Consider the following 57,671-nt stretch of genomic DNA (forward strand, 5'->3'; position numbering starts at 1 on the left):
TTCACTAAAATGAGAGTAATCAAAGAGGGGTTTTTATATCAGCTGACGTTCATGCCAAGGTTTTTTCCTGTGAATTGTTATTTTATCGAGGAGGAGGATGGGCTGACTTTAATTGATGCGGCACTTCCGAACAGTGCGAAGCCAATTTTGCAGGCAGCTAAAAAAATCGGAAAACAAATCAAGAGGATTATTTTGACACATGCTCACAGCGACCATATTGGTGCGCTTGATGAACTGAAAGACAAACTGGGTGTTCCGGTTTATATTTCTGCCCGTGATTCCCGCCTTTTAGCTGGTGATACCTCTCTTGACTCAACTGAACCCAAGACACCTATTCGTGGCGGCGTACCAAAGAACATCAAAACAAGACCGGATATCCTTATAAAGGAAGGGGATCATATCGGTTCTTTGCTGGCAATTTCAACTTCGGGGCACACACCAGGATCAATGTCATTCCTTGACCAGAGAACCAATACGCTGATTGCGGGTGATGCCTTCCAGACCAGGGGCGGCACAGCCGTACCTGGGGTGACAATCCCATGGTTTCCTTTTCCGGCGATGGCGACATGGAACAAAGAAACAGCCTTGCAAAGTGCCCGGAAAATCCTTGAGTTAAAACCAAGCCTGCTGGCTGTTGGTCACGGTGAATTACTTCGAAACCCTGGCACACTTATTGAAAAAGCAATCCAAAAAGCTGAGGCAGCTTTTACAAAATAAAGGAGTATGAAAACATGTCACCAAGACCGAAAATTGCGCTTGATAAGAATACGATCATGATTGCAGCTGCGGAGCTTGCGAATGAGCATGGAAGTGACCATGTAACGCTTGCTATGCTGGCAAAAAAACTTAGCATTAAACCGCCATCATTATACAATCACTTTGACGGCCTGCCGGGAATCAAAAGAGAGCTGGCTATTTATTCACTTGAAAAACTGTACAGTAGTTTGGCGAAGGAAGTGGAAGGAAAGTCACAAGGGGATGAAGCCATCATGGCCTTAAGCCAGGCGTATTTAACTTTTGCAAGAAGAAACCCGGGACTGTACGAGTTCGCGTTATCAGCCCCTGACCCTGCAGATGAGACAGTCAATGACGCTGGTAAAAAAATCGTGGGCTTCGTCATTTCAGCCATTCAACCTTTTGGATTAAAGGAAGAGGAAGCAATCCATGCTGTACGCGGGTTAAGAAGCCTGATGCATGGGTTTGCATCGCTGGAGCCAAAAGGTGGTTTCGGCATGCCGCTTGATCTGGATGAAAGTTATCAGCTCGCAGTCGCAGCCTTTATCACGGGCTTGAAAAAATAAAGCGAATTTTCATCTTCTGAAATAGATTCCAAAGGTACTCATATACATATGTATAGATGCAACTTTGAAAGAACAGGAGGCGCACTATGGATATATATGTGAGAAGAGGAGATTCCTTTTGGTATTTCAGCAATTTGTTCAACATCCCTCTCCAGTTGATCATAGATTCCAACCGTGATATCGACCCAAATGCTATGGATGTGGGGCAGACAGTGAGGATTCCTGGTTTTGCAGCGGTGGATTATCGAATCCGTGCAGGGGATACGCTTTGGAAAATTGCCCAAAGCCGGAATCTGCAGGTGGATGCACTGCTGCTGGCAAACCTCAATATTAACCCAAACGGTTTGTACATCGGACAGATGATCAAGGTCCCGCTGAGAATCACCTGGCGGATTGTCCAAGGTAAAAAGAATTATGATTATGCCTCACTGATGAGTGATTTGAGACGGTTGGAAAATGTCTATCCGTTCATAAGGGTGCCCTCGATTGGCAACTCTGTTTTAGGTAAAAGCATACCAGAAACATTGATTGGGAATGGCAATAAGCGGGTTCATTACAATGGGTCTTTCCATGCAAATGAATGGATTACCACTCCGATCATCATGACGTTCCTGAATGACTATCTGCTGGCATTGACGAACAAATCCTCTATACGAGGCCTGTCCATGCAGAACTTCTATGGACAGACGACATTATCAATTGTGCCGATGGTCAATCCTGATGGTGTTGATCTTGTGCTTAATGGGCCGCCTGAAGCAGAGCCATGGAATGAAAGAGTAGTAGAATTGAATAGAGGAAGCCTTGATTTCAGCGGTTGGAAGGCGAATATAAGAGGCGTGGACCTGAACGACCAATTCCCGGCAAAATGGGAGCTTGAAAAAGAACGGAATCCAAGTCAGCCTGGCCCGAGGGATTATGTAGGGCCCAACCCATTATCCGAGCCAGAAGCGGTTGCGATGGCAGAAATGACGAGAAGACGCGATTTTGCCCGGGTTCTGGCTTTCCATACCCAGGGTGAAGTCATATATTGGGGCTTTGAAAATCTTGAGCCGCCTGAATCGGAGGCAATGGTCAATGAATTTGCCCGGGTGAGCGGTTATGAGCCAGTAAAAACGATTGAGAGCTATGCCGGCTACAAAGATTGGTTCATCCAGGACTGGCGCCGGCCTGGATTTACCGTCGAGCTTGGCTTCGGAATAAACCCGCTGCCACTGTCCCAATTCGAAGAAATCTATGAAGAAGCCCTGGGGATCTTCCTTGCAGGACTTTATCTATGAAAATGCAGATCACCTGAAAAGGTGGTCTTTTTCTATATATAGTTTTGGATTTATCTGGTAAAATTAGTCGTGTAAGGGGGGAGTTAGTTGACTTATTCAGGAGAAATGTCCAAGAATATTTTGTATCCAATCCTTTTCATAAGTGCGTTCATCCTGCCTAATTTTAACTGGTTCTGGTTCATATATATTCCATTCACTTTAGTTGTGCTGGTGATTATTTTACATCAAGTCCAATTAACGGTTACCTCAGACCAGCTTGACTATAAAATTAAACTCTTTAAATTTACGATTTACCGCAAGCTGCTGACACCGGAGAAAATCAAAAAAATCAAGTTCGGCCGGATTGGCTGGGCGACGAAAAATGCTGTGGTGAAGGTAAGAAGAGGATTCAATTTCGGTGTCGCACACTTTTACAGTGAACAGCTAATCCTGGAGCTTGAAGAATTCGCTTTAGCTAATAATATTGAGGTTCAAAAAACGAAGGATTATTTGCTGCTGGAAAAATACTATTCTCATAACTAAAAGCTGTTTAAGCATTGATTGCTGCTTTTCGTATAAAGCTCCTTTGCCGTGTATCAGCAAGGCTTCGGGGCTCTTTAATGTCTGCTCCTTACTGAAGCAGACATTAAACTCGTAAAAGTCCAGCAGCCGATTTTTACTTTTGGTTGAGAAAGCAACAAAGTTTACGAAAAGAGCCTAACTAACAAAAGCATCGGACAAGGGCCCGATGCTTTTATCATGTTTATTTTTCAAAAATGCTGTTGGAAAGAAGTCGGAACAGATAATCGGTATGATCGCGGAAACCAGCTTCGAGGCCGATCATTGTAACGTCCTTATCCTGTTCTTTCACGATGACTGCCTTGCCCTGTGCTTCACCATTGTTTTTCCAGTGACCGGCTACGAAGAATTCGGAGTTATCGTCAAATGTTGCGGATACCTCATCGTTATCGGTATTTTCATACCAGACAGGGCGATAAACAAAACCGAGATCGTCCTCGCCATATCCTCCCGTCACACCTTCGCCGCTGTAATCAACCTTTGCAATGCCGTTGCTGCTGTAGCCTGCAACGACAATATCGTCATCTGTTAGTCCCAATGTCTTTGTTGCGAGGGATGCGCCAGCACCGACTGCGATATACTTGCCGCCATTATTTAAAAATTCTTCTACCTTCGCTTTGAAACTATCAAACTGAGCTGGATTTTGGAACCCGAACTCTTTATTGCCCACGCGTGACTGATTTTTGGCAATCAAGCCTTCAGTGCCGCTGTAAACGAATACGTCAAAACTGGAAAGGCCTTGTTCTGCAACGTCTGCAGGAGCTACTTCAGTAACGGCGAAGCCAAGTCGTTTAAGTGCGAGTTTTGTACCAGAGTGCGACTGAGCCTTATTCATGCCGCCATCCTTCAAGATTGCGACCTTCAAGTCCCCGACCTCAACCGCATCTGCCGGAACCTTAGTTGATTCAATATGCAGTCCGGATTGCTTTACTGCTGCTGAAATCACGTTCGCAGCGGCTTCTGTGTAAAAATTGCCTTCAGAATCGCGTTTTACAGTAACGCCTTGTTGAAGAAGTGTATTCACTAGATTTACAGCTTTCACGGAACTGTTTGGAATCAAGAATGGTCCTTTGCCGCTGACAGAACCCTGCCCCTGAACCTGGTTCACTTTTGTCGCTGTCACATCAAATTCGCTTTGAACCGCAATTGCCTCGAAGCCCCAGAGCTCTGGCAGGCTCCATGCTGAAATATCATACATCGCATCAACATCTTCTGTAATGTCTTCGCCATCCCACAGCATCGTATTTACAAGTCCGGCTTTTGCCTGGTCCATTTTCACGATATACGTTCCTTTAGGATAAGACTTGCCTTCAGCTGTGAAGGCCTTAGAAGCCTGGATGACTTCAATATCATTTTTCTGAAGATGGCTGACTGCCTTCTGTGTCACAGTTGGATCTTCAGGATCAACAGGAAGCACATAGGCAGTCGGGAAGAAGCCTTCTTCATGGAATGGATGATCAAAATTGATGCCACGCTTGAACATCTCAATTTGGTCATTGATCATGTCCTGCTTGTTATCTGTAGCATTTTTCAATGCGCCCATGATGGCATCATACATCCAGCGAACGCCGTCTAGATCATTCGTAGGCGCTTCAAGCGTGTGCCCATATGCTCCGTGGTACATTGCATACATTGGGGTGAAGATTGGCGGATAATCATCCCAGCCTTCCGCGTCATCACGTTGAGGAATATAAGTACCTTCCATACTCTTATACAGGTTTCCTGTGTAATTTCCCTGGTTGGACATGATTTCGGTTTCCATCGCTTCGGCCTGGTCCATAGCCCATTTTTCATATAAATCGTATTCATAATTTGGATTATGTGGAACTGTACAAGGTTCAATGAGACCCTGCTTGTTCGGAGCATAATTTTTTACATAGCCATGTGTATCAAGGAAGACCATCGGATTCCATTCTTTGATCAGTGCGACAGTTTCCTGAGTTTCTGGCTGTGACTGGGTGATGAAGTCACGATTCAAATCGATTCCTTCTCCGTTGAAGCGTGTAGCATCGATACGGCCATCAGGATTCTGGACAACATTGAAGACCAGGATATTACTTTCCAGAATTTCCATCGTGGTTTCGTCATTTTCAAGTGCAAAGCGCTCGATCAGCTGCATGACTGCATCACTGCCGATAAACTCGGTGCCGTGAATAGAGCCATTGATCATGATTGGCACCTTGAAGTCAGGGTTGTTTTCAATCCAGTCCTGTGCTTTGCCAGGGTTTTTGAACATTTGTTTTCTTAAAGCTTGAATCTTCCCGAACTTGCCCTGAGTGTCAGGTGCAGCAATCGTAACGACATAAAGGGGTTGGCCTGTTGATGATTGGCCTTTTACTTCGACCTTCACACGATTGGATTGCTTTTCGATTTGTTCGAGCTTGTCGCCGATTTCCGAGAACTTCATAAAATCATAGTTTTCGCTGTTGAACAAGCTGCCGTCTTTTTCTTCGTATGCATTTACATAATTCCATTTTAAAGACTCAGCGAGCGCCGGAGTCCATGGTGAGGATGCCAGCAAACTTGCAGCTACTACACCAGAGATAATTTTTTTATGTTTCATTTATGTATTCCTCCAAGTTTAGGGTTTGTATATTTATTCATAATAAGTATTAAAAATTATTTCGGCAATCGGACAATATTCCTAAATATTAGTCCTGGTAGCATAAGTCTTGATTATGCTGGAGTTTAGAGTTGTTGGGAAATAAATCAGAATGAGGATATAGGAAGATAGTCACCAGGCAGAGGCAAAATAAAAAACAGGGCTGGAGGCCCTGTTTTATTGCGGCTGCATTGTTCGGTTGCGACGCTTGCGGTTCCACTTTCTTGCTTTATATTTCTGTTCAAGGTCAGCGACAGGTTTTGCTACAAGTGCGTTCTTGAATTCAACAGGTATCTGCTTTACTGAAAAAACAACGGTATTGACAGCTTTCTTTTTCTTTTCAAAATCAGTCATCAGTTTCTGCTGTTTAAACTTTAGTGAATCGGTCTCTTCTTTGATGGCATTCGTTTTGTTCTGTACACGTGTTGCAGTCTCTTGAAGACTATCAATCGTTGGCTTGGCATCTTTATATGTTTTAAAAACAACATACCCAAGATAACCCAGGGCTGCCACGATAACAGCGATACTTATATAGACAATGATCATGAATCCAGCCTCCTTTTACATTAATTCCATTACAAGTACAATACCCAATTAAAGCTTTAACATAACTGCTATTCCAAAGAAAGGTGGAAATTGCTAATTTTGAAGTATTTGTGAAATAGTACACAAACTCTATATAAAATGTGACGAACTTCACAAACAGGAGATTTAAATCACAATACAATTTAAACATAGAGGAAATATCATTAATGAAAACTCCGTATCTGAAGTTCTAACAATAGGAGGACAAACGAGATGAAAAAGAAATTGGTCATGATAGGAAACGGAATGGCAGGAGTAAGGACAATCGAAGAATTGCTTAAACTTCAGCCAGATCGATATGAAATCACTATTTTTGGGAATGAGCCACATCCTAACTACAATAGAATTATGTTGTCCACTGTCCTGCAGGGAGATAAGTCAATCGAAGACATCATCATGAATGATTGGGAATGGTACAAGAGTAATGGAATTAAGCTTTACTCAGGTGAAGCAGTTGTAGAGATTGACAAGCAAAACAAACAAGTCATTTCAGATAATGGGCGTAAGGTAGATTATGATGAACTGATTATCGCGACAGGATCGAGCTCATTTATCCTCCCGGTGCCTGGCTCTGATAAAAAGGGAGTAGTCGGGTTTCGTGATATCCATGATTGTGAAATGATGATCAAAGATTCCAGGCAGTTTAAAAAGGCAGCTGTAATCGGAGGTGGCCTTTTAGGTCTCGAAGCAGCAAGAGGATTGCTGAATTTGGGCATGGAAGTCGATGTTGTCCATTTAATGCCGCACCTGATGGAAAGGCAGCTTGATGAAACAGCTTCTGACATGCTGAGAAAAGAGCTGGAAAACCAAGGCATGAATTTCTTGCTTGAAAAACAGACCGCGGAAATTTTAGGAGGCGAGAGAGTAACCGGACTTAGATTCTCTGATGGCTCCGAAATCCAGGCAGACCTTGTTGTCATGGCTGTCGGCATCCGCCCAAATGTCCAACTGGCCAAAGATAGCGGCATTTTTGTCAACAGAGGGATTGTCGTCAATGATTACATGGAGACAGATGTCCAGAATATTTATGCCGTTGGGGAATGTGCTGAACATAGAGAAATCGTCTATGGCCTTGTCGCACCGCTGTATGAACAGGGAAAAGTTCTTGCAGCGAACCTGGCCGGTATCCCAACGAATCCTTATGAAGGAACGATTTGCGGCACCCAGTTGAAGGTTTCAGGCTGTGACTTGTTCTCTGCAGGTGAAATCGGTGATGACGAAGGAACAAAATCGATCAAAGTCCACAATGAGTTTGACGGAATCTATAAAAAAATAGTCATTCGTGACAACCGAATTGCCGGGATTGTGCTTTATGGTGACACCAAGGACAGCAACCGCCTGTTCAGGATGCTGACGAAAAGAGAAGACATCAGCGGTATGACCAGCGTATCGATTTTAGAAGCAAGCGGATGCTGCGGCGGCGGTGGAGAAGCAGGCGATGTAGCGGCGATGGCCGATGACGAGCTTGTTTGCGGCTGCAATGGTGTCACAAAAGGAACGATAGTGGACGCGATTCGTACTAATGAGTTGACCACTGTTGATGAAGTGGGTGGCTGCACAAATGCCGGCCGTTCTTGCGGAAGATGTAAATCGCTTATATCCGATATCCTCGCATATACGCTTGGCGACCAGTATGATACTTCTACGAAAAAAGCAGGGATCTGCGGCTGTACAACTTTAAGCAAAGACGAAATTGTGGCTGAAATCAGGGCAAAAGGCCTGACGAATGTCAGGGAAGTCATGAATGTTCTCGGCTGGTCCCAGGAGGAAGGATGTTCAAAATGCCGTCCGGCGATCAACTATTACCTTGGTATGGTCCATTATGACGGCTATATAGATGAACGTGATTCAAGGCTGGTCAACGAGAAAATGCATGCCAATATCCAGAAGGATGGAACATATTCTGTTGTTCCAAGAATGTATGGCGGCGTGACGACTGCTGCAGATTTGAAGAAAATTGCTGAAGTTGCCGAGAAGTATGAAGTTCCACTTGTTAAGCTGACTGGCGGACAAAGGATTGGCTTGTTCGGTGTCAACAAAGAGGATCTTCCTGCAATGTGGGAAGAGCTGGGGATGCCTTCTGGATATGCGTACGGGAAGACACTACGTACTGTAAAAACCTGCGTTGGTGAAAAGTTCTGCCGTTTTGGCACACAGGATTCAATGGGACTTGGAATCGAGCTCGAGAAAAAGTTTGAGAGACTCGATACACCACATAAGGTGAAGATGGGAGTTTCTGCTTGCCCAAGGAACTGTGCGGAGTCCGGAATCAAGGATATTGGCTTTGTCGGAGTCGATGGCGGCTGGGAAATCTATATCGGCGGGAATGGCGGAACTGACCTGAGGGCTGCCGACCTGCTTGATACCGTTAAAACCAAAAAAGAGGCAATGGAAATAACAGGAGCATACCTCCAATACTACCGTGAAACAGCTGCATATCTTGAAAGGACAGCACCTTGGCTTGAAAGGATGGGACTTGATCATATCAAAGAAGTCCTCGCCGATGAGAATATGAGAAAGCAGTTGAACGAAAGACTGGATAAGACTTTGGAACGGTATAACGAGCCATGGCAGGAAGCAATCTCTGATAACGAAATTAAAGAAAAATACTATCAAGTCCGCAGCGTAACAGTCAAATAGGGAGGATGGATGAAGATGCAAATGACAAAAGTGAGAATCAAAGTGGCTGATTATGATTCCCTGCCTGCTGGGGCAGGGCAGGCAATTACAGTAAATGGCGAGAACATCGTCTTGTTCCGGATATCCAATGGAGATGTCAAAGCGGTTGAAAATCGCAGTCCCCACAGAAAAGGCGGGACCCTTACCGATGCGCTCGTAAGCGGGAAGTTTATCTACTGTCCAGTCTACGACCTGAAGATATCGCTGGAAGACGGGAAAGTACAGGCACCAGATACAGGAGAAGTAAAAACGTATCATGTTGAAGTAATCGAAAATGAAGTGTATATAACAATATGACTTAAGAGGGGGAACCTCCCTCAATGAAAGGCGGAAGCGCCTTGGTCAGAACCGACAAGCGCTGGAGGGCCGACCGGTGAAGTCGTTCTTTGACTTCATTGGGCGGACTGAAGCGACTCGAGGGGCTAGGCGCTGGAGCTGGACACTAATTCAATTGTGAAAAGATTATACTTTATTCAGCATTGAAAGGGCGGGAACACAATGGAAAAAGGAAGAGCATTTTTAGTCGGAGCCGGGCCTGGAGACGTACAGCTGATAACAGTTAAGGGGATGGAAGCTATTAAAAAGGCGCAAGTCATACTTTATGACAGGCTTGCCAATCCTAAACTGCTGGATTATGCTCCTTCAGACTGCGAGCTGATCTACTGCGGCAAGCTTCCGGACCGGCACGTCCTTCGCCAGGAAATGATCAACGACCTTTTGGTTGAAAAAGTGCTTGAAGGAAAAATCGTTGTCCGTCTCAAGGGCGGCGATCCTGGTGTGTTTGGGCGTGTAGGCGAAGAAGCTGCAGCGCTGGCCGAAAATGGCCTTTCTTTTGACATTGTACCGGGAATCACTTCGGGAATATCTGCCCCACTATATGCAGGAATTCCCGTCACTCACCGCGAATTTGGCGAATCTTTCGCGGTTGTGACTGCCCATGATAAATCTGAAAATGGACAGCCAAAACTGGATTGGAAAGGGCTTGCCACCGGCATTGACACAATTGCCTTTTACATGGGGATTTCAAATCTTCCTTATATCAGTGAAAATTTAATCAAACATGGAAAACCGGCGGACACACCGGTGATCCTCATCCAATGGGGAACCTTCTCCAGGCAGCAGACTTTGGAAGGAACTCTGTCCAATATTGCCGCAAAGGCGAAGGAAGTGAATTTTACCAATCCTGCCATCACCCTTGTAGGAGATATCGTTTCACTTCGGAAGAAGTTGAACTGGTTTGAAAAGAAACCACTGTTTGGTAAACAAATATTACTTGCCCGAACAGGAACTGATGAGAGTGAACTGGCGAAGGAATTGATGGATCAGGGAGCAGACGTGATTGAATTCCCAAAATGGAAAAAGGTTTCCGTGCCTGTAGACCAGGCGCTGGTTAATAGAATTTCAGAATATGAACAGATTCTTTTTACATCTCCTGAAGGTGTCAGGGAATTCTTTGAGATCATATTTACTGAAGGGACCGACATCAGAAAGGTGAAAGCAAACTTTTACGGCTGTTCTTCAAGGTCGGTAAAGGCATTAAATGAAAAGGGATTTGCTGCAGAATTGGAAGGAGAAATGCCGCTGACTGGCAAGCTGTTAATTATAGGTGACAGCGATTTTTCACAGGATTATCCACATGCTGAAATGTTCATAACGTCCAGAAAGGTCATCGACGAACAATTCACACCGATTTTTAAAAGGGTTCTTGAGGAAGCTTCTGTTAATACAATTGTTTTGCCAAGCAGCAGCTCTGTAAAGACAATTATTGGAGAAGGAATCCTTAAGGAAATCATTCCGCAGCAGCTCCTGAAAACATCCAAGGTTGTTTGTATGGGAGTTAGGACAGCGGAAACTGCAGTGGAATACGGTATATGTCCGAATGAGATTTTAGAAGCACCCGATAAAACCGCTGTGATCGATTGTTTGGCCAGAAAAGAATCTGAATTGACATTCGTATAAAAGATTTGTTTTTAAAGGAGAGAAAGAGATGGAAGCGACTGTCTTCATCAGCCATGGAAGCAGAAGTGAGCAAGGAAACAAGGTGTTTGTATCATTCATCGAGAAGGTGATTTCAACAGGGAAGAGTACAAAGGCTTCCTATGGGTTTCTTGAAAATGCCCGGCCAACCATCTTTGAAGCGGTTGAAGCATGCATTTTAAAGGGAACGTCATCAGTAACCGTCGTTCCAGTATTGCTGCTTCCGGGTATCCATGCAAACGTGGATATACCAGCAGAGCTGGAAAGGGTCAGACAGAAGTACCCGGAAATAGAGATATTCTATGGCCAGCCGATTGGTGTGAATGAAACGATACTGGAAATCGTCCTGGACCGTCTGAAGGAAAAAGGCTTTTCAGGTATGAATTCAGAGACCATCCTGCTCGTCGGGCATGGCAGCAGAGATCCCCTGGCAGCGGAGGAATTTGAGAAGCTGGCAGTGCGGGTTCGGGAGGATGTTCAATCCAAAGTTGATGCGGCCTATATTACAACACAGCCATTCTATGGAGAAAAGTTACAGGCAAGCGACTCGCCCTCAAAGATTTACATATTGCCATTTCTCCTGTATACGGGCGGTTTTACTGCTAAAATGGAGGAAACTGTTAAAGATATAATGATTCAATACCCGGAGAAAGAGATTGTCCTGTGCGAACCAGTCGGCTTCGATGACCGTCTTGGCGAGCTGCTTCTGCAAAGAGTTGATGAAGCAAAAGCAAGGTGACTTCACTAATAAAATTGTGAATATCGCCAATAAAGTTGTGAACTCCGCCAATAAAATAATATTTTCGCCAATAAAGTTGTGAACTTCGTCAATAAATTTTTATTTTCGCCAATAAAAATGTGAACTCAGCCAATAAAATATAATTCGCAGTCAACATCGCCAATAAATGGAGAGTGGAAGCATGTTATACCATATAAATGTACGGATACGGGATCGGAATGTCGTAGTGATTGGCGGGGGCAAAGTCGCTCAACGTAAAGTCTATGGCTTGCTGGATGCTGGAGCGAAAGTGAAGGTAGTGAGTCCGGAATTAACAAGCGAATTGCTGCGGCTATCCGAAACAGGCAAGATTTTCTGGCGGTCTGAGCCATATGCGAGAGAAGATCTTGAAGGAGCTTTGCTCATCGTTGCCGCCACTAATGACCGAGAGACGAATCTGGCAGTTAAAAGGGATGCTGCCCCCTATCAATTGGTTAATCTAGCGGATGATCCGGAAGAATCAGACTTCCAGGTTCCATCCGTGATGAAAAGAGGCAAATTGACGGTTGCCGTCTCGACATCTGGAGCGAGCCCGGTACTGGCTAAAAAGATTTGCACCCAGCTGGAGCAGTTGTTTGATGAACAATATGAGAGATATCTAGATTTCCTGGCATCCAGCCGTAAAGAAATCAAATTGGCTGTCAAAGATGAAACAGTAAAAAGGAAGCTTCTGAGAACAATAGCAGACGAGAGTTTCGTAAAGGACCCCTTTCGGGAAGGAAGGTTTGCCAGGCTGCTTGAAGAAGCGATAAGTGAGGAGGGAAGGTAAAGTGCGGATGCGCACAAATACTTTCTTCCTTTTTTTTGTTCAAATGTCCAGCTTCAGAATAAGGTATGTTAGTTGCTGATTACCTAAGTCGTGGGTATTTATATTGATCTTATACCATTTATGTTCAGTTTTAACAACGAACGAAATGCTGCTTAGATGAAGGGATTTATTGGAAATGGTATAATAAACTGAATGGATTTTTCAGGATAGGAGTCTTTTTTATGAATAAATTTGTTGTGTTCCTGAAAGGGAAACGAAATGGCAAACTGGATTCCAGCTTGCTGGCAAGGCATATTGAACATCTTAGGCAGTTGAATCAGGCGGGACAGATGGTAATTGCCGGTCCTCTTAAAAATAACGAGCAAGCCATGATCATCCTCAACTGCGATGGGATCGATGAAGCAATCAGATTAGTGGAAAAAGATCCATTCATCAAAGAAAAATATTACAATACATATGACATCAACGAATTGATCGTCGCCAATGAGGAAAATAACTGGCTTTTGGACAACACGCAAACGAAGGGGAATCTGGTCCACTAATAGAAAAAAAGACTTCCAGCTAAGCTGGAAGTCTCTCTCTTGTTGTACAATTATTTAGTTTCAACCTCAACAATGACTTCCTCAGTCACAGTTTCAGCCTTCTCATCAGTTGACTTTTCAAAAACAGCAAGTACTGCAGAAATAATAGCAGCAAACTTCTTAGCGACTTCACTTGCATATAAGCTTGCTTTAGACGCAGCTTTATTGTCAGCAGAAGGGTTTACTGTTTCTTCTTCAACAGCAGTATCATCAGCAGCAACTTCCTCAGTCACTTCTTCAGAAGCAGTTTCGTCAGCAACAACTTCCTCAGTCACTTCTTCAGAAGCAGTTTCATCAGCAACAACATCTTCAGTCACTTCTTTAGAAGCAGTTTCGTCAGCAACAACTTCCTCAGTCACTTCTTCAGTAGCGGTTTCATCAGCAACAACTTCCTCAGTCACTTCTTCAGAAGCAGTTTCGTCAGTTACAACTTCCTCAGTTACTTCTTCAGTAGCAGTTTCGTCAGCAGCAACTTCTTCAGTTACTTCAACAGACAAAGCAACAGCTGAGTTTTTGCTAGCTTTTTCCTTAGCGACATCACTTGCATTGAAAGCTTTAGATTTCATTTTGTCCGCAATAGAAGGAGATACTTTTGCTTCTTCTTCAGTAGCTTCTTCTTCAGTAGCTTCTTCTTCAGTAGCTTCTTCTTCAGTAGCTTCTTCTTCAGTAGCTTCTTCTTCAGTAGCTTCTTCTTCAGTAGCTTCTTCTTCAGTAGCTTCTTCTTCAGTAGCTTCTTCTTCAGTAGCTTCTTCTTCAGTAGCTTCTTCTTCAGTAGCTTCTTCTTCAGTAGCTTCTTCTTCAGTAGCTTCTTCTTCAGTAGCTTCTTCTTCAGTAGCTTCTTCTTCAGTAGCTTCTTCTTCAGTAGCTTCTTCTTCAGTAGCTTCCTCTTCAGTAGCTTCCTCTTCAGTTACTTCAACAGACAAAGCAACAGCTGAATTTTCGTTAGCTTTCTCTTTAGCAACATCGCTAGCGTTGAAAGCCTTAGAGTTCATTTTGTTCGCAATAGAAGGAGATACTTTTGCTTCTTCAGTAACGTCTTCTTCAGTAACGTCTTCTTCAGTCACATCTTCTTCAGTAACGTCTTCTTCAGTCACATCTTCTTCAGTAACGTCTTCTTCAGTCACATCTTCTTCAGTAACGTCTTCTTCAGTCACATCTTCTTCAGTAACGTCTTCTTCAGTAACGTCTTCTTCAGTAGCGTCCTCTTCAGTTACTTCCTCTTCAGTAGCTTCAACAGACAAAGCAACAGCAGAATTTTCATTAGCATTCACTTTAGCCGTTTCACTTGCGTTGAAAGCTTTTGAATTAGCTTTGTTAACAGCAGAAGTGTTCACTGTTTCTTCAGTGTCGTCCTCTTCTGTATCTTCTTCTTCATCTTCTTCTTCAGTTTTCACTGTTGCATCTGTATCAAGATCGATGTCTTCAGAATCAGAGTCATTTTCTTCATCTTCTTCAGTTTTTACAGTTGCATCTGCATCAAGGTCGATGTCTTCAGAATCCTCATCAGATTCTTCCTCTTCTTCATCTTCCTTTTTCATTTCAGTGTCAGCGTCAAGCTCAGCTTCTTCTTCATCTTCTTGTTTTGTTGCTGTATTTTCTTCAAGCTCAACAGTTTCTGCTGATTCAGTATCTTTCTCAGTGTCATCAGTTACAACTGGCTCTGCTTCAATAACCTCTTCAACAACTGGCTCCTGAGTAACAACTTCTTCAGTTGGAACTTCCTCAGCAGGTGCTTGCTGAACAGATGAGTGAACGGCTGCGTTTGGTGCTGCGTGCTTTTTAGCCGTTTCACTTGCATGGGTGCTAGCCTGTGATTTCGCTGCTTTTTCCTTAGCTTCCGCTTTTGGTGCCTTTACTTGAGGCTTGGCAGCAGGCTTTGCTGGAACAGCCGGTTTTGCTTTTACGTCAGCTTTTTTAGCAGTTTGAGCCTTTGCTGGTTTCACTGCGTGAGATTGTTCAACCTTAACTTTTTCTGGTCCTGCAGCTTGAGTGAATTGTCCTCCAGTCAGTACCCCGATTGACAATACTCCAGCTAACATAAAAGACTTCACAACTTTTGTTCCATTAATATAGTTATTCATTTTAATAATTCGCTCCCTTTTTAATTAACGTTATCCGTGGCTATTGCGTCGGTATACGGTAAAAAAGCAGGAGCTTTGGGCGGTGGCGGTGATGGCGGGGCATTGACCCACTGGCTTTGAAAAACAGCAACTCTCGATGTATAAGGCTGTAGGAGATTTAAATTAAATGATGCTTCCCAAACAAACCATTTATCGTTAATGAAGGTGCTCGTGTTTCCATAACTTGTCCTGTCACTTGACGGCCCCCCTGAAGCCTTCGTGCGTGAAGGAGGATTAGGCATGTTGTCACCTTTAGGATACCTCTCGTTTTTAGATGAATCCTTTTCATCTTTTTTCACTGGAGGGAATTTTTTGCTTGCCGTCTTTGCTGTAACAAATGACGGTGTCACTGCTGACTCCATGGATGGCTCAACCTTTTCCTTTAACCCAGGTGATCTACGCTTTGTTTCTTTTACGTAATTACCCTTATTATGTATGGATTTTAAAGCATCTTTATTGCTAGGTTTATCGCTGTGCTTTGTTTTATGTTTTGCCTGTTTTGACTTCTCGTTGATCAATGCCTTAGCCTTTTGCGGCAGGCCGGTTTTCTCATTTTTCTTGAGTGATGGAGCCTTCCCATTTGATTTCACTGCATCAGCAGGCTTCTCTTTGGGGTTTGCCTGAGCTGGTTTTTGAACGACAGGCTTCTGCACCGAAGTGTTTTTGACAGCAGGTTCTGCTGGAGTTTTTTCAGAACTCTTGGCATTCACAGCATTATCTGGCAGAGTAACTTGTTCAGCCGCCACAGGCTTTTGAGGCTTTCCGGCATTTGACCCTTTTTCAGCAAAAGCGATGTCAGGTACCAACAAAGCTGCACCAGCAATAAAGCCAGTAATGATCAGTTGTCGGAAGTGCATTCTTTCACCTCCTTTCAAAGCGGTAATCTATCTTTCCGAAATAGCATTCTGGTTTTTAAACCTCTTTTTGTCGGTTTTTGAAGAACTTTATAACAAACCGTTCTTTTAACCTACCAGGCTATTTAAAAAGATGTGTAAAGACCCGCTACGATTTACCCTTCTTTTTGGTACATATTAATTGGGGTGGAAAATTAATGGAATTATTCTCACTTGCCCTTTTATAAAAAAGGAGTAAAATGTTAGTTATGCTTTAACCGTTTAAATGAAAGAAGGAAACAACATGAAAAATCTTCGAATCTATTTAATCCTTACAGGCGTCATGTTTTTGTGGGGAATGAATGTAACGGCTCTAAAAATTATAGTAGGGAATTTCCCGCCAATCACCATCACCTCGCTCCGCGTCTTCACGGCTGGAGTCTCGGTGTTTATCATTCTATTTTTCTTAAAAAAAGTACGGCTGCCATCCAGGCAGGAGTGGAAATATATATTAGGCGGGGCAATCCTGAATGTCACTGGCCACCATTTATTCCTTGGCATTGGTTTAAAAGTGACATCCGCTGTTAACGGTGGACTGATCCTCGGTATGGGACCATTGCTGACTGCTTTGATGGCGATTTTATTCCTGGGGAAACGGCTGACATTCATACGGACACTCGGTTTTATCTTCGGAGGGATTGGCGTCTCATTGACTGTGATGGCAGGTAGTGCTGGAGTTTCAGGCATGTCGATTGGCGACTTTTATGTATTTCTTTCCATTCTTTCACAGGCGATCAGCTTCATCATCATCTCCAAAGCAGCGAAAACTCTTGATCCACGTCTGTTAACGGGATATATGCTGATCTTCGGTTCAATCCTGATGTTTTTCATCGGACTGTGGAAGGAGCCAAGTGGATTAACAAGCTTAGGAAGTGCTTCGATTGGGGTATGGAGCGTGTTTTTCGCATCAGCGATTTTTGCCACAGCAGTAGGGCATATGCTCTACAATTACGCAATCGGCAAGGCCGGGCCGGCGGAAGCTTCTATATTCCTGAACTTGAATACATTCCTGTCAATTATTTTCGCAGCCATCTTCCTCGGGGAGCATATTACTTCTTCTCATCTGCTGGGATTGATTTTCATCGTTTCAGGTGTCATATTCGGCTCAGGAGCGCTTGAGGAACTGGTACTAAGAAACAAGATGAAACGGAACGCAGCTTAATATTGAATATTGATGCAGGGCTTATGCTCTGCATTTTTTATGGCTAAAAAAAACACAACTGGTATTAAAATGATTTTGAGGTCCAACGGGGAATAAATGAGCTTCAACAGAGATTAAATTCGAACTAACGGGGATTAAATTTGATTCAACTGGGATTAAAACCAATCCAACGGAGATAAAGCGTTCATTGTAGTGAAAAATTTCCACAAGAAACAGGTTGGCTGGACGGAACTCTCCAAGTGTCCATTTATCCATGAAAGTGTCCTGATACTGGACACTTCTCTCTCATAAACTCTTGATTTTCATGCTAAACAGACCTGGCACGATTCTTGCTTTATATAAAACTAATAATTTTATAAAAGTGGAGGTCAAACAAAATGAAAATGAGTGAAGCAAGAGCGATTGTTACAGGCGGAGCGTCTGGGTTGGGGGAGGCGACTGTCAGGAGGATTGTAGAGCAAGGGGGGAAGGCTGCGATCCTTGATTTGTCAGTAGAACGCGGGGAGGCACTCGTAAAAGAGCTTGGGGAACAGACCGTTTTCATCAAAACAGATGTAACTAACGAGGAAGAGGTATCGAATGCGATCAACAAAGCGATTGAATCATTCGGATTAATTAACACGGTTGTTAACTGTGCTGGGATTGGGGTAGCGGGCAAACTGTTATCACGAAAAGGTGTCCATTCCCTGGACATGTTTTCAAAAGTAATTTCCATTAACCTAATTGGAACATTCAATGTCATCAGGCTTGCTTCTGATCAGTTGTCTAAGAACGAGCCTAATGAACTGGGTGAGCGGGGTGTCATCATTAATACCGCATCTGTTGCCGCATTTGACGGCCAAATCGGGCAGGCCGCCTACAGTGCCTCAAAGGGCGGTGTAGTCGGCATGACGCTGCCAATTGCAAGGGAGCTTGCTGCTTATGGTATCCGTGTCATGACAATTGCACCAGGACTTTTCCATACGCCGATGTTCGACTCGCTGCCTGAAGAAGCCAGGGACTCGCTTGGTAAAATGGTGCCGTTCCCGCAACGGCTCGGTTATCCCGAGGAATACGCCCAGCTTGCTGAGAGCATCCTGACAAATCCAATGCTCAATGGCGAAACAATCCGTCTGGATGGAGCCATCCGCATGCAGCCTAAATAAGTTTTTGGACAAATACTTGAAAATTGATCAAACTATTACGCAACTCAGAGCCTGCTCCTCATTTGGGAGCAGGTTTTTTTACGTCCAAAGTGTACCTTTGTCTAACAGTGCTTTATAATTGAAGTTATAATATTCAGAAATCTCTCGTTTAGAGGAGGGAAATGATTGATTGAATTCAAGGATATTGTGACTCCTGTCGACTGCGAGGTCACGGATGAAACAACATTGCGAGACGCGCTTGAAATTTTTAAAAAGAAGAAGTGGAATCTGCTGCCGGTGACAGATGCCGAACAGAATTTGCAGGGTGTTTTCACCCGGAGCGGACTTTATCAGATGGTTCTCGATGGCAGTCCGCTGGATGCACCAATCCAGCCATACATAAAAAAGCAAGCAAGGTCAATCCGGATTGATACCCCTTACCGGGAAATTGAGCAAATTGTAAAAACGAGCAAGGTTGGCACAGGAGTGGTGCTGGATGAGCAAAACAAGGTCATCGGTTTACTGACCAAGACAGACATGGTGAGCGCTCTCTTGAAATCTGCGAATACACTCAAGGACCAGCTGGAAACAATCCTGCAGCACTCCAATATCGGGGTACTCATGACTGACGGCGGGATGCAGGTAGTATATGCAAATGAAGCTTTTGCCAAAATCAGCGGCCGGTCTATTGATTCAATAATGTCCAGGGCGCTTGATGAAATTTTTCCAGGCTTGCTGAACGAAGGTAATACGCCTCATCATTATGAAAAATTCAAATCGATTCTTCATATCTCTTCCTATGAAACTGTAAATCATGAAGAAGGAAAAATTCTGTTGTTCCAGGATATTTCCGAATTTGAAAAAATGGCAGAAGAACTGGAGACAGTCAAAAAACTGAAGCTGACAATCGAGACGACGCTCGAGAATGCGTATGATGGAATCTTGATGACCGACGACAAGAATATGATCACAATGGTCAGCCCTCCGCTGCTCGAACTGTTCAACCTGGAAAAAACAGAAGTTTTGTATAAACCAGTTGATCAAGTACTTCCGCAACTGAAGCTTGGCAATGTATTTAGTTCGGAAATGGCGGAAGTCAGCGATTTTCACGAAATGAAAGGAATAAGATATATTGTCCATCGAATTCCAATCAAGAAGGATGGCAAGGTAATCGGAGCGATTGGAAAAGTGATGTTCCGCCAGTTGAATGAGGTTAGCGAGTTGTTCAAGAGACTTCAAAAAGCGGAGAACAAGGCAAGCTTTTATCATCAGCAGCTGCAGAAATCAGAGTCCGCAAGATTTACGTGGGATCATATATTCAGCAAAGATTCTTATATGGAAAAATTAAAGAAAAGTGCCGCCAAAGCAGCGAAAGGAAGATCCACAGTACTGGTCAGGGGAGAAAGCGGGACAGGGAAGGAATTGTTCGCGCATGCCATCCATAACAGCAGTGCCAGGAGCGATGGCAAGTTTGTTGTCGTCAATTGTGCGGCTATCCCAGAGGACCTGCTCGAATCAGAGTTTTTCGGATATGAAGAAGGTGCCTTTACAGGAGCAAAGCAGCGCGGTAAAATCGGCAAGTTCGACCTGGCGAATGGCGGGACGCTTTTCCTCGATGAAATCGGCGATATGTCACTCTCCCTTCAGGCAAAACTGCTAAGAGTCCTGCAGGAGCGAGAGTTTTACAGGGTAGGCGGGAATGTCCGGGTGAAGGTCGATGTCCGTATTATCGCCGCGACAAACCGCAATCTGGAAGAGATGGTAAAGCAGGGAGAGTTCAGGGAGGACCTTTACTACCGCCTGAATGTCATATCGTTGAATATTCCGCCGTTGAGGAATCGCGTGCAGGATGTCGAGTATTTGATCACTGGTTTAATGAAAGAATTGAACTCGATGCTGGGAACGAGCATCACGGGTATCTCATCACAGGCAATGACCGCACTCCTACGCTACGGGTGGCCAGGCAATGTACGAGAACTGAGGAATGTCCTTGAGCGGGCGATGACCTTTGCCGAGCATGGGAAAATTCAGGCTGAGGACCTGCCAGATTATCTAATCTCGCAACTATCCAGCCCGATTACCGAACAAATCAGCCTTGCGGAAGATGCCGAGCTTGGTGCTATCCGAAAAGCGCTCTCCCAGACAAACGGAAACAAAGCAAAGGCAGCAAGACTGCTGGGCATTAGCCGATCAGGCCTTTATGAAAAAATAAAGAAATACCAGCTGAGCGTTTAGGTTCGAACTGGAAAAAAACCGTGGTTTTTTCCAGTTCGCCAATAAATTCTGAAAATCGCCAATAAAATCAAATTATCGCCAATAAAGTTGTGAACTTCGCCAATAAAATTAGAATATCGCCAATAAACTTGTGAACTCCGCCAATAAAAAAATTAATGTTGCGGATCGCACTCAACAAGATTAGAATATCGTCAATAAAATCAGAATATCGATCAATAAATTTGCTGACTCCACAAAATAAAACTAAATATGACCAATTTCCTCTCAACAGGTTGTTTGTCCGGAACTTAAACGAGTAGTCGCCATCGAAGTGTCCAAACAAGGTGTCCAATTTCCGGACACTTCGATAAACATCATCAATGATTCGTACCTGGTTTTCCTGCATTTATCATTTTCGGAAAATTGGCATAATTATTGCATATAAAAAGATGAATGCGTTTTCAAATTTAACCGAGGGGGAAGTTGTGTATGGATATCGGGTCATATTTAGCGCAAAATGCAAGGAAAACACCAGAGAAGCTTGCAATCGAATGTGATGGAAGGAGCTATACGTACAAGCAGTTTAATGAGGAAGTGAACAAACTTGCCCATGGACTGCTCAGCCTGGGAATTAGCAAAGGCGAGAGAATTGCTTTAATGATGAAGAACTCCGATCAATTTGTGTTTGCTTTTTTTGCAGGAGCCAAAATCGGTGCGGTAATCGTGCCGGTGAATTTCCGCCTGACAGCATCCGAGGTCCATTACATACTGGAACAATCCGGCACTGTGTTGGTGATTTGCGATGATGAGTTCGAAGATATCATTACTTCAGCACGTGAAGGAACAAATACAGTGCATGTCATCACGACTGGAATCCCTAAAGCAGTTGGACATCATTCATTGAATCATGTCCTTTCCGATAATGTCACTAATCCGCAAATCGAAGTCAGCGATGATGATGACCTGGAAATCCTGTATACGTCCGGGACGACTGGCAGGCCAAAGGGGGCCTTGTTTGACCATAAACGAGTGTTCAATGTCGGCTTGACGATGATGATCAGTATGGGCATCAACCAGGAAGAAAGAATCCTCCATATCGCTCCGCTGTTCCATTCGGCACAGCTAAATTTATTCCTGGTTTCGGGCGTCGTCCTTGGGGCAACCCATATCATCCATCGGGATTTTCATCCGGTTACAACGCTTCAAGCGATCCAACAACATAAAATCACCCACTTCTTTGGAGTTCCGGCGATGTACAACTTTATGCTGCAGGTACCGAATGCATCTGATTACGACCTTACTTCAATCAAAAGATGCGGCTACGGCGCTGCACCAATGGCTCCGGAACTCGTCCGTAAGAGCATGGAGCTTTTCAATACTGACCAATTTTACAATCTTTGCGGCCTGACCGAAGCTGGTCCTGGCGGCATTCTGCTCGGTCCGGAAGGGCACAGGCACCACCTTGGAAAGGGAGGGAAAGCCGCGTTCCTGACCGAAGCTAGAGTGGTGGACGAAGAAGGAAAGGATATCCTGCCTGGTGCGGTCGGAGAGTTCATCATCAAAGGCGAGTCCATTATGAAGGAATACTATAAGAAGCCAGAAGAAACGGCTAAAACAATCAAGGACGGCTGGCTGTATACCGGTGACCTGGCAACGGTCGATGAAAACGGATATATCACCCTGGTCGACCGAAAAAAAGACATGATCATTTCCGGCGGGGAAAATGTGTATTCAATTGAAGTAGAAGAGGTTCTCTATGAACACCCTGCCGTGCTGGAAGCAGCAATCATCGGTCTGCCAGATGAAGTATGGGGTGAAGCCGTCTGCGCAGTCATCGTGCCAAAGCAGGATGCAATAGTTGATGAGCAGGAGCTTAAGAGCTTTTGCCGCCAAAAACTTGCAGGATACAAGGTTCCGAGAAAGATATTTATCGAAGAGGCTTTACCAAGGAATGCTTCTGGTAAAATCCTGAAATACCAGCTTCGCCAGAAACTGAATGAAGTGAAGCTTTTATAGTTTGAGAGAAAAGGGGAGATACAAAAATGAAACACCCTTATTTAACGGATGACCATGAAATTTTCCGAAGGTCACTTAGGAAGTTTTTAGAGAAGGAAGCATATCCTTTCTACGACCAGTGGGAGGAAGAGCGGATGATCCCGCGATCCTTCTGGGAGAAGATGGGGGAGCAGGGTTATCTTTGTCCGGATATTGATGAGGAATATGGCGGCAGCGAGGTCGATTGGGGATTTGCCGTTGTCATCAACGAAGAGCTCGAGCGGGTTGGATCAGGCCTGGTTGGCGTAGGATTGCATAATGACATTGTGGTTCCTTATATCACGGCTTACGGGACAGAGGAGCAGAAAAAACGCTGGCTGCCAAAATGTACGACAGGGGAAATCATCACGGCAATCGCGATGACAGAGCCAGGGACCGGGTCGGATCTGGCGAATATCCAGACGACAGCAATCCTTGATGGCGACCACTATATTTTAAATGGCCAAAAAACATTCATCACAAATGGAATTCAATCTGATTTGATTGTCGTAGCCTGCAAAACCGATCCAAAAGCGAACCCGAAGCATAAAGGGGTCAGCCTGCTTGTCGTTGAGCGGGATACACCCGGATTTTCACGGGGAAGAAAGCTGAATAAGGTGGGCTTGCATTGCCAGGATACGGCTGAACTAATCTTCGAAGATTGCCGTGTACCTAAAGAGAATTTGCTTGGAGAAGAAGGTAAGGGATTCCTTTACTTAATGGAAAAGCTCCAGCAGGAACGCCTCCTTGTTGCGATTGCCGCACAGACAGCGTCCGAGGTCATGCTGAAGCAGACAATCGAGTATGTAAAAAGCCGTGAAGCCTTTGGCAAGCCGGTCAGCAAGTTTCAGAATACGCAATTCAAGATTGTCGAGATGGCGACAGAAATTGAAATGGGAAGGGCTTTCCTCGACCAGCTGATTGCCGAGCATATCGAAGGCAAGGATGTTGTTACAAAAGTATCGATGGCAAAGTGGAAGCTGACAGACAGTGCGAAGAGAATCGCCGGGGAATGCATGCAGCTCCACGGCGGTTATGGATACATGGAAGAATACGAGATTGCGAGAAGATTCCGTGATATCCCAGTTGCCAGCATTTATGCCGGAACAAACGAAATCATGAAAACCATCATTGCTAAAAACTTGGGATTGTAGACATAGATTTGATTAACAGAAAGGAAGATGAAACATGCGTGAAGTTGTAATCGTCGAAGCTGTCAGGACTCCTGTTGGCAGAAGAAAAGGTTTATTGAAGGATATCAGGCCGGATGAGTTGGCTGCGGTGGTTCTGAAAGAGGTTGTGCAGCGCGCTGGTATCGATGCAGGAATTGTTGAAGATGTCATCCTCGGATGTGTAACACAATCAGGCGAACAAGCGGGGGATATTGCCAGGGTAGCGGCTTTGACAGCCGGCTTCCCGATTGAAGTACCGGGAACAACGATTGACCGGCAATGCGGGTCAAGCCAGCAGGCTGTCCATTTTGCTGCCCAGGCAATTCTGGCGGGGGACATGGATGTCGTCATTGCCGGGGGCGTTGAGAATATGACTCGTGTTCCAATGGGTTCTAATTACCAGGAAGCCAACCCTTTTAGTCCTAAATTAAGAGAACAACACGAGATGATCCATCAAGGACTATCTGCAGAACGGATCGCGGAGAAATACGGTTTTACCCGTCAGGAGCTTGATGAATTTTCTGCCGAAAGCCATCGCCGTGCCCTGAAGGCACAGGTGGAAGGTTATTTCAAAAAAGAAATCATGCCGCTGGAGGTCACTCTTGAAAATGGCGAAACAACTTTGATGACCGAGGATTCAGGACCGCGTGAAGGGACGACGCCTGAGGTTCTGGCAGGATTGAAAACGGTCTTCAAAGAGGATGGTGTCATCCATGCCGGCAACGCGAGCCAGATCAGTGACGGTGCCGGAGTCCTGCTTCTGATGAGTCGTGAAAAAGCCGAGGAGTTGGGCTTGAAACCGCGATTCAAGGTTCACACCAGGGTTGTCGTAGGTTCCGATCCGACGCTAATGCTGACAGGACCGATTCCGGCAACGGAAAAAGTCCTCAAAAAAGCCGGCCTGAAACTGGAGGATATTGATGTCTTCGAGGTGAACGAAGCATTCGCACCTGTACCAATGGCATGGCTGAAGGAAACTGGAGCAGACCCTGCAAAACTAAATCCGAATGGCGGGGCAATCGCGCTTGGCCACCCTCTTGGAGCGAGCGGCGCCCGCCTGATGATTTCGATGATGAGTGAACTGGAGCGAACCGGCGGCCGCTATGGTCTTCAGACGATGTGCGAAGGGCACGGCATGGCAAATGCCACTATTATTGAACGTCTAGATTAAAAGATTCCTAACATTCATTGGCGCCCAAAAACAGCAGAAGTGAGAAAAAGAGGTCACCAATGAGGGCTATTGGCGCCCGAAAATAGCAGAAGTGAGAAAAAGAGGTCACCAATAAGAACTATTAGCACCCGAGAATACCAAAAGCGAAAGAAACAGGTCATCCATAAGACTACTACTATATACAACAACTCAGTAAAGCATAAACTCGACATTTAATAGGAGGAATGCAAATGAGCACGACGATTGGCAAGATTTTTGACCTGACGGTAATGAAATTCCCGAACAAGGAAGCCCTCTATGATGTGCGTAAAAATGTCCGCTTTACTTATAGTGAATGGAATGATGAAGTGAACAGGCTTGCCAACGCGCTCCTTGCTGAAGGAGTGAAAAAAGGCGACAGAGTTTCTACGTTCACGTTCAATACTGAGGAGTTGGGTACTGCGTTTTTCGCCTGTGCGAAAATCGGAGCGGTTTTCAATCCAATCAATTTCCGGCTGTTGGGTGAGGAGGTTGCTTTTATTCTGAGCGATGCCGAGCCGAAGGTTGTTCTTTTTGAAAAGGCGGTGGAGCCAGTCATTGCAGCCATTGAAAAGCGATTCCCGCAGATTGCTTTCTGGTACATCGATGCAGATACACCAGAATATGCCCAAAGCTATCATGAAAAAGTGGAAGCTGCAGAAAATCGGCCAGTTGAGGTCGAGGTAGACGAAAACGACCTGTATGCAATCATGTACACAAGCGGGACAACCGGCAGGCCAAAAGGCGTTATGCACAAGCACCGCAATATGGTTGAGCAGAGTCTGATCGTAGTTGGTTCGACCAAACTGGGTGCGAACGATGTTGGCCTCGTGACTGCGCCAATGTTCCACTGTGCCGAGCTCCATTGTGCGTTCCTTCCGAGAATTCATGTGGGCGGCAGCAATGTTATCCTGCATCAATTCGCACCAAAGAAAGTACTTGAGCTGATTGACTCGGAAAAAATTACGAAGTTCTTTGCAGCGCCAACGATGTGGAATATGCTTTTGCAGGAAAATCTATCAGACTATAATATCGAAAGCCTGAAGCTGGGACTGTACGGAGCTGCCCCTATGGCGCCTTCGCTTGTCCGCGCCTGTCATGACCAACTTGGCATCAAGCTAGTCCAGGCGTATGGAATGACGGAAATGGGTCCAGCTATCACCTTCCTTTCTGAGGATGACCAGCTATCAAAAGCTGGTGCGGCAGGCCAAGCTTGCCTTAACCATGAGATCAGGATAGTCCGGCCGAACGAGGATGGCCCTTCAAATCCTGACGATGTCCTTCCACCAGGTGAAAGCGGTGAAATCATTGTACAGGGTCCATGTATGATGTCAGGCTACTTCAATCGTGAAGAGGCTTCTGAAAAAGCGATGTATAAAGGCTGGTACCATTCAGGCGATATTGGCTACCTGGATGAAGAGGGTTATTTATGGGTGAAAGACAGAGTGGATGACATGATCATCAGCGGCGGCGAAAACATCTATCCTCGTGAGGTAGAAGATGTTCTTCATGCACATGAAGGTGTCCTTGATGTCGCGATTGTCGGTCAGCCGGATGATCGTTGGGGCGAAAGTGAAACGGCTTTTGTCGTGAAAAAAGATCCACAGGTAACAGAAGAGGAATTGGATGAATGGTGCAAAAACAGCGACAGCCTGGCAAACTACAAACGCCCGCGTAAATACCTCTTTGTGGATGCACTCCCTAGGAATGCGAGCGGCAAGATCCAGAAATTCATGCTCAGAAAGCAAATGGAAGAATTGTTTTCAAAAGGGCAGCCGACATAATGGAAAGGTTTTTGTATCATGTTAGACGGTATTAAAATAGTAGACTTCACCAATTACATTCCCGGTCCTTTTGCGACCTTAAGGCTGGCTGAACTCGGGGCCGAGGTTGTCAAAATCGAAGCGCCCGAGGGAGATCCGGCAAGGAACACAGGCGAAGGTTATGTATTCAATGCCCATAACCGAGGCAAGAAGAGTATTGTGATCAATCTGAAGCAGGCAGAAGGAAAGATGCTGGCTCTTGACTTACTGGCCAGGGCGGATGTGGTCGTTGAGAGCTTCCGGCCAGGAGTCATGGGTAAACTCGGTCTCGGTTATGAAGCGGTAAAAAAGGTCAATCCTGGAATCGTCTATTGCTCGGTGACGGGATACGGCAAGATAGGTGAGATGAGCAGCCTGGGCAGCCATGACCTGAATTACATGAGCTTGAGTGGTGCATTGGCTCAGATGAAGGACAGCTCAGGGAGACCGGTTCATCCAACCCATACGTTTTCAGATTATATCGGGGGCATGGCGGCTAGTGAGCGAATCCTGGCCGCACTTGTAGCCCGGGGGAAAACAGGGGAAGGCAGCTATCACTGCATTTCCCTTGCTGACAGTATGGCATCATTGATGGCCAACCATGTCCTGATTGAAAAAGAAACAGGCTATCCTAATGGCGTTTCCGTTCTGAACGGTAACGTCATTGGATACGGGCTCTACGAAACGAAGGACGGCCGCTATGTCAGTCTTGGGGCACTGGAGCCAAAGTTCTGGCGCACCTTTTGCCAGGCTGTCGGCCGCGAAGATTGGCTGCCTGCTCATTATTCACAACCTGAAAACTCAAACCCTGTTTACCTCGAGCTTGTTGATCTGTTTAAAAGCAAGCCGCTCTCACAGTGGGCCGAATTCGGCATGAAGGTCGACTGCTGTCTCACACCAGTACTTGAGGCGGGAGAACTGGCCCACTACCCATACTGGAGAGAGAAGAATTTTGTAATGCCAGAAGGCCAAATCAAAATGCACGGAGATTTGCCATCGTATGAGGGAGCAGCTCCGCCGAAAAAGGGGGAACAGACAGAAGAAATTTTAAAAGATTGGCTTAGTCTTAAAAGCAGCAAAAGCTAGATTGGAAGAGCCAATATCTAGAGTCAAAGAAATATAATTGATATTTACTTCGAGAATTGTCCAGCTCCAGCGCCTAGCCCCTCGAGTCGCTTCAGTCCGCCCAATGAAGTCAAAGAACGACTTCACTGGTCGGCCCTCCAGCGCTTGTCGGGGCTGACCAAGGCGCTTGCGCTATTCTAATAAAAAGCGGAAGGGGAAATGTCGGTATGATGAATGTTCCATTGACAGTAGGATCGCTATTGGAAAGAGCAGAAAAGTTTTTCCCGAAAAAGCAGGTGGTGTCTAGGACACTGTCAGGTATTCACCGATTCACTTACAAGGAGATTGGCGAGAGGACCCGCAGGCTTGCCAGCGCACTTGAAAAGCTTGGTGTGGAAAAGGGAGACCGGGTTGGCACATTTGCCTGGAATCACCATCGCCATCTTGAAGTCTATTTCGCCGCTCCAGGCATGGGAGCTGTCCTCCATACAATCAATATCCGCCTGTCTCCTGAACATGTCTCTTACATTATCAATCATGCAGAAGATAAGGTGTTGCTTGTCGATGAGGACCTGGTGCCGCTGATTGAGCGTAGCAAGGATCAATTTAAAACAGTAGAGGCATACATCATCATGACCGACAAAGACGAACTGCCAGAAACAACATTGGAGCCAGTCTATTCTTATGAGGAACTTCTTCGGGAGGCTAGTCCGGAATTTGAATTCGTGAAAGATATCGATGAAAATGATCCAGCAGGGATGTGCTATACATCGGCGACAACTGGGAATCCTAAGGGCGTTGTTTATTCCCACAGGGGCATCGTCCTCCATAGCTTCGCGTTTGGATTGGCCGACACTGCTGCGTTGTCGGAAACCGATGTGGTATTGCCTGTGGTCCCGATGTTCCATGCCAATGCCTGGGGTCTGCCATTTGCTGCGACCTGGTTCGGCTCGACCCAGGTACTGCCTGGACCTTTGTTCACTCCAAAGCTGCTTGCTGATCTAATTGAACAGGAAAAAGTAACCATCACAGCAGGAGTGCCGACAATTTGGCTCGGCTTACTGAATGAACTTGAAAATGGAAGTTATGATACATCCTCACTGAGATCGATTGTCTGTGGTGGTTCTGCTGCGCCGCGTGGAATGATCAAAGCATTCGAAACAAAATACAAAATTCCATTCCTGCATGCGTACGGCATGACCGAGACCACTCCGCTGGCAACGGTCTCACGTCTGAAGAGCTACCAGGTCGGATTGGACGAAGATGAAATTTTAGACATCCGCTCCAAGCAAGGCCTACTCGTACCAGGCCTGGAAATGAAGGTCATCGGCGGAAATGGTGAAGTGAAGTGGGATGGCGAGGAAATGGGAGAATTATTGTTGCGTGGACCTTGGATTGCGGACGAATATTACAAGGATGAGCGTTCGGCAGATGCATTCCGTGATGGCTGGCTTTACACTGGTGATGTAGCCACGATTGATGAAGAAGGTGTTATCAAGCTAGTCGACCGGACGAAGGATTTGATCAAGAGCGGCGGTGAATGGATTTCATCGGTCGATCTTGAGAATGCCCTTATGGCTCACGAGGCTGTCTTCGAAGCAAGTGTCGTCGCTGTGCCGCACCAGCAGTGGCAGGAACGACCGGTTGCTTGTGTCGTACTGAAGGAACAATATAGAGGCAAAGTCGACAAGCAGGAAATAATAGAATTTATCGCCCCACAGTTTGCCAAATGGTGGCTGCCGGATGATGTTATATTCATGGAGGAGATCCCAAAGACCTCGGTCGGCAAATTCCTGAAACGCGCACTAAGAGACCAGTTGAAAGATCATCTGGTCCAGAACTCTTAATAGAAAAAATTCATTTAGAGCAGTATCGTCTTAATTAAACGATGCTGCTTTTTTAGTTGTAAAATACATTATGACGCCAAAAATAAAATTTAGTAACCCAAAGGCAAAATAAATTATTCTCTTTCAATTCAAAAAATTCACCAAAAGAGGTATGATAGTAAATATAAAATTCGTAAGCCGAAATAATCAAGATTGTTTCAACGGGGGTCTCATCTTCATGAGTATATTTTCATTTGTAAAACCATATCGCATCCCGATTGCGGCTGCGCTGAGCTTGATGCTCGTCGAACTGGCGGTTGAACTTGTCCAGCCGCTGCTGATGGCTAAGATTATCGATGAAGGAATTGTCGCCAGGGACCTGGATACTGTCATCAAATTAGGCGGAATAATGCTCGGGATTTCATTTCTTGCATTTGCATCCGGTATCACGAATTCATTTATCGCTGCCCATGCAGGCCAAAGCTTTGGCTATGATTTGCGTGAGAAGCTGTTCGCCAAAGTCCAGGCCTTTTCATTCACGAACTTCAGTAGCTTTCCATCATCCTCTTTGATTACAAGGATCACCAATGATGTGACACAGCTGCAAAATACATTCTTTATGAGCCTGAGGATTGCGATGCGCGCTCCGCTGTTGGTCATCGGGGGAATCATTATGGCCATGCTCGTCAATATGAAATTGTCACTTGCATTTGTCATCATTATTCCGCCTCTTTTGATTTTCCTGATATGGATTATGACAAAGGCGGCAGGCTTATTTAAAAGTGTACAAAAACGGCTCGACAAAGTGAACGGCGTCATGAGGGAAAATCTTGTCGGCATGAGGCTGATCAAGGCTTTTGCCAGAGGTGGCTATGAAGGAACAAGATTTGAAAATGCGAACAATAACCTTAAGGATAAAACGGTGTTCGCTTTAAGGGTTACCGAGGTAACGATACCAGTACTGCTGCTATTCATGAACCTGAGTGTGATTGCTGTCCTTTGGTTTGGAAAAATAGAAGTCCAGACTGGAAGCGTCTCGGTCGGTGAAGTGGTTGCGATTGTCAATTATGCAGCCAGAATCACCAGTGCTTTTTCGATGTTTTCATGGATTATCATGGTGTTATCCCGTGCCCGGGCGTCTGCTGAGCGTGTGACCGATGTGCTGAATGAGGAAATCGATCTGGAAGATACAGTAGAAAGCAGTAAGGAGTATGGGGTTACCAAAGGGGAAATTGAATTTGACAAGGTTTCATTCCAGTTTCCGAATACCAATATCCCAATACTCCAGAACCTATCCTTCTCCATTGCAGCTGGTGAAACTGTGGCTGTTTTGGGGGCTACTGGTGCCGGGAAGACATCGATGTTCCAGCTTATCCCCCGGTTATATGATGTAACGAGCGGAGAAATCCGAATCGACGGCCGGAAAATTAGAGACTTTAAACTTAAAAGCCTTAGAGAGGGGATTGGCTACGTTCCTCAGGAGGCTATGCTGTTCACTGGTTCAATCAAGGAAAATTTGGCCTGGGGTAAAAAGAATGCCACCGATAAGGAAATAATCAAGGCCGCTTCGGATGCTCAAATCCATGACACGATTGATAAACTTCCCGATCGATATGATACACTTCTCGGGCAAAAAGGCGTCAATCTGTCGGGTGGACAGAAACAACGGCTATCCATTGCCCGGGCTTTAATTAAAAATCCGAGAATCCTGTTGCTCGATGACAGTACAAGTGCGCTTGATTTAAAAACAGAAGCAAGGCTGCTTGATTCGATAAGCCAATACAAATGCACAACAGTCATCATCACCCAAAAGATCAGCACAGCTAAAGAAGCCGATAAAATCCTGTTGCTTGAAGATGGCTCCTTAATCGGATCTGGAGACCATGAGTATCTGCTGAAGCATTCTTCCTTATATCGGGCTATTTACGAGTCCCAATTCGGGGAGGTGAAGGCAGGGTGTTAAAAAAGCAGAGCAAGACTGAGCAAAAGAGTAATTCCGCAAAGGGAATAGCGCCAACGGTTAAAAGGATTTGGGCATACCTTGCAGACCAGAGGAGCCTGCTGATCCTTGTCCTATTGATGGTAGTGGCTAGTTCCGCCCTGGGCCTTTTAGGACCATTCCTGATTGGTTGGGGAATTGATGAATATTTTGCGACAGAGTCTACTGACGGATTCATCTGGTTGTTAGTTGGTCTTGGCGTTGTCTATGGTCTGCACTCTTTAAGCTTATGGTTTCAAAGCTACTGGATGATCGGGATTGCGCAGAAGACTGTATATACTATGAGGAAACAGCTTTTCACACACTTCCATAAGCTTTCGATTGATTTCTTCAACAAACGTCAGCATGGCGAATTGATGAGTAGGGTAACCAATGATATTGAGAATGTCAGCGCAACGCTGAATTCTTCCGTCATCCAGATTTTTTCGAGCGTGCTTACCCTGGTGGGAACTCTCGTTGTCATGATCTGGCTGAGCCCGTTGCTCACGCTTGTCACGATGATCATTGTGCCGCTAATGTTCATGGGAATGAAGTGGATCACGAGCCGGACAGGGAAGCTGTACAAAGAACAGCAGCGCCGGCTTGGTGAAATGAATGGGTATATTGAAGAAACGATTTCTGGCCAGAAAATCATTAAATCTTTCTCGCAGGAACCGAAAGTAATTGAAGAATTTCGCATTAAAAATAAGAAATTGAAAGAGTCAGGCTATTGGGCCCAGACCTTTACGGGGTTTATTCCGAAATTGATGAATATGCTCAACAACCTGAGCTTCACCATTGTGGCGGCAGTTGGCGGCTACTTCGCGCTTCAAGGGTACGTATCGATTGGGACAATCGTCATTTTTACAGAGTACTCCAGGCAGTTCACAAGACCGCTGAATGACCTGTCGAACCAGTTTAATACATTACTTTCTGCAGTAGCAGGAGCTGACAGGGTTTTTGATATCATCGATACAGAAGAAGAGGCGGTCGATGAGAAAGAAGCTGGCCCCCTTCAGAATATCAATGGAAAGGTCGAGTTCAAGGATGTATCTTTTTCGTATGAAAAAGGCGGAGATACCGTATCTGATTTGAATTTCAATGCTGAACCAGGACAGAGTGTTGCATTGGTTGGACCGACAGGAGCGGGCAAGTCCACGATCATCAACTTAATTTCACGCTTTTATGAACCGGATAAAGGTAAGATTTTAATCGATGGCTATGACGGCAAAAAAATTACCCGTGAAAGCCTGCGGACACAAATGGGATTTGTCCTTCAGGATTCATTCCTTTTCCAGGGCAGCATAAGGGAAAACATCCGCTACGGGAGACTGGATGCAGCTGATAAGGAAGTAGAGCATGCTGCAAAGGCAGCGAATGCCCATTCCTTTATCCAACGCTTGCCAGAAGGCTATGACACCGTGTTGAGCCAGGATGATGCTGGCATCAGCCAGGGACAAAAGCAGCTCTTGTCCATCGCAAGAGCAATCCTGGCTGATCCGTCAATCTTGATTCTTGATGAAGCAACGAGCAGTATTGATACGATTACAGAACTTAAAATCCAGGAAGCTCTCCAGCATCTGCTAAAGGGAAGAACAAGCTTCATCATCGCCCATCGGTTGAATACGATTAAAAGCGCAGACCAGATTATCGTCATTGAAAATGGGCAGATCATTGAAAAAGGCAGCCATGACGAATTGCTGGAGCAAAAAGGGTTTTACCATAGTCTTTACACAAGCCAGCTGGAAAAAAAGATGTTAATGAATTATTAGGGAGCCTTAGGGCTTTCTTTTTTTTTATTTGCTATAGTATTTCATTGCACAAGATGTGGCGTTATAGGCGGGCAACGCTTGTCGGGGCTGACCGAGGCGCTTGCGCTTTTCTTTTAAATATGACAAATTTCCCGGGCAATAGAGGATTCATGAAAAGTTTGTCGTATTCCTAATACGAGAAAGCTATCTAGTATGACGGCATCAATCCGGCTTTATCCAAACCCTCTTCGAATGGAGAAATTGAAATGCTTGCCGAGAAACTTCTTTTAAACGTCCTTATCATCCTGCTGCCAATCTTTATTCATAGTGTCCTTTTTGATAATAAAAGTGTTGGGAAATCTCCTTACTTGTGCGGGGTGCTCCAAAGTATTGCTGTGTTTCTATCTCTCATGTTTTCATTTGAGGAAGGCGGTTTGTACTGGGATCTTCGCTACGTACCATTGGTGCTTGCCTTTTTATATGGAGGCCCGATAGCGGGTGTTATGGTTCTGGTCTCCTACCTGGCAACAAGGACATTTATGGGCGGGGATCTTCTGCTCGGATATGCGAGTGGTTTTCTGGCAGCGCTAATTCCATTCTTGTTTATCAAGAAGTTTTGGACCTTCGATGCAAAAAAGAGAATTAGGACAGCAGTCCTTGTAGGGTTATGGCCTTCACTTTCAATGCTGATGATTCTTGTGGCCAATATTTTCATAAATGATGCAACAGCTGAAGATACCAATCAAATTATGATGAATGTAGCGATTTTTGGGGCAATCCAGGTCTTTGCCGTATGGGTCGCAGCGATTCTGAATGAGTCCTTGATTGAGAAGGATTTAATGAGAAAAGAGATCCTGCGCGCTGAAAAACTGAATACACTGGGTGAACTAGCTGCATCCATTGCGCACGAAATCCGGAACCCTTTAACAGTGGTAAAAGGATTCTTGCAGATGATGCATAAGCAAGAAAAAGGGGATAATTATTACTACTTGAGCCTCGTCCTGACCGAACTCGGCAGGGCGGAATCTATCATTAATGATTATCTTAATTTCGCTAAGCCTCAATTTGAAAAATTGGAAGATGCCGAGCTGGCAGAAATCATTACTGAAGTCACATTGCTTTTAGAGGCGTTTGCAGCAAAGGAAGGCGTCCAGGTGAATGTCCAGTTGGAGTGGGGGATATATGTAAAAACAGACAGAAATCAGCTGAAACAAGCTCTTGTGAATATTATAAAGAACGGGATCGAGGCTACGGATGAGGGCGGCGAAGTCAACATCAGTCAGGTCTCGGCTGGGAATGAATCATATATTGTGATTTCAGATACGGGAAAAGGAATGGACAGTGCGCAAATCGCCAGACTTGGTACATTATTTTACACAACCAAAAATAAAGGTACGGGACTTGGAACATCGGTTTCAATTAAGATCATTGAGGCTATGGGCGGTTCGATTTCGTACAAGAGCGAAATAGGAGTCGGGACAGAAGTGACTATAATCCTGCCGACATACAAGCAGAAACCATCTGATTATACTGAACAAACCCTAATGAATAATGCAATCTAAAATGTTAGCGAATTAGAAAAAGCGAACCGGAATCCGGTTCGCTTTTAAGTAACTTGCTACTCCACAAGATGTATAAAAAATCATCCATTATAAACTTTGCCGCGGTACAATTTCCACTTGACCATTTTTAAACCTAAACGACACAAGCCCTACCTCTCTTGTATCCTTACGGCTCCGAAGCCGATCCAGTGTGAATAAGTTGATACCTAAAAATAAAAAGCAGAACGCCATTAATTGTTTACATAATTATAGTTGTGATTCAAGTTACTTCTTTTTGGCGAAGCTTTATCATTATATGATATTTTCCATCAGCTGTCAATACTGATTTTACAAATGTTTGAAGTACTTACTGTTTTCGTAAATTCTCCTGTGCCATTTTTACAAGTTCCCGTACCATGCTGCCTCCCAGTCTGCCTCCAACTTTTCCTGCTTCCCTTGTAGAGAGATTGCCGTTATAGCCCTTGTTTAGAGGAACGCCAACTTCTCTTGCTGTTTCGAATTTAGCATCCTCAGCTTTCATCGTACCGGCTACCTGTGCTTTTAGATCGTCCAGTGCTTTCCTTGCTTCTGGTACAAGTATTTTATTCCTTCTTGCCATCAGGAATCCCTCCGTATTGTTAAAAAATCAGCTCCAGTTATGGATAGTATTTGATTTATTCATGTAAATTATTTAGGCCTTTTTTAATGAATAATGGTTTGTAGTATTAGCGATAAGGGTAATATTAATATTCATTATTTATCACCATACTTATCAACAGGAAAAAACACTATTTTTCGAGTACTCCACAGACTTATGCACATTATCCACAGAAAATACTAAAAAAAATTAGGTGATTAAAAATCCAATAATAGTAAGTGATTTACAGAGTTGTTCACACTATCCACATGAATGTTGATAACTGGCGAAAATAATTATTTTGAACAATTGGTGAAAGCCATTGTGTAAGCTGGTTGGAGAGCGTATAGTAAAGGTATCAAAAGTTAGTGAAAATATTCACAAATAAATCTAATGCTAACTGTTGATTCCCATTCCCCTTCCCCTTAAAAGAGAAAGCAGAATCCTGGATGGATTCTGCTTTCTCTTTTATTATGGTTATTTTCGGTGTTTTTTTGCACGTCCATCCGCAGCCCTTGATCGAGCCAGCGCTTCAAGATCAGCCTGATCAGCAAGCTCTCGGTTGAATTCCACGTCGATTCCATCTGACTTCATATTCTTGGGAACCTGAGGAAGCGAAGCTTTATTTCGGTCACGTGTTTTATGTCCATGAGAACGACCCATTCGAAAAAACCCCTTTCAGGATAAAAGTACGGAATAAGAAGCATTTCCGTACTTTTATATTTCGCAATAAAGGGGTGCTTAATGCTTAATATCTCTTTCCATTTGTATAGCCTGCTGCTCTGTCTGCCTTCTTGAATTCATGGCTGTATGTAACTTCCTGCATGCTTGATAAAGTGCTTTTGGTTTTATCACGTTTCTTTTTGTCCATTGGTTATACACCCTTTCAAAATGATTTACTTTACCAGTATTTCCTTGTTGAAAGGGATTAAACAGCATTATTTATCGAAAATTTCTTTGAGTGCATTTTCCAGTTCAGGATACTTAAACGTAAAACCTGCATGAATCAGTTTTTCTGGCATTGCACGCTGCCCTTCCAGTACAAGAATGCTCATTTCGCCCAGCAGTATTTTTAGCGCAAATGAAGGCACTGGCATCCAATGGGGGCGATTAATGACTTTGGATAAGGTTTCTCCGAAATGTTCCATCTTAACCGGAGCGGGGGCTGTGAAGTTAACAGCACCATTCACATTAGTATTCTCGATGACAAATATAATCCCGCGCACGACGTCCTCTATATGGATCCATGATAGCCATTGCTTTCCTGAGCCAATCTTTCCTCCAGCAAAAAATTTATAAGGAAGGACCATTCGAGGTAAAGCACCGGCGTTTTTATCAAGGATGACACCAAAACGGCAAAGTACAGGTCGAACTCCCATGTCTTGAACCTCGAAGGCTGAAGCTTCCCATTGATGTACTGTGTCGGCGAGGAAGTCAGTTCCCGTATTTGATTGTTCGGTAAACTCCTTGCTCAATGATGTGCCGTAATAGCCAACCGCACTTGCATTGACTAAAACAGAAGGCTTTGTGGGCAGTTCTGCAATAATCCTTTTTACCTCAGATGTTGCCTGCAGCCGGCTATCAATAATTTTTTGTTTATACTCATCCGTCCATCTGCTATTGATTGTCGCGCCAGCAAGATTGACGATAGCATCAATGCCCTCAAGCTCTTTTTCAGGCTTGTCTCCAGGGTTGAGCCATTGAACATATTTTGGGTTGCTGCTGTGTGATTCACTTGAATTCCGAGTTAATATATACACTTGGTGACCCGCCTGTATCAAATGACTGCTTAACGCTTGACCGACAAGTCCGGTGCCTCCGGTAATCGCAAATTTCATCAAGATCCTCCTCATAAAAATACTCTTGTTACTATAGTACTTCTTTTAATATGATAAACCTCCTTTGAATGTGTTAAAGTTTCATTAGAGGTGAAAATCACATGCCAGTGATTACAAAGATTTCTGCACAAAAACATAATAAGGAACGATACAGCATTTTTACCGACAGCGGCAGAGGGGAAGAGTATGCCTTCAGCGTTGATGAAGATGTGTTGATTAAGCACAACTTGAAAAAAGGGATGGAGCTCGATGACTTTTCCGTAACAGAGATGCTTTTCCAGGATGACATCCGCAAAGCCTATAATACGGCAATCAATTATTTAGCTCACCGCATGAGGTCTGAAGCCGAAGTGCGTGACTATCTGGTGAAAAAAGAAATCGCTGATCCAGTCATAAAAGAAGCAATCCATAAATTATATGAATACAAATTCCTGAATGACGAGGAGTTTGCCAATGCATTTGTCCGAACCCAGCTCAATACGACGGACAAGGGAGCCGAGGTTATTAAAATGGAATTAAAGAATAAAGGGATATCTCCCGATTTGGTCTCTAAGGCAGTAGAAGAGGTTTCGTTCGATGAACAGTTGGAAAAAGCGATTAAGCTTAGCGATAAATATGCACAAAAGAATAAGAAGGATTCTTCAAGAATCCTTAAACAGAAGATAGAGCAGATGCTTCAGCGCAAAGGGTATTCCTTCGCGATCATCCGGGCTGCCCTGGATGAAACACAAGTAGAGAAAGAAGAAGACGATGAGATGGATGCATTAAGAATCCAGGGGGAGAAGCTGCACAACAAATACAGTAAACTGCCGGAAAGGGAATACAGGCAAAAGTTGAAAATGGCGTTGTACCGTAAAGGGTTTCCAATGGAAATGATTGATGAATTCATTTCTGAAAAAGAAAATGAGGAATAAAAAAATCATGACAATGTCATGATTTTTTGGATTCTATAACAATTTCGTCTTTATCAAGATTTTCGATGATGATTTTCGCCACTTCAGCAGGAGACCGAAGTCTTGATGGGTCAGCAACATGATCGCTTTCTTCCCAGAAAGGAGTATTCATTCCTCCCATATAAGCAGCAACAAAGCGGATTCCTGATCCTTCATATTCTTTCTGCAAACTTTCTGTGAATCCTCTTACTGCGAACTTGCTGGAGCAGTAGACCGCTTCATTCTTCTTCCCGCGCAGGCCGGCGGTCGAAACGATATTGAGGACCAGTCCATCATTATTCAATTCCAGGTAAGGGAGGATGGCTTTCGTCATCTGGATGGTACCGAAGACGTTAGTCTGGAACATCTCTTCAATTTCTTTATCGGAGATCTCTGAGAATGGACCGAAATAACCGAGACCTGCATTGTTGACGAGTCCGTAAATCTCATATTTTTTGCTGATTAATAATGCTTTTTCCTTGATATCCTCCAGATTTCGGAGGTCAAGCACAAGGTCTGTTGCACTTCCACCTTTTTGTTCGATCTGGTTTTGTACTTTTTTTAGCGTATCTTCAGTTCTTCCTGTTAGGATCAAATGGTAACCTTGCTTGGCCAAAAGAAGCGCTAGCTCCTTCCCAAGGCCAGTACCGGCACCAGTCACAATGATTGCTTTCATGATAGCCTCCTTAAGATAACATGCTATAATTTAGTTATAACTTAACTGCTTGAATGATAATAGTAGCTTGCTTCGAGATGGCTAAAACAAGCAATGGAAAAAACTAAAACGAAAATAATCCAGGAGTGAATATAAATGGGCAGAGAAAAAAGATACAGCGAGTTATCTGAATATGAATTAAATCAGGAAATTGCCAGTCTCCGTGACAAGGCTAGGAAAGCAGAACAAATGGGGATGGTCAGTGAGCTTGCCGTATATGAACGAAAAATAGCCATGGCCAAATCATACATGCTGAACCCGGATGATTTCAAGCCCGGAGAAACTTATGGGATCGATGGGGACCCAGGAACCTATTTCAAAATTGATTATATGAATGGAGTATTTGCCTGGGGGGCGCGTCTAAATGGTGACGGAAGAGAAGAGGCTCTGCCAATTTCCCTTTTGTTGAAATTGGAGCAAAACCAGATTTAAGTATCTGGTTTTGCTCCAAGGACTCTTTCAGGTAAAAGCTTCTTAATGGTCTTTTATGACCGCTGATGTGTCATCTTCACGGTGAGATGAGGCGTACATCCGCTCCTGAGGATGAGTATTGATGGTACCATCAGCTCTTCTTGAAGCATATTCTGCTTTTGCCCGGGGTTCGCCCTCGAGCTTATTGTTGTTCTGGTTTGGGAAGTTGGTTACTTTATTTCGCATAGTGCCCTCCGTGACGGGTAAAATTACGTGTATAAAAGCTGCACGCATTTATAGTATTTGATAAATACAATCATTCATAACTACATTAAAAATTGGCAAAGGGTGATCACGATTGCAAGAAACTTATGAGAAGCTGGCAAGCCTGCTTCAGGAAAAGAACAATGGCATCACTTATGAACAGGCATTGACATGGGTAGAGCTTTTATGGGGAGACTTCGAGTCAACCTACGCAAAGGCCGGACATGAATATATGGGCAGCGAAATGACCGAAAAGGTAGTGCGCCAATGGATTGAAAATTACGGCGGACAGCTTCATGAATTTGTTGCCAGGAATCCGAAGTATAAGCACTTACTGAATGCTGAGTAAACATCTCAAAGAGAATCTCCTTTTTCGGAGATTTTTTTTTATGAGATTATTTAAAGATCAGTAAAATACGACTATGTGCCCGTGGAGAAGGGAAATCCGGAGTGACGGTCACAAGAAGAGCAAACATGTGCCCGTGAAGAAGAGGATCCTGGTATGACGGTCATATTTAAGGATATCTAGTCGCATACGTGACTGCTGACCGCGCCAACTTCCAGCTCAACAATAAGTATCGGCCATTCTACCATGCCAAAATCCACATAGAAAAAACCGGGCAAAACACGCCCGGTCCTACCCTTCTCCAGGAAGGAACTCCAATTTCTTTCTTAGTTTTTCCTCACTGTAAATCCATCCAGTATACGAACTGAGGATTTCGAGATCCTTGCTGAGATTCACGACAGCGACGAATGGATAATGCCCGTTGCTGCGGTAGCGCAGGTCAATGAACCTGACTTCGTAATAGTCATCATATTCATCGCATTCCCAGCGGTAGACTGGTGAGAAAGACAGGAACGCTGACAGGTTCTTGTCTTTTTTTGCTGCATCCAAGACCGCAGTTTCCGGGACAGGTACACGATTGAATTGATCGAGTATCCTAACATGATGCTTGTGCCCGCGTCCGACAAAGAACTGATGCTTATTCATCACAGCCACTCGCCAATGATTGAATTTCATTGTTGGGGCGATGATGATCTCTGTAGCATCCGGTACAATATGTTCAACTGCCCGTCGGATTCGAAACTTCATGATAAAGCGATAGATATAGTAAAACACCAGGATGGCATAAATCATTAAAAAGGTATATCCAGGGTGATATCCAAATGCCCAGAGGAACAAACCGACGACATGAAGCGCAAAAATAATCGGGTCAAATGTATTGATTATCCCCAGGGCGACCCATTTCGACGAAAAAGGACGCAATGCCTGTGTCCCATAGGCATTGAAAATGTCGACAAAAACATGAAGGAAAACGGCAATAAATGTCCAAATCCATAAATGAAGCAAATTTGCTTCTGGGTAGAAAAAGTAGATTGTCCCAGAAATAAGCAGCGGCCACAGGAGGACTGCTGGAATCGAATGGGTAATGCCGCGGTGGTTCCGTATATAGACAGCATTATTCCTCAACTTCAAAACAGTATCGATATCAGGGATTTGCGAGCCCACAAGTGTAGCAATCAGCACGCTTGATGCAGTGGCGGTGCTTCCGCTGACAGCAGGATCAAGCGTGGCTAACCCGCCAAGAGCGAATCCCATCACAACATGGGTTCCAGTATCCATGGGAACATCCTCCTTTATAAAAGATTTCTGTCACTCATAACCAACGTTTGGCAGGTAAAAGTCCTTGTCACAATACGAATAATAGTTTACTTTTAAAGGGCTGTATCAATCAGTCCGTTTACGAAACACATAAAGGAGCTGACTAAATTGATTCAGATGATCGTCCAGTATGAAGTAAAGCAAAATCTGATCAGCCAATATCGTGAAACAATCAATAAAATCTCAACAATGCTTCCTGATTTTGAAGCGGACATGTTTTCGTGCAGCCAGTCGGACGAGCAGAATATTTTTATTGAATCATTCTATGTCCCGACTGAAGCCCATTACCATGCATTGAAAAAAATGCGGCTATCTCGGAACCATTCGGTCTTCGGCATCCTCGAGGACTTTGTCCCGGGCGGGTTGGAACGGATGGGATTCATGGCGATAAAGCAGAAGCGTTAATATTATATTCCCAAATTTCCGGAAAGTTTAACACCTGGAGGAACGAAAGTGGCAACTGACATCAAGAAATGTATAGATAAAATGGATATAAAATCCTTTCAGGATGACTTGATAGGATGGTTTGTAAGTGAGCAGCGAGAACTGCCATGGAGAAAGGACCAGGATCCTTACAAAGTGTGGGTATCAGAAATCATGCTCCAACAAACTAGAGTAGATACTGTCATCCCTTATTTTAATCGATTTTTGGAAAATTTTCCAACGATAAAGGCGCTAGCTGACGCTGATGAAGAAAAAGTCCTCAAAGCATGGGAAGGACTCGGTTATTATTCCCGAGTCCGTAATTTACAATCCGCAGTTAAAGAAGTAAATGAAAAATACGGCGGAAGAGTCCCAGATTCTCCGAAAGAGATTTCGGCTTTAAAAGGTGTTGGCCCATACACTGCCGGAGCGATCCTGAGTATTGCCTATGGAAAACCTGAGCCTGCGGTCGATGGAAATGTCATGAGGGTATTATCCCGGATTTTGTTGATATGGGAGGATATCGCCAGACCTGCGTCACGTAAAATTTTTGAAACCGCAGTGAGGGAATTGATATCACATGAAAACCCCTCCTATTTCAATCAGGCGTTAATGGAGCTTGGAGCCTTAATTTGCACACCGACCTCTCCTTCCTGCCTGCTTTGTCCGGTCAGGGAACACTGCGAGGCATTCCATGAAGGGGTGCAAAAAGAATTGCCGGTAAAAACCAAGAAGAAAAAGCAGAAAAATGTACAGCTTGCTGCCGGGATTTTCAGTGATGGTGAAGGAAGGATCCTAATACGGAAAAGACCTGGAACCGGCTTGCTGGCGAATTTGTGGGAGTTCCCTACTGTTGAGCTGAGCCTCGACTTCCAGAGACAAAGAGACCAGCTGGCTGAGCATTTTGAAGAGAACTATGGCTTAACACCGAAGATAGGTGATTCCATAGGCGAAATCGACCATGTATTTTCGCATTTGGTATGGAACATGCAGGTATTCAGTGGACGATTTTCGGGAGAATTCTCCGAGACGCCACAGCTAAAATTGGTTACCGAGAAGGAAATCAAAGAGTTTGCCTTTCCGGTACCATACCAAAAAATGCTGAAGCAGTATCTGGAATATAAAAAGGCTGACTAACCATTGAGGTTAGCAGCCTTTTTCATATCAATCATAACTTACTTTCGTTCCATGCGTATAATCCGCTTCGCCGCGGTTCAAACCGCCCCGGCTTTCGATTTCTTCAACGATTTCCCTGTGGATTGTCTGTCCTTCGACGTTCAGGTAAGGAACCATTTGCTGGAGGGAATGATGGAAAAAAGCAAGCTCACTATCCTTCCAATCAGTTTTGGGCATCATCGATAATTCAGTCATATCGCGGCCTACATACATCAGGAATCATCCTTTCGTGAGAGTATCAATCTAAAGAATAGTGTTTTCAGTACCGGAGGTTTTTATCAAAGATTTCATGGACAAGGAGCATATCCTTATTGTCTTATATACCTGAACAGGCTAAAATGAAACAAAATTAAGGTTCTTCTTTTTTAACAAGAACTGGATAGAAAGGGATTTTCACATGACACAAAAAGTTGCACTTATTACCGGAAGCAGCCGGGGGATCGGGAAAGCGGCAGCCATCAGGCTCGCAAAAGAAGGATATGACATCGTCGTCAATTATGCCCGCAGCAAAAAGGCAGCCCTGGAAACAGCAGAGGAAATCGAAGCCCTTGGCAGGAAAGTCCTTGTCGTTAAGGCGAATGTCGGGGATGTCAGCAAAATTAAAGCAATGTTCGAACAAATCGACGCGGAATTCGGAAGGCTCGATATCTTCGTTAACAACGCAGCTTCAGGCGTGCTGCGACCGGCGATGGAGCTTGAGGAATCACATTGGGATTGGACGATGAACATCAATAGTAAAGCGCTTTTGTTCTGTGCCCAGGAAGCGGCGAAACTGATGGAGAGGAATGGCGGCGGTAAAATTGTCAGCATCAGTTCACTAGGCTCAATTCGATACTTGGAGAACTATACAACCGTAGGGGTTTCCAAGGCGGCCCTGGAAGCATTGACCCGTTATCTAGCTGTCGAGCTTGCCCGGAAAAATATTGTAGTCAACGCCGTATCAGGCGGGGCAGTAGATACCGAAGCACTTACGCACTTCCCAAACAGAGAGGAACTCGTTGCCGAGGCCAGAGAGAAAACACCTGCCGGAAGAATGGTGGAAATCGACGATATGATCAATGCCATCATGTTCCTGCTAAAGGATGAATCCAGCATGATCCGCGGCCAGACGATTATCATCGATGGCGGTATCTCTTTGTTAGTGTAAAATTATTTATTGGATGAATTTGGTATAAAAAAGTCGGATAGCACCTCCTGCGGATGGTTAATCTATTATTCGTGGAGGTGATAAACAATGGCAAAACAACCTAACCAATCTCAAGCTGGAACAAACATTCAGCAGGTGAGACAACAAAACGCTCAATCTGCTCAAGGCGGAAAAGGCCAATACGGCACTGAATTCGCGAGCGAAACAAACGCTCAAGAAGTACGTCAGCAAAACCAGCAAGCTGAAGCTCGCAAAGGCCAAAACTCTGGCCAACAGCGCTAATATCACCTTAATGAAAGGCACTCTAATTCGTAGAGTGCCTTTTTCCGTTGTTGCTGTACAATGCCGGGAAGAAGCAGAAAGTACCTCGAAAAGGAACAGCAACACTTTTCGACAAAGGTTCCAATTCCTCTACATAACTAGTCAAAGGATTTTCACCCCCACCCAAGAATACATTTAAAAGATTAATTTTACAGGCGGTGGAAAAGTATGGATAAATTTAACGAATTGGTTTCTACACAAATGCAAACGATGGAAAAGCTTCTATATCTGCAGTCTGAATTGGAAAGATGCCAGGAGATTGAAAAGCAGCTGGATGCTCTTAAGCAAAGTGCTGAATTAGAAGATCTTCGTATGGAAATTGACCGAAAAAAGCTGGATTTGAAGGAAATCCACCAGATGTTCGAAAAGCAGACGGAGGAAGTCATCCATACGTATCAACAGCTTGCCGTCAGTTATCGTTAAAAGTGGTTCTTGCAAATCAATGAAATATAAAAAAGTGAATTTTTATAAAAATTTAAGCAATTTTAATGGGCTATCGAGGAAATCGATGGCTCTTTTGTTTTAAATTCTCTCGTTAACCGTTATAATAATAAAAAATAGGAATCGTTCTTTGTTGCCTTTTGTCGTTTTGAAGAATTTAGATAAATATACATTGATAGGTTGCAAAGTTCCGGGAAAGGAAAGTAGGGGAGAAGAACATGGGCGTACCCACAGAAGGTGAACCGGTCCAAATCCATAGTTATAAGCATAATGGGCACATCCATCGAGTCTGGGAAGAAACCACCGTCTTAAAAGGAACGCAAAATCTTGTGATTGGCGGGAATGATCGGACAGTCGTGACTGAGTCAGACGGCAGAACTTGGATTACGAGAGAGCCTGCAATCTGTTACTTCCACTCTCAGCTATGGTTCAACGTTATTGGCATGATTCGAGAAGATGGCGTGTATTACTACTGCAATATTAGTTCTCCATTTATTTTTGATGGTGAAGCGCTGAAATATATTGACTATGATCTCGATATTAAAGTTTTTCCAGATATGACGTTTAATCTGCTCGATGAGGATGAATATGAACGCCATCGAAAAGAAATGCAGTACCCTGATGTGATCGATAAGATTTTGAAATACAATGTTGAAAAGCTCAAACGCTGGATCAGGCAGAGAAAGGGTCCATTTGCGCCGGATTTCATCGACATTTATTATGAACGGTATCTAACATATCGTCGTTAACCATACAGGGTAGACAAGCATCAGCCTGTTGATTCGATTCAACAGGTTTTTGTTTCGTGTCTAGGAATTATGAAATATCATTCGTTATGGATAATTATATGTGAATTTCTTTATCCAGCTCCAGCGCCTAGCACCTCGAGTCGCTTCGGTCCGCCCAATGAAGTCAAAGAGCGACTTCACTGGTCGACCCTCCGTGGCACACGATGTGCTAGACCCGCCAGCCACAGGACGTGGCGTTATAAGGCGGGCAGCGCTTGTCGGCGCTGACCAAGGCGCTTGCGCTTTTTGTTACGTGCAACAGCAGGCAAGGCTCCATAAGGGGGAACTATAAATTGGGCAGCATCCGCAGATACTTAAAATTCGTCAAACCATATAGGCTGCAAATCATTGGAACAATCATCATCGGCATCTTTAAATTTGCGATTCCGCTGTTGATTCCACTTTTAATCAAATTTGTCCTAGATGATGTCATCGGAAATGAAACACTGGACAAGGATGAAAAAATAGACAAACTGGTCTGGGTAATGGGTGTCATGATTGTTGTTTTTGTCGTGCTCAGACCGCCTATTGAATACTATCGTCAATATTTTGCGCAGTGGACAGCGAGCAAAATCCTATATGACATAAGAGACAGACTGTTTACCCATATGCAAAGGCTCAGCTATAAATATTATTCCAATACAAGAGCGGGAGAGGTCATCTCAAGGATGATCAATGATGTCGAGCAAACCAAGACTTTCGTTGTTACTGGACTGATGAATCTGTGGCTTGACGTTGCTACGATTATGATAGCAGCTGCTATCATGTTCTCGATGGATGTCCAGCTTACATTTGTCTCATTGATCCTGTTTCCTTTTTACGCTTTTTCGGTAAAATTTTTCTTCGGGAACCTTCGGAAGCTTACGAGGGAACGTTCACAGGCACTCGCGGGGGTACAAAGCTATTTGCATGAGAGAGTGGCTGGAATCTCGGTCATCAAAAGCTTTGCGATTGAGGATTATGAACAAACACAGTTTGATCGGCAGAATAAAAACTTTTTAACAAAAGCGCTTGAGCATACAAGCTGGAACGCAAAAGCATTTGCGGTAGTCAATACGATTACTGATATAGCGCCTCTGCTTGTTATTGGCTTTTCGGGCTACCAGGTCCTTCAAGGCAATCTCACCATCGGGGAAATGGCCGCTTTCATCGCATATATTGACCGGCTTTATAACCCTCTGCGCAGGCTGGTGAATTCATCGACTACATTGACTCAGGCGATTGCATCAATGGACCGCGTTTTCGAGTTCATGGATGAAAAATACGATATCAAGGATTCTCCTAATGCCATTGAACTGAAAAAAGTGCACGGGGATATTTCTTTTAGAAATGTAAGCTTCTCTTATGAGGAAGACGGGGAGACGGTACTTAAGAATTTGAACATCGAGGTTAAAAAGGGAGAAACAATTGCCCTGGTCGGAATGAGCGGTGGCGGAAAATCTTCGTTTGTCAGTCTGATTCCAAGGTTCTTCGATGTTACCGATGGCGAAATTCTCCTTGATGGCAAGGACATCCGTTCCTTCAAGGTCCGTTCCCTGCGCGATAAAATCGGCATGGTTGCGCAGGATAATATTTTGTTCAGTGAATCGGTCAAATCGAATATCCTGTTAGGCAGGCCGGGTGCCAGTGATGAGGAAGTCATTCAAGCGGCCAAGGCAGCAAATGCTCATGATTTTATTATGAATCTGCCAGAAGGGTATGATACGAAAGTCGGGGAAAGGGGAGTCAAGCTTTCGGGGGGCCAAAAACAGCGTGTTGCAATCGCGCGCGTGTTCCTGAAGAATCCGCCTATCCTAATTCTTGACGAAGCAACTTCTGCGCTAGATCTTGAGAGTGAGCATCTTATTCAGGAAGCGATAGAAAAGCTGGCAAAAGACAGGACAACATTTGTTGTAGCCCACCGTTTATCCACGATTACACATGCCGACAGGATTGTCCTGATCGAGCACGGCGAAATCGTCGAAGACGGCAGCCATGATGAATTGATGGCAAAGCAGGGTGGCTATCATAGACTCTTCCAGGTCCAACAGCTAGAAAATTAGATAATCTACAAGAAACCGGGGCATTTCGCTTCGGTTTTTATTTTGCCTATCGCTACATGCCAATTCCCGGATTTTGTCCGGGGATTTTCTTACAAACAAAACTTTATCACAAGAAAAACTTCATATTTCTAAAGTGTCATAATTTATCAGCTTTTGACATACAAATAGTACCAAATGCCCACAACTATTCTAAATTATTATTATATTTAAATAATTAAGAAAAATCAGTGGACTATCTCGGTGCATTTAATATAAAATGTTTTACACAGACATAAGTAATTTTTATTCAACAATAATATTTCGGTAATAGAAAGGAGTAGAAAAGTGGTACATGCTCCGGTTTTAGATGTGAAAAATTTAAAGACTTCATTTATCACAAAAGATGGTGAGGTTCCAGCAGTAGATGATGTCAGCTTTTCAGTTAACAAAGGAGAAATCCTTGGGATAGTAGGAGAATCGGGCAGCGGCAAAAGCGTTACTTCCTTATCAATCATGAAGCTGATTCCCCAGCCTCCGGGAAAAATTGCGGGTGGCGAGATCCTTCTCAATGGCGAAGACTTGGTACACGCTTCGGAAAGAAGAATGAGGGAAATCCGCGGAAATGATATCGCGATGATCTTCCAGGAACCGATGACTTCGTTGAATCCATTATTCACAATTGGTGAACAGCTCGTGGAGGCTTTGAAAATACATAAGAAGCTGGGCAAAAAGGCTGCTTATCAGCAGGCTGTGGAGATGCTGAAGCTTGTTGGACTGCCAAGAGCAGAACAAATCATCAAGGAATATCCTCATCAGCTTTCTGGTGGAATGAGGCAGAGGGTCATGATTGCAATGGCTCTCAGCTGCCACCCGCGGGTGCTGATTGCTGATGAACCGACAACGGCGCTTGATGTGACCATCCAGGCGCAAATTCTGGCGTTGATGAAGGATTTGAACGTAAAGCTTGATACGGCGATTATCATGATCACCCATGACCTTGGAGTTGTCGCAGAGGTTTGCCAGCGTGTCGTTGTTATGTATGCCGGAAAAATCGTCGAGGAAGGGCTTGTAGAGGATATCTTCAAAAACCCGAAGCACCCTTATACTCTCGGATTACTTAAATCGATTCCTGATATCAGGGATAAACAGGAGCGCTTATACTCTATTCCAGGTAACGTCCCTAAGCCAGGTTCGATTAAGGTTGGTTGCAGGTTTGCGGCAAGATGCGAATTTGTCATGGACAGATGCCTGAGCGAAGATCCTGAACTCTATGAAACTGGCAGGCCAGGCCATACCGTACGCTGCCTACTGCATGAGAAGGAGGGAGCAGCCAATGACAGAAGTACTGTTAAAAGTTGATGGATTAAAAAAATATTTCCCTATTACTGGCGGTATCTTTGGAAAACAGACGGGTGCTGTGAAAGCTGTCGATGATATCAGCTTTTGGGTGAACAAGGGTGAAACACTTGGACTGGTTGGCGAGTCAGGTTGCGGTAAATCAACTACAGGAAGAATGCTGATGCGCCTAATCGATCCGACAGAAGGGCAAGTCGTTTTCGAAGGGAAAAACCTTGTGACACTTTCGGACAACGAAATGAGGAAGGCGCGTAAGGATATGCAGATGGTCTTCCAGGATCCATTTGCCTCACTGAATCCAAGGCATACAGTCGAGAAAATCCTCGAGGAACCTTTGATTGTCCATGGAATAGGAACCAAGAAGGAACGCAAGCAGATGGTCAAAGAAATGCTTGAAGTAGTCGGCCTCAGCAGCTACCATGCCAAAAGGTATCCACATCAGTTCAGCGGCGGACAGCGCCAGCGGATTGGGATTGCCCGGGCGCTAATGACAAGGCCGAAGCTGATCATAGCCGATGAACCTGTATCTGCACTTGATGTTTCCATTCAATCGCAAGTATTGAATCTTCTGGAGGACCTGCAAAAGGAATTCCAGTTGACTTATATATTTATAGCCCATGACCTTGGAGTTGTAAGGCATATCAGTGACAGGGTCGGAGTCATGTATTTAGGAAGACTCGTAGAGATAACTGAAGCCGATAAGTTGTATGAAAAACCGCTCCATCCGTATACGAGGGCTTTGCTTTCAGCGGTACCAATCCCGGATCCGGATGTGAAAAGGGAACAGGAGCTGCTGACAGGGGATATTCCCAGCCCGGCGAATCCGCCGCAGGGATGTGCCTTCCATACAAGATGCAAGGAATGTATGGATATTTGTAAGACTGATAGACCTGTATTGAAGGAAATTGAGCCTGGTCATTTTGCTGCCTGCCACCTTTATTAATCTGGAACAGAATTATATTCCAGATAGGGATGTGTGCAGGATCAACAGCATAGATGATAGATATTATGGACTGGATACATAAAACCAGTCCGAAAAAACAAGGGGGAAGAATATGAAAAGGCGTTTTGGATTAATGTTTTTTGCTTTTATCCTTATCCTTAGCTTGGGGCTTGCCGGCTGTAATAATGAATCCGGCGGTAAGAAAACAGGCGGGGAGTCTGGTTCTGACGGCGGTTCATCGTCTGGCGGAACTCTTGTATTTGGGCGCGGCGGTGATTCAACATCGCTTGATCCGGCTGTAACAACGGAAGGTGAAGCTTTCAAAGTAACAAAGAACATCTACGAAACTCTCATCGAGTTTGGTGAGCAGGATACAGAAATCAACCCGGGCCTTGCCGAAAGCTGGGAAGAATCTCCTGATGGCCTGAAGCACACATTAAAATTGCGTAAGGGTGTTAAATTCCATGACGGCACTGATTTCAACGCCGAGGCGGTAGTCTTCAACTTCGAGCGCTGGATGGCCGGTAATAAAGAACAATTCTACTACTATAACTCACAATTCGGTGACGTAATCAAGGAAGTTAAGGCAGTAGATGAGCATACAGTTGAATTCACATTGAACCGTATTCTTGCTCCATTCTACAAAAACCTTGCAATGTCTCCATTCGGTATCGCAAGCCCTGCTGCAATCGAGAAGCATGGTGATAAATTCATTGAAAATCCAGTAGGTACTGGACCATTCAAATTCAAGGAATGGAAGCGTAATGACAGAGTAACACTTGTGAAAAATGAAGATTATTGGGAAGAAGGGCTTCCAAAGCTTGATGAAGTCATTTTCCGTGTCATTCCTGAAAACTCTGCACGTTTGAATGCATTGAATACTGGTGAGGTAGACATTATCGATGGAGTAAACTTCAGTGATGTTGAAGCGATTGAAGGAAATGCAGACCTGCAAACCTTCTACCGTCCTTCTCTGAACGTTGCTTATCTGGGATTGAATAACGAACGCGGGCCAATGAAGGACAAAAAGGTTCGCCAGGCATTGAACTATGCGGTCAATAAGCAATCTCTCATCGATGCTTTCTATGCTGGTGCTGCTGAGCCTGCGAAAAACCCAATGCCGAAATCGGTAGCTGGCTACAACGATGATGTAGAAGCTTATGAATACGACCCAGAGAAGGCAAAGGAACTTCTTAAGGAAGCTGGATATGAAGATGGTTTTGAAATGGAACTATGGGCAATGCCAGTTGCAAGACCTTATATGCCAGACGGAAAGAAAGTTGCTGAAGCTCTTCAGAAAGACTTTGCTGAAGTAGGAGTCAAAGCAAAGATTGTTTCTTACGAGTGGGCAACATATCTTGAAAAGGCACGTACTGGTGAAGCAGACACATTCCTTCTAGGCTGGACTGGTGACAATGGTGACGCTGATAACTTCCTGTATGTCCTTTTAGACCAGGATAACATCGACAGCAATAACTACGCACGCTACGCTAACCAGGAAGTACATGATCTGTTCATCAAGGCTCAGTCTACAAACGACCAGGCTGAACGTGAAAAACTGTATAAAGAAGCTCAATTGTTAATTAAGGAAGATGCTCCTTGGATTCCGCTTGTACACTCTGAGCCTGCCCTTGCAGGAAGAGCAGACGTAACTGGCTTCAAGGCACATCCAACAGGATCTGACCTGCTTGCAACCGTTGAATTCAAAAAATAATGCATCTGGAAAAGGGAGAACATATGCATTCTCCCTTTTCTTTTGAAAAATGAAAACACAGTATCAATGAAAATTTTAATTAAAACAGATAGTATATTTCAATTTGAGTAATGTCTAGCTACAGCGCCTAGCCAGACCAAAGCACTGTAGCTTTTCATCAAGAAAAGAGGTGGGAAGGTGTTTGCCTATTCTATCAGAAGGATATTTTCACTAATTCCTGTACTTTTGGGTCTTTCACTTATTGTATTTTTTATGATCAGAGCAATCCCTGGGGATCCCGCCCAAGTCATTCTCGGGCAGCTGGCGACTAAAGAAGCAATTGCGGATTTAACGAGAGAACTGGGGCTTGACCAGCCTTGGTATGTACAATATTTTACATATCTTGGAGGGCTGCTGACTGGTGATCTTGGGGAGTCTCTAAGAACGAAGTCAGCGATCGGCACTGAAATATGGCCGTATCTTGCAGCAACAATGGAACTGTCTTTTGTTGCGATGTTAATTGCGATAATCATAGGAGTCAATGCCGGAATCGTCAGTGCATGGTTCCAAAATTCCTGGTTTGATTACGGGGCGATGGTCCTGGCACTTGTCGGTGTATCGATGCCGATTTTCTGGCTCGGTTTGATGGAACAGTGGCTGTTTGCCATCAACCTTGATATCCTGCCGACTTCCGGGCGTGAAGAAGTGCGGAATCCAGTCGAGGCAATTACGAACTTTTATATCATTGATACCCTGATCCAGGGGCGTACAGACCAGTTTGTTGACGTCCTGAAGCATCTGGTGCTGCCGGCGATGGCTCTGGCGACAATCCCGATGGCTATCATTGCGAGGATTACTCGTTCCACGATGCTTGAGGTGATGAGGTCAGATTTTATCAGGACTGCAAGGGCAAAGGGTTTGAGCATGTTCTGGGTTGTTTATAAGCACTCCCTTAAAAATGCTATCATTCCTGTTCTGACTATTATAGGATTGCAGACGGGTCTCTTGCTCGGCGGCGCGATTTTAACAGAAACCATTTTCAGCTGGCCTGGAATTGGCCGATATATTTACGAGGCGATCAATTATCGTGATTATCCTGTTATCCAATCCGGAATCCTGATTATTGCCCTGATCTTTGTACTTATCAATCTAGTAGTTGACTTATTGTACGCAGCAATTGATCCTCGGATCAAATACCGTTGATGGAAGGGGAGAGACAGATGGAGATATCAACTCAAAAACAAATGCCGCCAACCGTGCAGGTAGAGGAAAAAGTGGCGTCTCCCTGGGCAGAAGCATGGTATAGCTTTAAAAAGAATAAATTGGCTCTCGTTGGAACAGCTATCGTCCTGTTTTTTATCCTGCTGGCAATTTTCGCACCATTGATTGCGCCAGAAGGGATCAATGATCAGAAAATGGAGGTTCGTCTTCAGGCTCCTTCAGCTGACCACTGGCTTGGCACAGATGATTTTGGACGAGATATCTTATCCAGAGTGATATATGGTGCTAGGATTTCCTTATGGGTAGGGACCTTTGCGGTAATGGGTTCAATCGTTGTCGGCTGTCTGTTGGGAATTCTTGCTGGATACTACGGAAGATGGGTCGATACCATCATTTCAAGAGTATTTGATATTATGCTGGCATTCCCAAGTATCTTATTGGCGATTGCGATTGTAGCCGTTCTTGGACCTTCACTGCGGAATGCGCTGATTGCGATAGCGATTATCAATATTCCGAACTTCGGGAGGTTGATCCGTTCAAGGGTTCTTAGTGTAAAAGAAGAGGAATACATCATGGCAGCCAAGGCTGTCGGGATGAAGGATAGCAGGATTTTATTCCAGCATATCCTGCCTAACAGCATGGCTCCGATCATCGTTCAAGGCACTCTTGCAATTGCCACGGCAATCATTGAAGCTGCAGCTCTGGGGTTCCTTGGATTAGGTGCAGACGCTCCAAATCCAGAATGGGGTAAGATGCTGGCCGACGCGAAAGACTTTATGATCCAGGCACCTTGGACAATGATTTTCCCAGGGCTTGCAATCATGCTGACAGTATTGGGATTCAACCTGATGGGCGATGGCCTCAGAGATGCATTGGATCCTAGAATGAAGAGTTAACGTGATTATATGGGTAAGAAAAAAGCAGCTGATAACCCAGCTGCTTTTAAATTTCCGTATTTTGTTCCATCGTTACATTGCTATCATCTTTATGGTAGGACTGGAAGCTGGTTACGAGGGTATCCAGGTGCTCGACCTGCTCGCCATATTCCATGATGATCGACACGAGCTGCATGACATGATAGAGCATTTGGCTGTTCGTTTGAGCCAGCTCAGTTCTCTGTGCTAAAAATAATTCAAACAGCTGCTCTTTGTTCAGGCAGACCTCACCCTCAATATAGGATGCTTCAGGTCTTACTTTGCCAACGTACTTAAGCATCACCTGCTCATGGTGATTAATCAGGCAATCAAGCTGATGCTGGATGACTTCCTGGAATTCAACAGGAAGCTGATTGAATTCATTCTCATAGCGGTGAAGCCTTTTTAAAGTTTCAAGTGATTTTTTTACCGTGTTGATCATCTGCCTGTAAATGACAAGCTTTCGTGATTTAGCAAGTGGATTATTTTTAAAATAATCACGTTCTTCCTTATACATCATATATAGCTGATCCAGCTTGATGATGGCCTCGCGTAATTTCTCGATATCTGCCTTCAGGAGCTGATGCTCGGAGGCGTGGCGTGTGCTCAACCTGATCCATTTCGTAATTTCCTCTGATAAAATAGAACTCTTATAATACAGCTTATTTTCATACTTTGGCGGCAGGAACACAAGGTTCACAATGAATGCCGATACAACCCCAAGCATGATGGTCGAGAACCGGATCAGCGCGAACTGGATGAAATCATCACCAGGTGTCTCCATGATCGCAATCAATGTGACAAGAGAGAGCGATATTGTGTTTCCCAGTTTCAGCTTAAGGTTTAAAGTAATAACAAGTACTGCGGCAAGGCCGATAATGAAAATGCTGTTCCCGAACGCCATAACGAATAAAACAGCGGTAGCGGCTCCAATCAGATTGCCCTGGATATGTTCAATGATTGATTGATAAGAGCGGTATACAGTTGGCTGCAGGGCGAAAATCGCAGCAATTCCGGCAAATACCGGAGATGGAAGATCAAAAATATGCGATAAAAATAAGGCAAGTGTAATGGCAATTCCCGTTTTCAGTATGCGGGCACCAAGTTTCATGGGAAGTGAATTCCTTTCATTCAGAGACAGAAAATCTCATTCATTAATTAATACTTTAAACCATTTTGTTCAAAACTAAACAATTATGTACTATACAACGGAAAAGCAATAAGTTCAAGCGACAATTTAACGAAAAACAAGCCCGTTTTAAATGTAAGTGGTTACAAGTCTATTAGACTGGAAGTCCTCTTATTCCGAAATAATTGAAGGATCTTCTTGGATAGGGGGATATATTCAATTCGGGCTTATAGAATCTGTCTATGAGCTCTTTTTCAAGGTCAAGCCTCAATTCGCGCTTATAGAATCTGTCTATGAGCCCTTTTTCATGATTAGACCTCAATTTGGGCTTATAGAATCTGTCTATGAGCCCTTTTTCATGATTAGACCTCAATTTGGGCTTATGGAATCTGTCTATGAGCCCTTTTTCAAGATCAAGCCTCAATTCGGGCTTATAGAATCTGTCTATGAGCTCTTTTTCAAGATCAGACCTCACTTTTAACTTATAAAATCTTCATATTACTTTTTCCAGAGCGCCTGGAACGAAAATCTAATAAAATTCCACTGGCGGTTACTTACTAAGAAACATACTAAATTCTCAAAAAGAAAAATTAAATGGCCCCGTTTCAGCGGGGCCACTAACTTCAAATCATTCAGTTGATACTGCTGGATCTGCCTGCTCTTTAACAGGAACGACTTGGATGAAGTGATCTTCAGGATGTTCCAGTAGAAGGGCGAGGTCAGCAGCTTCGCTTTCCTGGCCATGGTTTCTAACCATTTCAATGTAGTTGGCCAGTAATTCTTTTACATCCTTGATGCCTTTTGTTGATAGCGTCTCGATGGAAACCTTGGCGCCTTTGGCGACTCGTCGGGCGATGGCTTCTTTTGTCAGTCCCATCTCCGGCTGATGCCTCAGATAAACGACACCGCCTGTCATGCCTGCGCAAATCCATGGTCCTGGATCACCGAGAACAAGTCCCCGACCGTTGGTCATATATTCAAAAGCGAAGCCTTTGATATTAGCATTTGTTCCGATATTGCCGAATTCCTTTTCAGGAATTGGCTTTTTCACAAGGCCGCCAATGATCATGTCAGCACCTGATAAACGAATTCCCGCACGAGCATCTGCATTGCCCTGTGCTACGAGCAAGCCTTTCTGGGCACCATAGCCAAATCCTTTACCGACAGAACCGTTGTAGAAACCACCGTCCTTGCCAGGCGATTTTGCGATTAAAATTGCGCCGCCGAATGAAGTCTTGCCGACTCCGTCCTGGCCGCCGCCATCAATTTCAATGGTGATGCCGTCCGTGTTATAAGCGCCAAGTCCATTACCAAGGATGGATCCTTTATAACGGAGCGTGACTGGCTGGAGCTTTCTATAAGAACCATCCAGACGTCCGCGCACCCTGTGGCATGAAACCCTGCTTGCAAGCACGCGCTGCTCGGCAGTAACGGCCTGGAATTCACGTGACTGATGAAGCTCCTCGTCGACAGCATCAAGGTATTCAGCGCCTGCAGCAACCTGAAGCTGTGCAGAAGCAAGGGAAGCCGCAGCTTCTTTTTGATGCGTGATTTGGCCTATCTCAAGTGGCTTCAATAAATATGTTAAATCAAGGAGGTCATTTCCTTTGATTTGTTCCAGTAGATCTGAGCGCCCGACTGCTTCCTGCAGATTTTTGATGCCTGCAGATGCAGCGAGGGATTTAAGCTCGTTGCCAAAAGCAGTGAACAGATTCATGATGCCATTGACAGCAAGGTCGAACTGGCGCGGTACGAAACGGCGCAGTCCATGTTCCTTTGCTTGTGCCTCGGAATCGATTTGCGTCGCGATACCGACATGGCATGTGTCAAGATGGCAGCCGCGGCAAGTCGTACAGCCGATCGCAAGCATGGACAGTGTCCCGAAGCCGACGCGGTTTGCTCCAAGCAGCATGTATTTAATAACATCCATAGCGCTCTTTACACCGCCGTCAGCCCAAAGCTCTACATTGTCGCGCAATCCTGCTTCAAGCAGGGCGTTATGTGCCGCTTTGATGCCGATTTCTGCTGGCAGGCCGACATACTGCAACGCATGGATACGGGCAGCGCCAGTACCGCCGTCGAAGCCGCTCAATGTGATGATGTCCGCTCCTGCTTTCGCGATGCCAACTGCTATCGTACCGATATTCGGCACAACAGGAACCTTAACGGCAACTCGTGCCTGGTCATTGGCTGTTTTTAGCTCATGAATCATTTGCGCAAGGTCTTCGATTGAATAGATATCATGGTTATTTGATGGTGAAATCAAATCTGAACCTATTGTCGCGTTCCTTGCTTCAGCGATTTTAGCCGTAACCTTCGAACCAGGTAGGTGTCCGCCTTCACCAGGCTTTGCGCCCTGGCCAATTTTGATTTCCAGAAGGTTGGAGGAGTTCAGCAATTCCGCATTGACTCCGAAACGTCCGGACGCAACCTGCTGGCCGCGCGTACGCGGGTACTTGCCAAGCATATCCTTGATTTCGCCGCCCTCACCATTCATGCTGACCATGTTCAGGCGATCAGCACCTTCTGCATAAGCACGGAACGCAATTTCGTTTTGTGAACCGAAGGACATTGATGCGATGACAAATGGCAGACTGTGGTCGCCTACACCAATTTCAACTTCCTCAGGTGAAACTCCGGAGTCAGCTTTCTTCAATCCA

General features: G+C 44.5%; 52 protein-coding genes (1 of these 52 cut by a window edge). 37 read left to right on the plus strand and 15 right to left on the minus strand.

What is annotated here, in order from left to right; all coding sequences use genetic code 11:
- Positions 1-9 precede the first annotated feature (9 nt).
- The 4 genes from AC0VX7_RS05330 (at position 10) to AC0VX7_RS05345 (ending at position 3,100) form a co-directional block, all read left to right on the plus strand.
- Positions 10-717 (plus strand): MBL fold metallo-hydrolase, encoded by a 708-nt coding sequence (locus AC0VX7_RS05330; protein ID WP_475427001.1) that lies wholly within the window; start codon positions 10-12, stop codon positions 715-717.
- Positions 718-731: 14 nt separating this feature from the next.
- A complete protein-coding gene (locus tag AC0VX7_RS05335) occupies positions 732-1,301 on the plus strand; it encodes a TetR/AcrR family transcriptional regulator (RefSeq protein WP_475427002.1) in 570 nt (189 codons plus the stop codon).
- An 86-nt stretch (positions 1,302-1,387) separates the two neighbouring features.
- Positions 1,388-2,578, plus strand: coding sequence for a M14 family zinc carboxypeptidase (locus AC0VX7_RS05340; RefSeq protein WP_475427003.1), 1,191 nt, complete (start codon positions 1,388-1,390; stop codon positions 2,576-2,578).
- Positions 2,579-2,665: 87 nt separating this feature from the next.
- On the plus strand, positions 2,666-3,100 hold the full coding sequence (locus AC0VX7_RS05345) for a hypothetical protein (protein WP_475427004.1): 435 nt from the start codon (positions 2,666-2,668) through the stop codon (positions 3,098-3,100).
- Positions 3,101-3,320: 220 nt separating this feature from the next.
- On the opposite strand, the gene AC0VX7_RS05350 is transcribed toward AC0VX7_RS05345, so the two are convergent.
- Both AC0VX7_RS05350 and AC0VX7_RS05355 read right to left on the minus strand, forming a co-directional pair.
- Positions 3,321-5,699: a M14 family zinc carboxypeptidase gene (locus tag AC0VX7_RS05350; RefSeq protein WP_475427005.1), complete on the minus strand. Its 2,379-nt coding sequence runs from the start codon at positions 5,697-5,699 to the stop codon at positions 3,321-3,323.
- Positions 5,700-5,915: 216 nt separating this feature from the next.
- Positions 5,916-6,284: a DUF948 domain-containing protein gene (locus AC0VX7_RS05355; RefSeq protein ID WP_475427006.1), complete on the minus strand. Its 369-nt coding sequence runs from the start codon at positions 6,282-6,284 to the stop codon at positions 5,916-5,918.
- Positions 6,285-6,536: 252 nt separating this feature from the next.
- On the opposite strand from AC0VX7_RS05355, the gene nirB reads away from it, so the two are divergent.
- The 6 genes from nirB to AC0VX7_RS05385 all read left to right on the plus strand — a co-directional run bounded on the left by nirB (position 6,537) and on the right by AC0VX7_RS05385 (position 13,068).
- A complete protein-coding gene (gene nirB / locus AC0VX7_RS05360) occupies positions 6,537-8,963 on the plus strand; it encodes a nitrite reductase large subunit NirB (RefSeq protein ID WP_475427007.1) in 2,427 nt (808 codons plus the stop codon).
- Positions 8,964-8,978: 15 nt separating this feature from the next.
- Complete coding sequence (locus AC0VX7_RS05365) at positions 8,979-9,299, plus strand: nitrite reductase (NAD(P)H) small subunit (RefSeq protein WP_475428087.1); 321 nt, start codon at positions 8,979-8,981, stop codon at positions 9,297-9,299.
- Positions 9,300-9,500: 201 nt separating this feature from the next.
- Positions 9,501-10,961, plus strand: a complete 1,461-nt coding sequence (cobA, locus tag AC0VX7_RS05370) for a uroporphyrinogen-III C-methyltransferase (protein ID WP_475427008.1) — start codon at positions 9,501-9,503, stop codon at positions 10,959-10,961.
- Between the two features lie 28 nt (positions 10,962-10,989).
- Positions 10,990-11,718: a sirohydrochlorin chelatase gene (locus AC0VX7_RS05375; protein ID WP_475427009.1), complete on the plus strand. Its 729-nt coding sequence runs from the start codon at positions 10,990-10,992 to the stop codon at positions 11,716-11,718.
- 181 nt (positions 11,719-11,899) lie between these two features.
- Positions 11,900-12,526: a precorrin-2 dehydrogenase/sirohydrochlorin ferrochelatase family protein gene (locus AC0VX7_RS05380; RefSeq protein ID WP_475427010.1), complete on the plus strand. Its 627-nt coding sequence runs from the start codon at positions 11,900-11,902 to the stop codon at positions 12,524-12,526.
- Between the two features lie 221 nt (positions 12,527-12,747).
- Entirely contained in the window at positions 12,748-13,068 is a 321-nt protein-coding gene (locus AC0VX7_RS05385) for a YciI family protein (RefSeq protein ID WP_475427011.1), read from the plus strand.
- Positions 13,069-13,118: 50 nt separating this feature from the next.
- Here the strand turns inward: AC0VX7_RS05385 and AC0VX7_RS05390 are convergent, their stop codons facing one another.
- Together AC0VX7_RS05390 and AC0VX7_RS05395 are read right to left on the minus strand one after the other, a co-directional pair.
- Positions 13,119-15,188, minus strand: a complete 2,070-nt coding sequence (locus tag AC0VX7_RS05390; protein WP_475427012.1) for an RNA polymerase sigma factor — start codon at positions 15,186-15,188, stop codon at positions 13,119-13,121.
- A 20-nt stretch (positions 15,189-15,208) separates the two neighbouring features.
- The gene (locus AC0VX7_RS05395; RefSeq protein WP_475427013.1) at positions 15,209-16,084 is read right to left on the minus strand and encodes a hypothetical protein; all 876 of its coding nucleotides are present in this window, start codon (positions 16,082-16,084) and stop codon (positions 15,209-15,211) included.
- A 280-nt stretch (positions 16,085-16,364) separates the two neighbouring features.
- Here AC0VX7_RS05395 and AC0VX7_RS05400 point away from each other — a divergent pair, with 280 nt between their 5' ends.
- The 12 genes from AC0VX7_RS05400 (at position 16,365) to AC0VX7_RS05455 (ending at position 34,999) form a co-directional block, all read left to right on the plus strand.
- Entirely contained in the window at positions 16,365-17,282 is a 918-nt protein-coding gene (locus AC0VX7_RS05400) for a DMT family transporter (protein WP_475427014.1), read from the plus strand.
- 377 nt (positions 17,283-17,659) lie between these two features.
- Positions 17,660-18,427 carry a 3-hydroxyacyl-CoA dehydrogenase gene (locus AC0VX7_RS05405; RefSeq protein ID WP_475427015.1) on the plus strand — a complete coding sequence of 256 codons (768 nt, stop codon included), beginning with the start codon at positions 17,660-17,662 and terminating at the stop codon, positions 18,425-18,427.
- Positions 18,428-18,592: 165 nt separating this feature from the next.
- A complete protein-coding gene (locus AC0VX7_RS05410) occupies positions 18,593-20,641 on the plus strand; it encodes a sigma 54-interacting transcriptional regulator (protein WP_475427016.1) in 2,049 nt (682 codons plus the stop codon).
- Positions 20,642-21,109: 468 nt separating this feature from the next.
- Complete coding sequence (locus AC0VX7_RS05415; RefSeq protein WP_475427017.1) at positions 21,110-22,636, plus strand: class I adenylate-forming enzyme family protein; 1,527 nt, start codon at positions 21,110-21,112, stop codon at positions 22,634-22,636.
- A gap of 26 nt (positions 22,637-22,662) precedes the next feature.
- Complete coding sequence (locus AC0VX7_RS05420; RefSeq protein ID WP_475427018.1) at positions 22,663-23,808, plus strand: acyl-CoA dehydrogenase family protein; 1,146 nt, start codon at positions 22,663-22,665, stop codon at positions 23,806-23,808.
- Positions 23,809-23,842: 34 nt separating this feature from the next.
- The gene (locus AC0VX7_RS05425) at positions 23,843-24,997 is read left to right on the plus strand and encodes a thiolase family protein (protein ID WP_475427019.1); all 1,155 of its coding nucleotides are present in this window, start codon (positions 23,843-23,845) and stop codon (positions 24,995-24,997) included.
- Between the two features lie 230 nt (positions 24,998-25,227).
- Positions 25,228-26,799 carry a fatty acid--CoA ligase gene (locus tag AC0VX7_RS05430; RefSeq protein ID WP_475427020.1) on the plus strand — a complete coding sequence of 524 codons (1,572 nt, stop codon included), beginning with the start codon at positions 25,228-25,230 and terminating at the stop codon, positions 26,797-26,799.
- 18 nt (positions 26,800-26,817) lie between these two features.
- Positions 26,818-27,903, plus strand: a complete 1,086-nt coding sequence (locus AC0VX7_RS05435) for a CaiB/BaiF CoA transferase family protein (RefSeq protein WP_475427021.1) — start codon at positions 26,818-26,820, stop codon at positions 27,901-27,903.
- A gap of 206 nt (positions 27,904-28,109) precedes the next feature.
- On the plus strand, positions 28,110-29,729 hold the full coding sequence (locus AC0VX7_RS05440; protein ID WP_475427022.1) for a long-chain fatty acid--CoA ligase: 1,620 nt from the start codon (positions 28,110-28,112) through the stop codon (positions 29,727-29,729).
- Positions 29,730-29,946: 217 nt separating this feature from the next.
- Positions 29,947-31,671, plus strand: coding sequence for an ABC transporter ATP-binding protein (locus AC0VX7_RS05445; protein WP_475427023.1), 1,725 nt, complete (start codon positions 29,947-29,949; stop codon positions 31,669-31,671).
- Positions 31,665-33,458 (plus strand): ABC transporter ATP-binding protein, encoded by a 1,794-nt coding sequence (locus AC0VX7_RS05450; protein ID WP_475427024.1) that lies wholly within the window; start codon positions 31,665-31,667, stop codon positions 33,456-33,458. Before AC0VX7_RS05445 ends, AC0VX7_RS05450 begins: the two co-directional genes overlap by 7 nt.
- A gap of 245 nt (positions 33,459-33,703) precedes the next feature.
- Positions 33,704-34,999 carry an ATP-binding protein gene (locus AC0VX7_RS05455; RefSeq protein ID WP_475427025.1) on the plus strand — a complete coding sequence of 432 codons (1,296 nt, stop codon included), beginning with the start codon at positions 33,704-33,706 and terminating at the stop codon, positions 34,997-34,999.
- Positions 35,000-35,345: 346 nt separating this feature from the next.
- Here AC0VX7_RS05455 and AC0VX7_RS05460 read toward each other — a convergent pair whose 3' ends face one another.
- The 4 genes from AC0VX7_RS05460 to AC0VX7_RS05475 all read right to left on the minus strand — a co-directional run bounded on the left by AC0VX7_RS05460 (position 35,346) and on the right by AC0VX7_RS05475 (position 37,453).
- Positions 35,346-35,597 (minus strand): small, acid-soluble spore protein, alpha/beta type, encoded by a 252-nt coding sequence (locus tag AC0VX7_RS05460; protein WP_475427026.1) that lies wholly within the window; start codon positions 35,595-35,597, stop codon positions 35,346-35,348.
- 495 nt (positions 35,598-36,092) lie between these two features.
- Positions 36,093-36,278 carry a YfhD family protein gene (locus AC0VX7_RS05465; protein WP_041967972.1) on the minus strand — a complete coding sequence of 62 codons (186 nt, stop codon included), beginning with the start codon at positions 36,276-36,278 and terminating at the stop codon, positions 36,093-36,095.
- An 85-nt stretch (positions 36,279-36,363) separates the two neighbouring features.
- Positions 36,364-36,486 (minus strand): YfhE family protein, encoded by a 123-nt coding sequence (locus tag AC0VX7_RS05470; RefSeq protein WP_475427027.1) that lies wholly within the window; start codon positions 36,484-36,486, stop codon positions 36,364-36,366.
- Positions 36,487-36,553: 67 nt separating this feature from the next.
- Positions 36,554-37,453 carry a TIGR01777 family oxidoreductase gene (locus AC0VX7_RS05475; protein WP_475427028.1) on the minus strand — a complete coding sequence of 300 codons (900 nt, stop codon included), beginning with the start codon at positions 37,451-37,453 and terminating at the stop codon, positions 36,554-36,556.
- A gap of 101 nt (positions 37,454-37,554) precedes the next feature.
- Here AC0VX7_RS05475 and recX point away from each other — a divergent pair, with 101 nt between their 5' ends.
- On the plus strand, positions 37,555-38,367 hold the full coding sequence (gene recX, locus AC0VX7_RS05480; RefSeq protein WP_475427029.1) for a recombination regulator RecX: 813 nt from the start codon (positions 37,555-37,557) through the stop codon (positions 38,365-38,367).
- Between the two features lie 16 nt (positions 38,368-38,383).
- Here recX and AC0VX7_RS05485 read toward each other — a convergent pair whose 3' ends face one another.
- Positions 38,384-39,061 carry an SDR family NAD(P)-dependent oxidoreductase gene (locus AC0VX7_RS05485; protein WP_475427030.1) on the minus strand — a complete coding sequence of 226 codons (678 nt, stop codon included), beginning with the start codon at positions 39,059-39,061 and terminating at the stop codon, positions 38,384-38,386.
- Between the two features lie 135 nt (positions 39,062-39,196).
- Here AC0VX7_RS05485 and AC0VX7_RS05490 point away from each other — a divergent pair, with 135 nt between their 5' ends.
- Entirely contained in the window at positions 39,197-39,532 is a 336-nt protein-coding gene (locus AC0VX7_RS05490; RefSeq protein ID WP_214911191.1) for a YfhH family protein, read from the plus strand.
- Positions 39,533-39,574: 42 nt separating this feature from the next.
- Here AC0VX7_RS05490 and AC0VX7_RS05495 read toward each other — a convergent pair whose 3' ends face one another.
- Positions 39,575-39,757 (minus strand): small, acid-soluble spore protein K, encoded by a 183-nt coding sequence (locus AC0VX7_RS05495; protein WP_023625563.1) that lies wholly within the window; start codon positions 39,755-39,757, stop codon positions 39,575-39,577.
- Positions 39,758-39,869: 112 nt separating this feature from the next.
- Here AC0VX7_RS05495 and AC0VX7_RS05500 point away from each other — a divergent pair, with 112 nt between their 5' ends.
- Positions 39,870-40,124, plus strand: coding sequence for a YfhJ family protein (locus tag AC0VX7_RS05500; RefSeq protein WP_475427031.1), 255 nt, complete (start codon positions 39,870-39,872; stop codon positions 40,122-40,124).
- Between the two features lie 288 nt (positions 40,125-40,412).
- On the opposite strand, the gene AC0VX7_RS05505 is transcribed toward AC0VX7_RS05500, so the two are convergent.
- Complete coding sequence (locus AC0VX7_RS05505; protein ID WP_475427032.1) at positions 40,413-41,399, minus strand: metal-dependent hydrolase; 987 nt, start codon at positions 41,397-41,399, stop codon at positions 40,413-40,415.
- 147 nt (positions 41,400-41,546) lie between these two features.
- Between AC0VX7_RS05505 and AC0VX7_RS05510 the strand changes: the two genes are divergently transcribed.
- A complete protein-coding gene (locus AC0VX7_RS05510) occupies positions 41,547-41,843 on the plus strand; it encodes a hypothetical protein (protein WP_475427033.1) in 297 nt (98 codons plus the stop codon).
- Positions 41,844-41,924: 81 nt separating this feature from the next.
- Positions 41,925-42,998: an A/G-specific adenine glycosylase gene (gene mutY, locus AC0VX7_RS05515; protein ID WP_475428088.1), complete on the plus strand. Its 1,074-nt coding sequence runs from the start codon at positions 41,925-41,927 to the stop codon at positions 42,996-42,998.
- A 27-nt stretch (positions 42,999-43,025) separates the two neighbouring features.
- Here mutY and AC0VX7_RS05520 read toward each other — a convergent pair whose 3' ends face one another.
- Positions 43,026-43,250, minus strand: a complete 225-nt coding sequence (locus AC0VX7_RS05520; protein ID WP_475427034.1) for a hypothetical protein — start codon at positions 43,248-43,250, stop codon at positions 43,026-43,028.
- Between the two features lie 184 nt (positions 43,251-43,434).
- Between AC0VX7_RS05520 and fabL the strand changes: the two genes are divergently transcribed.
- From fabL to AC0VX7_RS05570, 10 genes are all read left to right on the plus strand, one after another.
- Entirely contained in the window at positions 43,435-44,184 is a 750-nt protein-coding gene (fabL, locus tag AC0VX7_RS05525; RefSeq protein WP_475427035.1) for an enoyl-[acyl-carrier-protein] reductase FabL, read from the plus strand.
- An 87-nt stretch (positions 44,185-44,271) separates the two neighbouring features.
- Positions 44,272-44,466, plus strand: a complete 195-nt coding sequence (locus AC0VX7_RS05530; protein ID WP_215036763.1) for a gamma-type small acid-soluble spore protein — start codon at positions 44,272-44,274, stop codon at positions 44,464-44,466.
- A gap of 207 nt (positions 44,467-44,673) precedes the next feature.
- Positions 44,674-44,928: a YgaB family protein gene (locus AC0VX7_RS05535; protein WP_041967591.1), complete on the plus strand. Its 255-nt coding sequence runs from the start codon at positions 44,674-44,676 to the stop codon at positions 44,926-44,928.
- A gap of 236 nt (positions 44,929-45,164) precedes the next feature.
- Positions 45,165-45,695: a nucleoside tri-diphosphate phosphatase gene (gene ntdP, locus AC0VX7_RS05540; protein ID WP_167834545.1), complete on the plus strand. Its 531-nt coding sequence runs from the start codon at positions 45,165-45,167 to the stop codon at positions 45,693-45,695.
- A gap of 332 nt (positions 45,696-46,027) precedes the next feature.
- Positions 46,028-47,776, plus strand: coding sequence for an ABC transporter ATP-binding protein (locus AC0VX7_RS05545; RefSeq protein WP_475427036.1), 1,749 nt, complete (start codon positions 46,028-46,030; stop codon positions 47,774-47,776).
- 324 nt (positions 47,777-48,100) lie between these two features.
- The gene (locus AC0VX7_RS05550; protein WP_215037153.1) at positions 48,101-49,114 is read left to right on the plus strand and encodes an ABC transporter ATP-binding protein; all 1,014 of its coding nucleotides are present in this window, start codon (positions 48,101-48,103) and stop codon (positions 49,112-49,114) included.
- A complete protein-coding gene (locus AC0VX7_RS05555) occupies positions 49,089-50,054 on the plus strand; it encodes an ABC transporter ATP-binding protein (RefSeq protein ID WP_215037152.1) in 966 nt (321 codons plus the stop codon). Before AC0VX7_RS05550 ends, AC0VX7_RS05555 begins: the two co-directional genes overlap by 26 nt.
- 112 nt (positions 50,055-50,166) lie before the next feature.
- Entirely contained in the window at positions 50,167-51,768 is a 1,602-nt protein-coding gene (locus AC0VX7_RS05560; protein ID WP_475427037.1) for an ABC transporter substrate-binding protein, read from the plus strand.
- A 177-nt stretch (positions 51,769-51,945) separates the two neighbouring features.
- A complete protein-coding gene (locus AC0VX7_RS05565; protein WP_215037150.1) occupies positions 51,946-52,950 on the plus strand; it encodes an ABC transporter permease in 1,005 nt (334 codons plus the stop codon).
- Between the two features lie 17 nt (positions 52,951-52,967).
- Positions 52,968-53,864 (plus strand): ABC transporter permease, encoded by an 897-nt coding sequence (locus AC0VX7_RS05570; RefSeq protein ID WP_215037149.1) that lies wholly within the window; start codon positions 52,968-52,970, stop codon positions 53,862-53,864.
- Between the two features lie 46 nt (positions 53,865-53,910).
- Here the strand turns inward: AC0VX7_RS05570 and AC0VX7_RS05575 are convergent, their stop codons facing one another.
- The 3 genes from AC0VX7_RS05575 to AC0VX7_RS05585 all read right to left on the minus strand — a co-directional run.
- Complete coding sequence (locus AC0VX7_RS05575) at positions 53,911-54,993, minus strand: FUSC family protein (RefSeq protein ID WP_475427038.1); 1,083 nt, start codon at positions 54,991-54,993, stop codon at positions 53,911-53,913.
- A 172-nt stretch (positions 54,994-55,165) separates the two neighbouring features.
- Positions 55,166-55,486 carry a hypothetical protein gene (locus AC0VX7_RS05580; protein WP_475427039.1) on the minus strand — a complete coding sequence of 107 codons (321 nt, stop codon included), beginning with the start codon at positions 55,484-55,486 and terminating at the stop codon, positions 55,166-55,168.
- Between the two features lie 153 nt (positions 55,487-55,639).
- Positions 55,640-57,671, minus strand: the 3' end of a protein-coding gene (locus AC0VX7_RS05585; RefSeq protein WP_475427040.1) for a glutamate synthase-related protein. 2,438 nt of this gene lie beyond the right edge of the window; 2,032 of the gene's 4,470 nt are visible here — the last part of the coding sequence; its start codon lies off the right edge, out of view; the stop codon is at positions 55,640-55,642.

The organism is Mesobacillus sp. QJM3NY_10, assembly GCF_056173465.1.

Excerpts from the sequence above, each read along its gene's own strand:
- AC0VX7_RS05375 (WP_475427009.1), top strand. The coding sequence starts at position 10,990 with ATGGAAGCGACTGTCTTCATCAGCCATGGAAGCAGAAGTGAGCAAGGA.
- AC0VX7_RS05455 (WP_475427025.1), top strand. The coding sequence starts at position 33,704 with ATGCTTGCCGAGAAACTTCTTTTAAACGTCCTTATCATCCTGCTGCCA.
- fabL (WP_475427035.1), top strand. The coding sequence starts at position 43,435 with ATGACACAAAAAGTTGCACTTATTACCGGAAGCAGCCGGGGGATCGGG.
- AC0VX7_RS05490 (WP_214911191.1), top strand. The coding sequence starts at position 39,197 with ATGGGCAGAGAAAAAAGATACAGCGAGTTATCTGAATATGAATTAAAT.
- nirB (WP_475427007.1), top strand. The coding sequence starts at position 6,537 with ATGAAAAAGAAATTGGTCATGATAGGAAACGGAATGGCAGGAGTAAGG.
- AC0VX7_RS05385 (WP_475427011.1), top strand. The coding sequence starts at position 12,748 with ATGAATAAATTTGTTGTGTTCCTGAAAGGGAAACGAAATGGCAAACTG.
- AC0VX7_RS05440 (WP_475427022.1), top strand. The coding sequence starts at position 28,110 with ATGATGAATGTTCCATTGACAGTAGGATCGCTATTGGAAAGAGCAGAA.
- AC0VX7_RS05350 (WP_475427005.1), bottom strand. The coding sequence starts at position 5,699 with ATGAAACATAAAAAAATTATCTCTGGTGTAGTAGCTGCAAGTTTGCTG.
- AC0VX7_RS05330 (WP_475427001.1), top strand. The coding sequence starts at position 10 with ATGAGAGTAATCAAAGAGGGGTTTTTATATCAGCTGACGTTCATGCCA.
- AC0VX7_RS05405 (WP_475427015.1), top strand. The coding sequence starts at position 17,660 with ATGAAAATGAGTGAAGCAAGAGCGATTGTTACAGGCGGAGCGTCTGGG.
- AC0VX7_RS05430 (WP_475427020.1), top strand. The coding sequence starts at position 25,228 with ATGAGCACGACGATTGGCAAGATTTTTGACCTGACGGTAATGAAATTC.
- AC0VX7_RS05465 (WP_041967972.1), bottom strand. The coding sequence starts at position 36,278 with ATGGGTCGTTCTCATGGACATAAAACACGTGACCGAAATAAAGCTTCG.
- AC0VX7_RS05390 (WP_475427012.1), bottom strand. The coding sequence starts at position 15,188 with ATGAATAACTATATTAATGGAACAAAAGTTGTGAAGTCTTTTATGTTA.
- AC0VX7_RS05335 (WP_475427002.1), top strand. The coding sequence starts at position 732 with ATGTCACCAAGACCGAAAATTGCGCTTGATAAGAATACGATCATGATT.
- AC0VX7_RS05415 (WP_475427017.1), top strand. The coding sequence starts at position 21,110 with ATGGATATCGGGTCATATTTAGCGCAAAATGCAAGGAAAACACCAGAG.
- AC0VX7_RS05520 (WP_475427034.1), bottom strand. The coding sequence starts at position 43,250 with ATGTATGTAGGCCGCGATATGACTGAATTATCGATGATGCCCAAAACT.
- AC0VX7_RS05400 (WP_475427014.1), top strand. The coding sequence starts at position 16,365 with ATGAAAAATCTTCGAATCTATTTAATCCTTACAGGCGTCATGTTTTTG.
- AC0VX7_RS05530 (WP_215036763.1), top strand. The coding sequence starts at position 44,272 with ATGGCAAAACAACCTAACCAATCTCAAGCTGGAACAAACATTCAGCAG.
- AC0VX7_RS05560 (WP_475427037.1), top strand. The coding sequence starts at position 50,167 with ATGAAAAGGCGTTTTGGATTAATGTTTTTTGCTTTTATCCTTATCCTT.
- mutY (WP_475428088.1), top strand. The coding sequence starts at position 41,925 with ATGGATATAAAATCCTTTCAGGATGACTTGATAGGATGGTTTGTAAGT.
- AC0VX7_RS05495 (WP_023625563.1), bottom strand. The coding sequence starts at position 39,757 with ATGCGAAATAAAGTAACCAACTTCCCAAACCAGAACAACAATAAGCTC.
- AC0VX7_RS05395 (WP_475427013.1), bottom strand. The coding sequence starts at position 16,084 with ATGCACTTCCGACAACTGATCATTACTGGCTTTATTGCTGGTGCAGCT.
- AC0VX7_RS05420 (WP_475427018.1), top strand. The coding sequence starts at position 22,663 with ATGAAACACCCTTATTTAACGGATGACCATGAAATTTTCCGAAGGTCA.
- AC0VX7_RS05505 (WP_475427032.1), bottom strand. The coding sequence starts at position 41,399 with ATGGATACTGGAACCCATGTTGTGATGGGATTCGCTCTTGGCGGGTTA.
- AC0VX7_RS05570 (WP_215037149.1), top strand. The coding sequence starts at position 52,968 with ATGGAGATATCAACTCAAAAACAAATGCCGCCAACCGTGCAGGTAGAG.
- AC0VX7_RS05435 (WP_475427021.1), top strand. The coding sequence starts at position 26,818 with ATGTTAGACGGTATTAAAATAGTAGACTTCACCAATTACATTCCCGGT.
- AC0VX7_RS05380 (WP_475427010.1), top strand. The coding sequence starts at position 11,900 with ATGTTATACCATATAAATGTACGGATACGGGATCGGAATGTCGTAGTG.
- AC0VX7_RS05460 (WP_475427026.1), bottom strand. The coding sequence starts at position 35,597 with ATGGCAAGAAGGAATAAAATACTTGTACCAGAAGCAAGGAAAGCACTG.
- AC0VX7_RS05535 (WP_041967591.1), top strand. The coding sequence starts at position 44,674 with ATGGATAAATTTAACGAATTGGTTTCTACACAAATGCAAACGATGGAA.
- AC0VX7_RS05470 (WP_475427027.1), bottom strand. The coding sequence starts at position 36,486 with ATGGACAAAAAGAAACGTGATAAAACCAAAAGCACTTTATCAAGCATG.
- AC0VX7_RS05425 (WP_475427019.1), top strand. The coding sequence starts at position 23,843 with ATGCGTGAAGTTGTAATCGTCGAAGCTGTCAGGACTCCTGTTGGCAGA.
- recX (WP_475427029.1), top strand. The coding sequence starts at position 37,555 with ATGCCAGTGATTACAAAGATTTCTGCACAAAAACATAATAAGGAACGA.
- AC0VX7_RS05475 (WP_475427028.1), bottom strand. The coding sequence starts at position 37,453 with ATGAAATTTGCGATTACCGGAGGCACCGGACTTGTCGGTCAAGCGTTA.
- AC0VX7_RS05485 (WP_475427030.1), bottom strand. The coding sequence starts at position 39,061 with ATGAAAGCAATCATTGTGACTGGTGCCGGTACTGGCCTTGGGAAGGAG.
- AC0VX7_RS05365 (WP_475428087.1), top strand. The coding sequence starts at position 8,979 with ATGCAAATGACAAAAGTGAGAATCAAAGTGGCTGATTATGATTCCCTG.
- ntdP (WP_167834545.1), top strand. The coding sequence starts at position 45,165 with ATGGGCGTACCCACAGAAGGTGAACCGGTCCAAATCCATAGTTATAAG.
- AC0VX7_RS05445 (WP_475427023.1), top strand. The coding sequence starts at position 29,947 with ATGAGTATATTTTCATTTGTAAAACCATATCGCATCCCGATTGCGGCT.
- AC0VX7_RS05340 (WP_475427003.1), top strand. The coding sequence starts at position 1,388 with ATGGATATATATGTGAGAAGAGGAGATTCCTTTTGGTATTTCAGCAAT.
- AC0VX7_RS05575 (WP_475427038.1), bottom strand. The coding sequence starts at position 54,993 with ATGAAACTTGGTGCCCGCATACTGAAAACGGGAATTGCCATTACACTT.
- cobA (WP_475427008.1), top strand. The coding sequence starts at position 9,501 with ATGGAAAAAGGAAGAGCATTTTTAGTCGGAGCCGGGCCTGGAGACGTA.
- AC0VX7_RS05555 (WP_215037152.1), top strand. The coding sequence starts at position 49,089 with ATGACAGAAGTACTGTTAAAAGTTGATGGATTAAAAAAATATTTCCCT.
- AC0VX7_RS05355 (WP_475427006.1), bottom strand. The coding sequence starts at position 6,284 with ATGATCATTGTCTATATAAGTATCGCTGTTATCGTGGCAGCCCTGGGT.